Here is a 56536-nt window from a genome sequence, read left to right as displayed (position 1 = left end):
GTAATTTATGTACAGGACAGCTTTCAGCCACTTTAAGCAGACGTTTATGCTGATCTTCGGTAAAATCGCCTTTTAAAGTGATTTTTCTTTCAATCTTATTAGTACCAGGTTCAGGGTCTCCATCTGGATTCAGTATTAAATCGACCTGAACATGATCAATTTTAATGCCTTTATGCGTGGCATACATCTCCAGGGTGACCGTGGTGCAGGCACCCAGTGCAGATAACAGGATCTGTAAAGGATTGGGTGCAGTATCCTGCCCACCATTTTCGGCAGGTTCATCTGCATACCAGTGATGCCCCTGTGGGTTGGTCAATGTTACACGGTAAGGCGTTGTGGTGCCTGTTGCCAGAACGGAATTGTTCATGTTTATACCTAAGTCATTATCATCAAAGTATATAAAAAGACTTTGTTGAAATTTCTACTGTAATTTTTTGTTTCTAATGGCAAAGTTGTATGAACGGTGTTCGCTTCTTTGTATGCTGTGATCTCCATATTTTTCCACAACTTGAAATTATATTTTTATTATTCAGTTATTTGAGAGGTGTGTTGTGTTAAAGGCACACAATGACAGATATTGTTCCAGGAATGGAACAGATCGTCTTATTCATGACGGTGAATTAAAATATCATTGGTATAAACTAGCAACCATTCTAAAGCGAGATTAAAAACATGAACTTTAAAGCACTTACATTAGGTTTAGCGGTAGCTTCAGTTGCAACTTTCACTGTAGCAAAACCTGTAGACTATACAATTGACCCAACTCATACAGCGACTGTATTTAATTGGAATCATTTTGGTTTTTCTACACCATCTGCAAATTTCAGTGACATTCAGGGCACAATTTCTGTAGACAATGCAAAACCTGCAAATTCTTCTGTAAATGTGACTATTCCTTTGGCGAGCTTAAACACAAACGTTAAAGCACTGGATGATCATCTGAAAACTCCTGATTTTTTTGATGCTGCGAAATATCCAAACATTACATTTAAAAGTACTAAAGTTCAGTCTTTAGGCAACAGTAAATATAAAATTACAGGTAATCTGACGGTTAAAGATGTGACTAAACCGGTTGTGCTGGATGCGGTATTGAATAAACAGGGCGAACACCCAATGACTAAAGCTCAGTCTATCGGCTTCAATGCAACAACTTCGTTTGACCGTTCTGCATTTGGTGTTGGTGCTTATGTTCCAAACGTTGGTGATAAAATCACAGTAAATATCACAACTGAAGCTTCAGTTGCTGCGGCAAAAGAAGAAACTAAAGCTGCTAAATAAGCCTTGTTTCCAGCTGTAAGTTAAAAAAAGCACCATAAATGGTGCTTTTTTTATGATTTTTAAATGATGCCGTGATCAGCTGGAGACAACAGCACCGATCTGCTGTAGATACTGTTTTAAAATGATGGCTGCCTGATTTTCAAGATCAGAGGCGTATTTCTGATTGTGCTGTCTAAGCTGCGGAATATTGATTTTTGCTTTTTGCAGCTCACATGTATGTCCAATCAGCCATTTTTCCAGGCTGTCAGCTGCTACTTCTATATGGAACTGGAGTGCAAGAATATTTTTCCCAATCTGAAATGCCTGATGCGGATAAATTTCTGAACTGGCAAGCAAAACAGCATTTTCTGGTAAATCAAAAGTATCACCATGCCAGTGCAGTACTTCGTAACCTTTCAGGGCAGACAGAATATTATCCTGTGTATCAGTCAGCTGTAACTGACTCCAGCCGATTTCTTTCTGGTGACCTGGATAGACTTTTGCATTTGAAGCATGGGCAATCAACTGTGCGCCCAGGCAGATTCCAAGGGTAGGTAAGTTCTGTGCCAGACGTTGCTGAAGTAATGAAATTTCTTCATTCAGAAAAGGGTAGTCTTCATTTTCATAGACACCAACAGGACCACCCAGTATGACGGTTAAGCCCTCGTACTGCATTGCCTGAGTCAGGTGATCAACTCCAGCTTCGAAATACCGGACACGGAATCCCAGTTGATAAAATACATCTTCAAGTGAGCCCAGGTCTTCAAATGCCAGATGCTGTATCGCATACACAGTTGTAGGAAATGTCATTATTGTCAGTCGCAATCCTTGAAAGGATTACAGGTTAAAAATACTGTGTAGATTAGGCAAGATGTATTGTTTGAAATTTCGTCATAAAATCGTAATAAATAACCTCATGCAGCGTGAAGTGCAATCTGACTGAGTAAAAACTGCTTACTTGATTCAAGAATTCTGATTTTTAATTCAGGACTGGCAACACTGCGTGCTATCAGTATACTGCCGACCATCTGGCAAAGGACTGCCCATGCCTGATCCTGACTGCCCAGGTGTTTTTCGAACAGCTGGATTCCGCGGATGAGTTCAGCTTCATATACCTGTTTGATATCTTCTTCTGCACGGGAAATTTCAGATGAAAGTGCAGGCAGGACACAACCGTACTCAGGTTTTTCTGCATGTAAAGGTGAGAGGTAACGGTTCAGTTCAAATTCAATCCAGGCAGCAGCATCATGGTGAGGGTTGCTTTGCCAGAGCTGGATGCTCTGTTCGAGTTCGGATTCAACCAGTGCTCTAAATAACTCATTTTTAGAAGAAAAGTGTGAATAGAATGCACCGCTGGTCACACCTGATTCTTTCATAAAACCGTCTACACCAGTCGCATGAAAGCCATTCTTTTTAGCAAGCTGACCACTGACTTTCAGTAATTCCTTGCGTTTTTCTTCTTTATAACCTGCTTTATAACGCATATGAGCTCCTGTGTTCCTGAATGGCGGCAAAGGAGGCAGAATGTATAGATTAAAAACTTCTTGACCGCTGAAGAAAATCATAACATAGTAACCGTTATGATAACGACCGTTATTTTATAAAAATGAAACAGGAATGATTCGATGACAGACAAAAACGGACAAAAAGTTGCACTGGTGATCGGCGCGGGAGATGCGACTGGTGGTGCGATTGCAAAACGGTTTGCCAAAGGTGGCTATATCAGTTGTATGACCCGTAGAAGTGCCGAAAAATTACAGCCACTGATCGCTGAAATTGAGGCTGATGGTGGTACTGCATACGGTTTTGCTTCGGATGCACGTAAAGAAGAAGACGTGATTGCATTGATTGAAGAGATTGAAGCGAATATTGGTGAAATTGATGTTTTAGTTTTTAATATTGGGGCAAATGTACCTTGCAGCATACTTGAAGAAACAGCCCGTAAATATTTCAAGATCTGGGAAATGGCGTGTTTTGCTGCATTCCTGGTTGGACGTGAAGTGGCTAAACGGATGGTCACACGTCAGCGCGGTACGATTATTTTTACAGGTGCAACAGCGGGTATGCGTGGCTCAGCATATTTTGCTGCATTTGCAGGGGCGAAACATGCGCTCCGAGCACTGGCACAAAGCATGGCTCGTGAACTGGGACCACAGAATATTCATGTGGCACATGTCGTTGTAGATGGCGCGATTGATACAGATTTTATTAAAAATACGTTTCCACATCTGTATGAAAAGAAGGATCAGGACGGTATTTTAAATCCTGAACATATTGCTGAAAACTACTGGCACATCAGTCAGCAACCGCGTGATGCCTGGACGCATGAACTGGATTTACGCCCTTGGATTGAGAAGTGGTAATTGATCGTAAATGATCAATCCTGTAGTGGTTAAATCTGTAAATTAGTAATTAACTATAAAATGGTAATAAGCCATAAAATCGTAAGTAATAAATAATCAATCTTTAAGCGAAGGAAAGCAAAATGAAACAGGTGGAATTCTATTTTGATTTTGGTAGTCCGTATAGTTATGTGGGTTTTTACCGTATTCAGCAGATTGCAAAGCAGTATCAGGCTGAAATTGTCTGGAAACCGATGCTGTTAGGCGGTGTTTTTAAGGCAACAGGAAACAGCAGTCCGATGGCTGTTCCTGCGAAAGCACGTTATTCCATGATTGATTTGGGCAGATGGTCAAAACTTTGGAGTATTCCTGTGCAGATGAATCCGTATTTTCCGATTAATACTTTGAATCTGATGCGCTTGATTACAGCAGTTCAGCTGTATCAGCCTGAAAATTTTCAAAAAGTGTTGCAGGGTTTATTTGATGCAATGTTTGGACAGCCAAAAAACTTAAATGATATGAATGAACTAGTCGCATTGGCTCAATTTTTGGAACTCGATATTGACTTGGTACAAACATGGCTTGCCGATGATCAAGTTAAAAATCAACTCAAGCAAGTGACTGAGGAAGCGATTGAACGTGGAGTTTTTGGAGCGCCAACTTGGTTTGTAGGCGAGGAAATATATTGGGGTATCGATCATTTGCATTTTGTGGAACATGCATTGCAAGCGGTGGAATAGTATTTAAAAACCCTCATCCTAGCCTTCTCCCAAAGGGAGAAGGAACTCCCGATATTCTTTTGGATATGCTTTGAATCTAAAATTTCCCCATAATAGTATTAATTTAGTATGTGAATTGAATGCATAAGCTACTGAATCAGTATTAAAAATAATAGCTTTGCACCAAAGTCAGCATGATCGCCAAAGTCACTACAGACAGTATCGTTTGTAAGCTGATCACAGCAGCCATCAGCTGATAATCGCCATTTAAAAGTTTAGTTAGGATATAGGCCGCAGAAGCAGTTGGAATCGAAAAGAAAATCATGATCGAAACGACTGCTGCGTAACTCAGATCAAAAAACTGCAATACAATAAATGCCACAATGGGAATGATCATTAATCTGGTTAAACTGATGATGAGTGCTGTTTTGAAATAGGTTTGCATGCCTTTGAGTTGAATTGCAGTTCCTACACACAGTAAGCCTAACATTAAGCTACTGTTTGAAAATGCCTGTAATAAGCTTTGAAAACCTGTCCAAATCGGAATCTGTAATAAGTTAAAAGCTATGCCAAGTATGCACGAGCTGATCAAAGGGTTTTTGAGCAGTGAAATGACAATGTTTTTAATATTTAATTGATTTTTAGGTGTCAGTGACAGGATTGAAACCACATTCACAAAGGGAATGGCGATTGCCAGTATATTGACCAGAATACTTCTAATTTCAGGATTGGGCAGTGTGGTTGCAATTGAAAGCCCAATATAAGTATTAAACCGAATCAGGCTTTGGATATACACTCCGAAATGTGCATCTGGGCTTTTATTCAGCTTGGCAAAAACATAGGTACTGACAATGATGATCACCATCATGGCAAAAATCACCATCAAAATGCTGTCGAGGTGTCCCATGTGCATGTCGGCATTGGCTAAGGAACTGAACAGCAGGGAGGGAAAAAGCACATAATAATTCAGCTTCTCTGCGCCATTCCAGAACCTCTCATCCAAAGTACGCGATTGGAATAGATAGAATCCCAAGACAATCAGTGCAATAGGTGAAAATAGAATATTGATCATTTGTAACATATGTGGTGCCGATCCTTGGTGAGCTGAAAATATCAGTTCTTTATTCCGGAAGGTCTATAAATGTCTGTAGAGAATATTCCTTATGAGTCTTCATGGTAAAATGAGTTTTTACTCATGAGCTGAATACGCATGACATTTACTCAGTTGAATATTTTTGCACTGCTGGCAGAGCAAAAAAGTTTTACTGTTGTCGCGCAGAGGTTACAGATTTCTCAGTCTGCAATTTCACATGCAATTAAAAGTCTGGAACAGGATTGGGCGGTGACTTTATTTTACCGTGATCATAATGAAGTAGAACTGACCGAAGTGGGCGCACGGCTGTTGTTGCATGTGAAAGAAATTCTGAATATTTCACATCAGCTGGAACAGGAAATTTCAGATATTCATGGATTTCATTCAGGAACTTTGCGTATTGGTTCTTTTGGCGCATCTTCATCTAATGTTTTGATTCCATTGATTTTAGAAAAATTCAATGCTAAATATCCCAATATTGAAGTATTTATCAAAGAGGGTACAGACAAAGATATTGCACAATGGATTCAGGAGCGCAGTATTGATGTTGGATTTGTGGTGTTGCCTGATGAGCGTTTTGATACCTTTTCTGTTATGAATGATATTTTTGTGGCTTTGATTCCAAAATCTTATGAACTTGCTAAACAAAGCGCTGTGAGTTTGCAAGAATTGGTCGAGCATCCATTTTTAATGACTTCGGCAGGGAGTCAGAGTCATGTCACTGAAATGTTTAGAAAGGCAAATTTAACGCCTAAAATTAAGTGTCATTTCTCGCAGATTTTAACCATTATCAATATGGTGAATAATCATGCAGGGGTTTCAATTGTGGCAGATATGGCATTGAATCAGGAATTGATGACGTTATTTCCCAATGTGCAGAAATTACCTTTATCACCGAATATTAAGCGGTCAATCGGCTTGGCAGTAAAGAATAAAAAGCAGATCAGCCCGATTGTGAAGGCATTTATTGAGATTGCGCAAAAGGTTTAAGTTTAAAGCACAAGAAAATAATATTTTTTAAAAGCTCCCTCATCCTAGCCTTCTCCCAAAGGGAGAAGGAACTCTGATACGCTTTTGAATTTAGAGTTTGAACACTTTTGCAAGAAGGTTAATCTTATAAAAAATTAAAGCGAACCGAAGTTCGCTTTAAATCACACCAAATTCAAGTCTAAAACTTAGAAGAAGCCCATTGCTTTCGTTGAGTAGCTCACCAGTAAATTTTTAGTCTGCTGATAATGATCAAGCATCATTTTGTGGTTTTCACGACCGATACCTGATTTTTTATAACCACCAAATGCCGCATGTGCAGGGTAGATGTGGTAACAGTTGGTCCAGACACGACCTGCTTCAATTGCACGACCTGCACGATAAGCTGTATGTGTTGAACGTGACCATACGCCGGCACCTAAGCCATACATGGTTTCATTGGCAATGCGGATGGCATCATCATAGTCTTTAAATGTAGTCACTGCCAGTACTGGTCCAAAAATTTCTTCCTGGAAAATCTGCATGCTGTTGTTGCCTTTGAAAATGGTCGGTTCGATATAGAAACCTTCGCCCACTTCTTTACGGTCACCACCACCTGTCAGGATTTCAGCACCTTCAGCTTTACCTGTTGCGATACAGCCCAGGATCTTGTTCTGCTGCTGCAGGGATGCCTGAGCGCCAATCATGGTATCTGTATCAAGCGGGTGACCAGTTTTAATACGTTTTACACGCTCAACGGCTTTTGCAAGGAATTCTTCAGCAATACTTTCCTGTACAAGAGCACGTGAAGGACAGGTACAGACTTCACCCTGATTCAGAGCAAACATAGCAAAACCTTCAAGGGCTTTGTCCAGGTAGTCATCGTCCTGAGCCATAACGTCTTCAAAGAATATGTTTGGTGATTTACCACCCAGTTCAAGTGTTACAGGAATAATGTTTTCAGTTGCATATTCCATGATTTTTTGACCAACTGCGGTAGAACCTGTAAAGGCAACTTTGGCAATACGTGGGCTGGTTGCCAGTGGTCGACCTACTTCAGCACCATAACCATTTACAATGTTCAGTACGCCTGGTGGCAATAAATCCTGAATCAGTTCAACCAGTACCAGAATACTAGAAGGTGTCTGTTCAGCCGGTTTCAGTACAATACAGTTACCTGCAGCTAAAGCTGGAGCAAGTTTCCATGCTGCCATTAAAATTGGGAAGTTCCATGGAATAATCTGACCCACAACACCCAGAGGCTCATGGAAATGGTAAGCAATGGTATCTTCATCAATCTCAGAAATACCACCTTCCTGCGCACGGATACAGCCTGCAAAATAACGGAAATGATCAATACACAGTGGAATGTCTGCAGCCAGTGTTTCACGGACAGGCTTACCGTTTTCCCATGTTTCTGCTACTGCCAGCAGCTCAAGATTGGCTTCCAGGCGGTCAGCAATTTTTAACAGCATGTTTGAACGGGTTGTTGGAGATGATTTGTTCCAGCTGGCTTTTGCTTTGTGTGCAGCATCCAGTGCAAGTTCAATGTCTTCTACGGTAGAACGGGGTACTTTGGTGAAGGCTTTGCCGTCAACCGGGGAGATATTGTCAAAGTATTCGCCTTTGACAGGTGCAACCCATTCACCACCAATAAAATTTTCGTACTGAGCCTTGAACTGAATTTTTGAACCAGGCTGGTTTGGATCTACATAACGCATAAGAATTTCCCTTTACTTATTTTTTCAATGTAAGTTGCATGTATGACACTGTGTCAGAAATTACATGATGAACTGAACATAGAATGCTGAAGGTTGGTAAAAGGTTGGAGTTCAGAACAGCAGATTTGCGCTAAGATTTAATTTTTGGCAATGTTTTGTTGTTGCTGAAAAAGTGAAAGTGTCAGCTAAATTTTACTACCGCTTTGGTCTTAACAGTGTTGACTGCATTACAGGTAGATATGTTAGGGTGTAGGGAGATAAACAATTTCTATTCAATAAAAAATAATTAAAAATAATGGATATCGTCAGCGTGATTACACAGGAATGTAGTAAATGATGAATCAGCAGGAACTTGTAAAAAAGCGCAATAAGATTGAACAGTTACGCCAGAGCAGCAGTCTGTCCTTACATCATGCAGATCTGCTGGGTCAGAGTATTGCCAGTTCATGGCAAAGATCCACTTCAGCAGATATTCCTAAAGACCGTGAAGCAGCCCCGCTGATTACGATTAAACAGACCAGACAGAGCGTACTTGAAAAAGCTGTGGCACACTGCCGTGATGAGCTGACCCATATTGCAGAACAGTCTTCCATGGTTGCTGCGGTTGGTGATGTAGGCAGTACCATCATATGGTCAGCGGCAAGTGGGCAGATGCGCAGTGCGGCAGAGCGTGTACACTTTATGGAAGGTGGTCAGTGGCGTGAAGAACTCGTAGGAACCAATGCACTGGCTTTATCGCTGAAAACTCAGCAGTCTAGCTGTGTTTTTTCAAATGAACATTTCATGTCATCCATACATGACTGGGTGTGTTATGCCTCACCCATTGTAGATCCATATTCAAAGCAGGTTCTCGGTGTGATTGATCTGTCCACTACATGGAATCATCACAACAGTCTGGGGTTGCTTGCTGCGGAGCGTTGCGCTTCAATTATTCAGTCAGCTTTACTGGAGTTTCAGCAACAGCATCTGTTTATCCGGGCATTTTCTGTTCCGCAGGTGTTGTTTAATGGAAAAATTGTTGTTTTAACCCCACGACAGATTGAAATTCTGACAATTCTTGCTTTGTGTCCACAGGGTCTGAATCTGGAAAATCTGCATCAGGCACTTTATGGAGAGCGCAAGGTCAGTGTTGGTACACTGAAAGCTGAAATGTCGCAGTTAAGGGATATTTTAGGGGGGATGCTAGGCTCACGTCCGTACCGTCTACTGGCACATGTTGAAGCTGATTTTTTACAGGCAGAAAATGCACTGGATGCAGGATATATCGACTCAGCACTGAAACTCTGCAAAGGCGTTTTTCTGGCGAAAACAGAAAGTCCTTTTTTAACCGCATGGCGGGACTGTCTGGAATCACGACTCAGTGAGGCTATATTCAAAGCCAATGAAACAGATGGGTTACTCAAGCATCTGGCACATTTTCCAGAAGCGATTGATGCCGTTGAGCGTCTGATAGAACTGACACCTCAGAGCCATCCTGCACATCAGTTATTACTGAAATACAAGGATGAGCACTGAAGATCAGTGATTGACACCGAATGATTAAAATAGCCTAAGCTATTTTAATCTTGAGCCACTGGAAAAGCTGCTCATAAACCTGAGCACGAACAGGGGCTTCAGAGAGCACTAAATCGTGCAATCCATCCTTAATTGTCATTACATTGACATCACTTTGTATTTTGTTTGAATACTTTATAATATCCTGAACCTCAAGAATGACATCTGTACTTTGTGCATCACGGTTGAACTTTTTCGGATATGTGGTTTTGTGCGAATGCATGACCAGTACAGGCACACTCAGTGCGACTCCTGCATGAATTTCTTTCTGTGCCTCAAATATAGTGGTGACAAAGCTCAGATAAACTTTAGGATAAGTCTGTTTTTTCCATTCAAGGCTAAAGTCCCATTCTCCATACAGATCTTTATGCAGGCTCTGCACATAAAATTTGTTTAACTCGCTTGGAAATTTTAAGTTAGGGAGGTGTTTACCCAGTGCAGCCAGTCGGGGCAATGCCAGTTTTTTCTTCCATCCAGGCATATTGAAGTCATAAAAAGGACTGTTACACCATAGACCCTTAATCAGTGGATGATCAGGATGATGTGCTGCATAGAGGGTGGTGGTAAGTCCGCCTGTTGAATGTCCTGCCAGCAGTACAGCTGTATGACCTTCTTCTCCAATAATATTCAGAGCTTCATCAATTTCTGCATTGTATTCATTCAGATCTTTCACATAATAATATTTCTGATGAGACAGATGTGAGCGTCCATATTTTCTTAAATCCAGTGCGTAAAAATCATAACCCTGCTGGTTAAATTTTTCTGCCATTTCGGTCTGGAAGAAATAGTCTACAAATCCGTGAATATACAGCACGGCTTTAGCTGTTGGGGTTGTTGCCTTTTTTCGGATCAGGGTCGCTGTGACTTTTCCATCATAATCATCAGGAAAACTCAGGGTCAGCTGTTCATATCCTGTTCCTAGGACATCCTGGGTATATGCACTGCGTGTTGTTGTCATTTTTATTCTCTCTGAAGGTTTATCTTTGTATTTAATATACACAAATCATTATCTGACTGGATATTTTTACAGATATTCCTTCACCAGTTCATAAGACAGGTCATACAGTTTCTGAGCCAGTTGTATATCTCTGGATTTTGCAGAGGTTAATGCAGGTGTCTGTACACTGGCATATTCACCATTTTTATTTTTCCAGCTGTCACTCAGTGCCATCTGCACCAGTTTTTCAGCTGGTTTAGATGGAGGAATCAGTGCGAGCTTTACAAACATATACTGAAATTTAGGCAACTGACGGTACAGCTCTGAATCCACGACACCAGGATGCATGGCGTTACTGGTGACGGTGCTGCCTTTGAGCTGACGGGCTAAGTGATTGCTGAACAATAAGTTCTGAAGTTTACTGCTGCCATAACTTGGAAACATGATGTAGCGTTTGTTGTTCACCGCACTGAACTTCTCAGGTTGAATGCTGCCACCCCAGTGAGCAATGGAAGACAAGTGAATGATCCGTCCTTCGGGTGCTTTTTTAAGTAAAGGCAGTAGCTTCATTGTCCACAGATAATGTCCCAGATAGTTCACACCAAAGTGTTTTTCATATCCATCTTCAGTGCTGTCCAGCTGCTGTGAAATCAGTCCGGCATTGTTGATCAGGACATCGATCTGATCATAATTTTTTAAAACCTGCTCGGCAGCCCCACTGACTTTGCTGAGACTGTTTAAGTCCAGCTGCACCAGATCAACCTGTCCACTGCCTGCGCGTTGCAGCTGCTGTTTTGCCTGTTCAGCTTTTTCAGGATTACGGCATGCCAGAATGACATGATGACCTTGCTGAACCAGCAGCTCGGCTGTTTTCAGACCGATACCTGCATTGGCACCTGTGATTAAAACTGTTTTGCTCATTTCATGATTCCTGAAAGCAACAGAATGATGTTTAACGATTAATTTATACGGATAGCGTGTTTATTAAAAGTCAGTTTTATAAATACTGCGCCAGCAGTGTTAAGGTCTGTTGATGCAGCTGATCTGCCAGACGGGCATCCTTGGCTTTTGCAGAACGGAAAGCCGGAGTCTGTAAACTGGCGTATTGCCCATTTTTATTTTTCCATTCATTTGAAAAGGCAATACGTTTAATGAGTTCTGCAGGTTTCGCTGGAGGAATTAAAAACAGCTTAATCGCGCGGTATTGCCATTCAGGCAGTTCCCGATATATTTCAGAATCCACGCCACCAGGGTGCAGGGCGTTGCTGGTTACATGCGTACCCTGTAACTGTTTTGCCAGTGCATTACTGAACAGCAGGTTGGCAAGTTTACTGTTGGCATAACTGAGTACACCATTGTATTTTTTGACCTGATCGGCTCTGAACTGTTCAGGCTGAATACGTCCCATAGCATGCATCATCGACGCTAAATGAATGATTCGCCCCTGTTCAGATTTCTGAATCAAAGGCAGCAGTTTTATGGTCAGTAAAAATGGTCCGAGATAGTTCACACCAATCTGTTTTTCAAAACCATCGACGGTCGTTTCCAGTTCTGGTGTCATCATACCAGCATTGTTGACCAGTACATCAAGACGACTGTAATTTTGCAGAATTTTTTCAGCAGTCTCTTTCACCTGTTGCAGGCTGTTCAGATCCAGTTCGATTACATCGACTTTGCCTGCGTTGAATGTTTCCAGGTGCTGTTTTGCCCGCTCAGCTTTGGCAGGGTTACGACAGGCAATAATGACATGGTGACCATCCTGGACAAACGTCTGCGCTGTAGCGAGTCCAATACCTGTATTTGCCCCAGTGATTAATATTGTTTTCATGCTGAAACTGCTCATTTTTATAGCAACGGAACATTACTTGTATTTTAGACAATACAGATTGTCAAGTAAGAGTTGTTTTGAGGAGAGATGAAAAGAATCAGCAAAAAACGAATTGTCTGGAAAGGGACACTGGCAAATAAAAAAAAGGAATATCACCTGACGTGATATTCCGAAAGTCAAAGGACAAAAGAAGGAGAGGAGAGACTTACATTGCCGCTTCGAAAATTGCAATTACCTGTGCATCATTAGCCTTACGAGGGTTGGTCAGCATGCAGGCATCTTTCTGTGCATTTGAAGTCATTACTGCATGATCTTCAGCTTTTACACCCAGCTCAGCCAGACCTGATGGAATACCAATTGCACCTGACAGTTCACGGATGGCATCAATTGCTGCAAAACCAGCTTCTGAAACGGTCAGACCTGTGGTGTCAACACCCAGCAGTTGTGCAATTTTTGCAAAACGGTCAGGGCAGGCAATCAGGTTGAATTCGCAGACATGAGGTAACAGAATCGCATTACATACGCCGTGTGGCAGGTTATAGAAACCACCTAACTGGTGCGCCATGGCATGAACATATCCTAAAGAAGCATTGTTGAATGCCATACCCGCAAGGTACTGTGCATATGCCATTGCATCACGCGCTTCAAGATTTTCACCGTTGGCAACTGCTGGACGTAACCATTCTGCAATCATGGCAATAGCTTTTTCAGCACATGCATCTGTAATTGGGTTAGCTGCTGTAGAAACGTATGCTTCAACTGCGTGAGTCAGCGCATCCATACCGGTTGCTGCAGTCAGTGCAGCTGGTTTAGCAATCATCAGCTTAGGATCATCAATTGCGACAAGCGGAGTACAGCGCCAGTCAACAATTGCCATTTTTACATGCGTATCTGTATTGGTAATGATACAGAAACGGGTCATTTCAGATGCAGTACCTGCTGTTGTGTTGATCGCAACAAGCGGTGTCATAGGAACTTTACTTTGATCAATACCTTCATAATCACGGATATGACCGCCACCCGCTGTTACAAGCCCGATACCTTTAGCACAGTCATGAGAAGAACCACCACCTAAAGATACGATAAAGTCACAACCGTTCTCATTGTAGGCATTTACACCGTTGTGTACGTTAATGTCCGTTGGGTTTGGCTCTGCACCTGGGAATACATGGCTGTCCACGCCTGCTTCTTTTAGATATTCAACAATAATGTCAGCAACACCAAATTTGAATAAGCCTGCATCGGTTACGATCAGTGCTTTTTTAGCACCTAAATTCTGAGCTTTTGCACCCACTTCTTTGGCACAGCCTGGTCCAAAAAGTGATACACAAGGGATATAAAAACCGTTAGTCTGATCTGCAATATTTTTAAAAGCCATGGTGCGATTCCTTCTACCATTTTCGTTATGTTTGCGGTGTTCTACCGTGTATCTGAGTATTAAATTAACCGTTCTGCTTTCATACCTACTAAATACCTACCAAAAGTAAGGTGATGCAGAATGAGTCAGAATCAGCAACCGTAAGCAGAATATAAGTGGGAAAATTACAGGAAAACTGAACGGTTTTTTGTGATTTTTATGAGTTTAAGTTGTTGATATTTAACTGAGTGATCGCGTGTCTTGTAGAGTGGTCAGTCAAGGTGATAGATCAGAATGGAAAAAGATCGGCTCGCTGGAAAGAGAATGTTTTTTTGGTTAAGATCAGAACTGAAAACAAAAATGAGCTGAGGTGTATATGGAACAGGAACGTTCAGTACAGCAGTATCAGCAGATTGTAAAACAGCTGATCCGTATTTCTGGAACTGTCCAGGATATTGTGATGGAACAGTTTCAGATAATCAGTCATCTGAATGCTCAGAATATGTTTCAGATAGATCAGGAGCACTCCTGTATTTACCTGTGCAATGGATTGTTTTCAGTTCAGTTTCATTGCCCTCCATTTCAGCAGCAGTCAGCTGTATTCAGTTTCCGGCATCATCAGTTTCGGGCAGGCTGTCTGGAAGATTTTATCCTGCATGATGTGAATTTTATGACAGGGGATCAGAAACCGCTGCATTCTATTTACCTGATGAATAAAGCACAGCAGTTGAAACAGCTGATCGTGAATGAGGTCTATCGCTGGATAAACGGTGCAGAGCGGGTCAGAATGTTTTTACAGTATCTGTCAGCCATTCAGGCACAGATTATTGATCACATGATGATTAAGGAAGGGTTTTATAAGACAAAAATCCTGAGTCAGTGTGTTGAAAACGGGACAGAAGTTCCAGAGCACCTGTTGTATATGCTCCAGGAGATCTGTTCTCTGAAATATACGGCACCTGAGGATTTTCTGCCTTTGCAGCAGCTGAAGGACAGTTATGACGAATTCTGCTTCAGTGCGGCTCAGTTCCTGCCTGCACCCATGTGCAGGATTATAAAACTGTCGTTCGAGGAGAGTTTCAGGCTGGCAGATATCGTGGAATATCAGGATGATATTGCACTGCTGTATGCTCATGCAGAGGAGCGCAGTCATCTGCTGGGGTTTGTACGGCTCATGAACAGAGAATGCTGGCATCGCCAGGACATCCTGGCTAAAACCAGTTTTCTGGAGCCATCTTTGCAGTTATGGCAGAAAAAAGTTGCCAGGCTTCCGTTGTTTGACTTCCCACGTGCTGCCAGCTGGATGTTCAGACAGTCAGAAGAAGTGGTGGACTGGATCAGTCAGAATATTCAGCATTCGAGCATAAGGGTGACTGTGACCGCACTGAGTTTTATGGATACCAGTCAGGTGCATCCTCAGGTTATTCTTGCAGTTTTACAGTATTTTCACTATGCCGCGGCACGCATGTTTATTTACAGCTGCGACTATTTTGCGACTCAGCAGAAATGGTTTGAACATGTAAATAATAGCGGAGTCATACTCAAAGGTCAGCAGCAGTCTATGGATGACCAGCGGACAGCCATCAGTCCCTCCATTCTTTATCTGGATGAATGGATGAGTCTTTTACACAATGTTGCCTCAGAAGACAGTCAGCTGCTGAAACAGGTCTATACCGGTATGAGCCGTATAATGCAGGCTTATATGCTGCATCTCCAGCAGCAATGCAGTCATTTGCCCGATGAGCTGATGCCCTATATTCATCCTCAGAATCAGCAGAACCGGGATTTTTATATTTCATTACAGCGCCATCATATAAAGGCAGATGAATTCAGACAAAGGTTTTACCTCAGGAATGGCACATGCAGGGAATCTGTTTTTGATGCTTTTGTTCGTGACTACGTAATGGATTTTTTTACGCATTTCAGAATTGTGCCTAAAAATTTAAACTGGTACGCGCTGTTTCATCAGGCAGTTGGCTGGCATGCGCAGATTCAGAAAGAAGAAGTGCTGTCCAGGCTTGGAAAAGAGTTACATATTGAACGCTGGGAGGGATTCAGCAGAGAGCCTGTTCAGTATTTTTCAGGCTGGTGTTTTGAAGAACTGACCAGTGTGGATCGGATGATTGAAGAATCCAGGAATTTTCATCACTGTCTTGCGGTCAGTTTTGCCCGTCAGATGATACAGCGTGAATATGCTGCTTTTCATATGTCATGTCCTTTGCAGAACATACATCTGACTCTCGGCTGTCATGTGGTCAGTCAGATGCTGATTTTTGATCAGCTTGAATATCCGGATAATAAAAAAGCGGAACAGCCTGTGATACAGATTGCGCAGGAATTTATTCAGTGGCTGAATCAGTCGCTTCAGCAGCAGTGATCAGTTTCATCGGCTGAACATCCGTCTTTTGCTTAACTTTTGCGATAAAAGTCGTTAGGCTATAGCCGTTCATTTACGGTATGGGTCATATGAAACAGGAAACTGCTCTTAAACTGCTAAAAGCTGGCGAAAATGTATTTCTGACGGGTTCGGCAGGAGCAGGGAAAACATATACCCTGAATCAGTACATCAACTATCTGAAAGTCCGTAAAGTCCCCGTTGCGATTACCGCATCTACAGGGATTGCCGCTACACATATGAATGGTATGACCATCCATACCTGGGCGGGCATCGGCATTAAGGATTTTCTGTCCGATGCTGATCTGAAGAACATGAAAGAGCGTAAATACCTGAAAGAGCATCTTGAAAATGCTCAGGTACTGATCATTGATGAAATTTCAATGCTGCATGCAAAACAGCTCAATCTGGTCAATCAGGTACTGAAATATTTCAAAGAAAGTGATGAGGCTTTTGGCGGGATTCAGGTCATTGTGGCTGGAGACTTTTTCCAGTTACCGCCAGTGGGAAAAAATGATGAACGCAACCGTGATAAATTCTGTTTTATGTCAGATGCATGGGTCGAGGCAAAATTCAGAGTCTGTTATCTGACCGAGCAGCACCGTCAGGGTGATGACTATCTGAATGATATTTTAAATGCCATTCGGGCGCAGAATATTCAGCAGGCACATATTCAGGCACTTGAAGCGACACGTCAGCAGGATATTGGCGATACATTTACCCGTCTGTATACCCACAATATGGATGTGGACACGATCAATTATAAACATCTCAATGCCATTGAAACAGATCCGCATCAGTTCAATGCCGTATTGGATGGCAATGAAAAACTGATGGAAACCCTGAAATCCTCAGTTCGGGCACCAGAAGAACTAGTGCTGAAAAAGAATGCCAAAGTCATGTTTGTCAAAAACAATTTTGATATGGGCTACATTAACGGCAGTATGGGTGAAGTGATTGGATTCGAAGAAGATGATGATCATGGAATGTTGCCAAAGGTGAAAATGACCGATGGGACGGTTATGGCTGTAGAGCCTGAGACATGGTCAATTGACAATGAATCGGGAAAAACCATTGCCAGTTTTCAACAGATTCCTTTGCGTCTTGCCTGGGCAATCACCATTCATAAATCTCAGGGCATGACACTTGAAGCCGCTGAAATCAATCTGACGCATACTTTTGAAAAAGGTCAGGGTTATGTGGCTTTGTCCCGTCTGAAATCCATCAGCGGTTTAAGACTTTTGGGCTTTAATGAACAGGCACTGGAGCTGGACAGTCTTGCTATTAAGGCTGATAAGCGTTTCCAGGAGCTGTCTGGTGAAGCTGAACAGCATTATGAACTGACTGATCTGAGTGCTCAGCACAAAGCCTTTATCCGGCATTGTGGTGGGACTTTAAATGAAGTGGAAATCGAGCGTAACGAAAAGAAACTGGCTAAAAATGGTGGAAAGCAGAGTGTTTCTGCGGCGACTTTGGATGAAACCCGTGCTTTGTTTGAAGAAGGCTATGAAATTCAGGATATTGCACATGAACGTGGACTGACGCCTGCAACCATTATCAATCACCTAGGGCGTTTACAGAAAGAGCAGGGTCTGGACATTTCAGTTGCAAATCCAGGTGAAGAAGTTGTAGAGCAGGTTCGTAAAATATATAAAAAACTGATGAAGCGTCAGAATGCGGAAAACTTCAGCGAAGACGGCAACATCAAACTGCGTCCAATTGTGGAAGCGACCAGTCCACGTATGGGTTACGATCAGGTCAGACTGGCATTGCTGTTTATTGAATAAACCTGAATCTGTAAAACGATGATTTTTGTTACAGCTGTAATTTTTCGGTTATAACATCGGATATTATATGACTTTATAAAAATCAGACTGCTTCCATATGGCATTTACAGCATGGTTTAAGCTGCGGAATTTTGTTTATAACAATCTGCATAATGATGAGTATGAAACGCCGTTCAGCCGTTGTATCAACTGGTTTCTGATTCTGTTGATTATTGGAAATGTCGTTGCGGTTTTGCTTGAATCAGTCAATCAGATTTACAGTACATATCAGTTTTATTTTGATATTTTTGAAAATATCTCAATTGTCATATTCAGTGTTGAATATGTGCTCCGTTTCTGGAGCGTGGTTGAAAAAAGTCCTTTTGATTCTGGCTGGAAAGTACGCTGGCAATACGTTACCAGTGGTGCAGCCATTATTGATTTACTGGCAATTTTACCAGCCTATGTGAACTTCTTTGTACATATAGATCTGCGCTTCCTCAGAACCTTACGTTTACTTCGTTTACTCAAGCTGACGCGGTATTTTGTATCGTTACAGATTTTACTGCGGGTGATTGAACGGGAAAAGGGATCTTTCCAGGCCGTTATTTTTATTTTAATGATCATGATTGTGATGGCTGCCGCAGGTATTTATGTGGTGGAAAGCCGTGCTCAACCAGAGGTTTTCAGCTCAATTCCAGCTTCCATGTGGTGGGCAGTCGTAACACTGACAACGGTGGGTTATGGTGATGTCACTCCGATCACACCCATAGGGCGTTTTCTTGGGGCACTGATCACCATTCTTGGGGTTGGACTGGCTGCTTTACCGGCAGGTATTCTCGCCAATGGACTGGCAAATGAACTGGAACTGCGCAAGCAGCAGCTGGAGTTAAAATTCAGGGATCTGCTGGAAAACTGTGAAATAGATATTATTGAAGATGAAGAAAAGATTGAAAATATCCGAAAAGATGTAGGCTTATCTAAAGAACAGACACAGGATATTGTTTTACAGCTGATTCGGGAGCGTAAAGAGAAACAGCTTGAAAGGGAAAAAAACAAATACTGTTTCTGTCCTCATTGTGGACATAAGTTGCCCGAGTGAATGGTTGCAGGGTTTGCTCAATGTCTTTGTGTGGACTGATGAGTAAACCCTGATGTATGTTTTAAATTTTATTCTGATTTCTGTCCATTGCAAAAGCAATACACAGTACCGCTAACCCACCCAGGCTTAATGCTGTTCCCAGCCAGATGGGTGCCAGCCATCCCATGCCCTCAGCAATCACCCATCCACCAAGAAACGCACCAACCGCATTGGCAATATTAAAAGCAGAGTGATTCAGTGAAGCTGCCAGTCCCTGTGCATTGCCCGCAACATCCATAAGGCGGGTCTGGAGCAGGGGAGCAAGACCTGCAATACTGAAGCTGACCAGGAACAGACCTGCATAGGCAGTATATATATTCTGCATGCTTAAAGCACAGATCAGGTAAGAGCAGGCGTTGCTGAGTAAAATCACAACAATCGCCCGATTCTGGTTTTTATCAGCAAAATAGCCTGCAACCAGTCCTCCAGTCACCAGTCCCATGCCAATGATTGCCAGGGCAAAGGGGACAACTGTAATATTCTGCTGGGTATATTCGGTCAGAATAGGGGAAACATAACTGTAAACAGAAAACAGTCCACCAAATCCGATTGCACCCACCGCAAGGGTCATCCACATGCGAAGATTACGCAAACCTTTCAGTTCATTGATGATACTGGCAGAGCGATCAACAGCAATCTGCGGTACACAGAAGCTGATTGCAACAACAGTAAGAAATGCGAGGGATGCAGAGAACTCAAAGCCTGAACGCCAGCCATAATTCTGTCCCAGCCAGGTGGCAAATGGAACACCAATGACTGTCGCCAGATTCAGTCCAAGCATCAACTTTGCAACAGCAGAAGCACGTCGGTTTTTCCCTGCATATTCCGCAACAACCAGTGCAGCAATACCAAAATATGCACCATGAGGCAGACCCGCAATAAAACGGGAAATCAGTACCGTTGAGTATTGATCAGTGAGCGCTGTCATGGCATTTGCGATACCGTAAAAAAGCATAAGACCAGTCAACAGGATTTTACGGGGAACCTGGGCTGCAAGAATCGCAATCACAGGTGCACCAACCATCACTCCAAGTGCATAGGCACTGATAAAATGTCCTGTAACAGGAATGCTCAGATTCAGATCTTTGGAAATTTCCTGGATCAGTCCCATCGCCACGAACTCGGTCGTTCCTATACAGAAACCACCAATGGCAAGGGCAAGAATAATCAGCGTTAAGGAGGGTCTGGATATAGAGGGAGATGCAGCGCAGGAGGACATTAAGTGAAGATTACAGTAAATTAAACAGACTTTATTATATTACAGGGTACAACTTAATTCATATAAGCATGTTGAACAGGATAAGAAACAGTACGTCTTCGCCAGTTGACAGTGATGATGGGCTGATTGTTTTAGGCTGATAATAATCACAGCTTTATACAGTTACAGGTTCCGCTGTCATCATTCGTATGTCAGTGTCCATTTCTTAAAAAATCTGCACTGAAGGGGGTGTCGTCTGAATCTGCAAAGTGAGTGGATCATGTGTGAGCCGGCAGAGCCAATAAGCAGAATACGCTAATCCAATGTCTTCCAGTATTCACCAATGGCGTCTTTACAGACTCCGCAGCCTGAACGTCAGTCGGTGCAAGTGGCTGAGATACAATATGGAAACTCAATGAGTCTATCTCTGAAATCTTTGATATGTAATGATATATCTGCTTTCAATGTGTGATTTATGATACTGTTTTATAGACTCCTGAGTATTTTTTATCCGAAGCTGAATCTGTTCGGCTGCATAATATAAATGGATATAAGTGCTATATCCGTCGCAGTCTGTTGAATGGCAGGTTTTGTGCTTCAATTAACATTTTAACTGCTGAAAAATAATCAGAACTGACATGTAATTCAGCAAAATAAATTAAACTTAAAATGGATGATGCTATGAATTTTCAGGTTGATGCTTTTGGAACACTGGTCATTGCAGTTATTGTTCTTTTTATTGGACGTTTTCTGGTACATCGGATTAAATTTTTAAGAAATTATAATATTCCAGAGCCTGTAGTCGGCGGTCTGATCGCAGCAATTCTGGCTTTTCTTCTGTTTAAGTTTTTTGGAATCAGTGCAAAATTCAGCAGTGAAATACAGACCATTCTGATGCTGATGTTCTTTACCTCGATAGGTCTGAGTGCAAGTTTTGTCAAACTCAAAGAAGGTGGTTCAGCCCTGTTTATTTTTCTGCTTTGTGTTATCGGTTTTGTACTGGTGCAGAATGCAGTAGGTATCAGTCTGGCTAAAATGCTGGGACTTGACCCGCTGATTGGTCTGATTGTCGGTTCAATTACACTGACTGGTGGTCATGGAACAGCTGGGGCGTGGGGAACAGTACTTGAGCAGGAACATGGTATACACGGTGCAATCGTACTGGGAATGGCAAGTGCTACTTTCGGTCTGATTATCGGTGGTGTGGCAGGCGGACCTGTCGCTAAATTTCTGATTAAAAGATATAAGCTCGAAACGGTGGATAATGATCCGAATGATGACACACCAGCGCATGATAACTCAGCTGCATTTGAATACCGTCGTAAAACGCGCTTAATTACTGCTGATAATGCCATTTCCACACTAGGGATGTTTGCGCTGTGTATTTTTGTGGCAAATCAGATGACCGAATTCAGTAAGGGGCAATGGTTTGAACTGCCAACTTTTGTGTGGGCGTTGGGTACAGGCGTGATTGTCCGCAATGTGCTTGAACATGTGTTCAAAGTGAATATATTTGACCGCGCCATTGATGTGTTTGGTAATACCTCGCTGTCTTTATATCTGGCGATGGCTTTACTGTCTTTACAGTTATGGTTGCTGGCTGATCTGGCGGGTCCACTGGTTATTATCCTGGTGGCTCAGACGGCTGTACTTGCGCTGTATACTTCTTTTGTCACCTTTAAAGTTATGGGTGGAAACTATGATGCTGCTGTACTGGCTGCAGGGCATTGTGGGTTTGGTATGGGGGCTACACCAACAGCCATTGCCAATATTCAGGCTGTGACGGATCGCTACGGTCCATCGCATAAAGCCTTTTTGATTATTCCTCTGTGTGGTGCATTTTTTATCGACATTATTAATGCTTTTGTAATTCAGACACTGATTAAGTTTTTTTAATAGAAATCCATTGGATGAACTGAAACAGCTCTGAAAAGGAGCTGTTTTTGTTTTTACAGTTCATGTTCATGAAACATCTGGATGTATACGGGATTCTGAACTGTTCTGAAAATAATCCATTTCAAAGTGAGAATAAAAATGAGCTATAACCTGCAGTTATTCAGTATTGAAACGATGTATAAATATCAGCAATCAGAAGATGAAGACTTTTTTGAGCATGCTGATCATCTCTGTAAGTTTACAGAGCAGCAGTTTGAAGAATTGAAAGAGCGTCTGATGGCTTAGAAGTTTGAACCTGTAAAAACAAAGCCAGGAATAATTGAATTGGAAAAACCTGATTCAACCATTGCGGCATGACTGACAATGTCAGGTGTGTATTTTCAGTCAGGTTTTAATCAGGATGATATTTTTGACGTGACCATGATGGCTTCAGAATTTACAGATACAGGTGAGTTTGCTAAGTATGATCTGCAGACTGGTGAATGGGAAAGTGAGTCTGTTTCAGAATAACCTTAACTTTTTCAAAAGACCCTAAAAAGTATTGGGTAGCTAAGTTTAATGAAATATCGATTAGGTATGCTCATTAATTTTATGATATAGTGAATTTTATTCATTTTTGGGTATTGGAAGTCAAACTCCAGTCAGGCTTATTACTGAGTATGTATTCTTCATACAGATGCATGCACAGTTATTTTCACGGCTGTTATCTGAAGCGTATTTTCTTACTTATACATTGTCTTATTTAAATTTCTACTCAATGCGCAGTTTTCTCTGTATCTGAGTCAATTTATTTTTCTGGACTTCTTATCCGAAGCATGGCCTCTCGCTCTACGCTCGGGTAAAGCATACTGATTTATGCCCTTGTACAAGGACAAAACATTATTTTACTGGACTTCGCTCATGCTGGAAATTCGTCACCTAAAAACATTAACCGCCTTACGGGAACATGGTTCACTGGTGGCTGCTGCCAATGATCTCTGTTTAACGCCATCGGCGATTTCCCATCAGCTCAAAGAACTGGATCACTGGTATGGTGTAGAGGTGGTCAACAGACGTAGCCGTCCTGTGACTTTTTCCAATGTTGGGCAAAGACTGCTGAAACTGGCAGATGATGTTTTACCACAGATTCAGATTGCTCAGTCTGATATTACCCGTATTGTACATGGTCAGACCGGTCGTATTATTTTCTCATCTGAATGTCACAGCTGTTTTGACTGGTTAATGCCTTTGCTGAACCAGTACCGTCAGCAGTATCCTGATGTAGACCTGGACTTTGCTTCAGGTTTCGAAGCAAATCCGCATGAATTATTGCAGAATGCTGAATTTGATCTGCTGATAACCGCTGATCCGATTGCATTGAAAGGCATTGAGTACTTTCCAATTTTTGAATATGAATCCAGGCTGGTACTGTCCAATATGCATCCTTTGGTGCGGGCAAGCCAGATCAGTGTTCAGGAACTGGCGGAAGAAACGCTGATTACTTATCCTGTAGACAAACACCGACTGGATATTATGGCAAAGCTGTTTATTCCAGCCAATATTCAGCCTAAGCAGATCCGTACAACGGACTTAACGCAGATGCTGATTCAGCTGGTTGCCAGTGGACGGGGGATTGGTGCTTTGCCCGACTGGGTGGTCAATGAATATGAACAGAAAGGCTGGGTCACATCCCGTCGCCTGGATTGTGTGTCTCCTCAAGGGTTACGACGTACACTGTATGCCGGCTATCGGGTGGAAGAAAAAGAAAAAAGTTATTTTGAAGGCTTTTTAAAACAGCTTGCAAAATTTTCACTGAAGCGTAATCAGTACTATTCAGCCTGAATCGGTAAGTGGCATCAGTCAGTGTTAAACTGACTGATGCTGGTTTTATTATCTGCGGTTAAATGCATCTGCCAGTAAATTGGTTCTGGACAGGACAAAGGCAAAGATGCCTATGAAAATAACAGCAAAGCCCAGGTATCGGGTCCATGACTGTACAGAGCCTTTACCTTGCCAGATCTGAAGTTGCGCACTGTGAAACTGAAAATTATTTCTTTCGGTAATTTCAGCATGTGTGCCAAATTCGTTGCCCGCAGAGTTCTGAGTTGCATCAATGGAAAATGGGTCGGATGCAATCACCAGCAGAACCGGTTCATTGGCTTTATAGCTGTGAGTATCATCTTCACGATAAGCCTCCGGTCTGTAACCCTGTTGACTCGATCTTTCCACACCACCGATAAATCTTAAATCCACTTCACCATCAGTAATGGCATGTCCCCGTGCCACAATGACAAATCTATATGGGTTATCTGCTGCATTAGCATTGAATCCGATTCCAAGATCAGGTCGGTCTTTCATATCCGGTTTGGGCATACTGGTTTTATTCAGCGCTTCAATCTGCTCAGGAGTCAGATCATAGCTTGCAATGAGCTGTTTGCCATATTCTCCAGATTTAGGTTCATGCGGTGCTTTACTGCATGCTGTCAGCATCAATAGTGTAATGACCCCAATAAATGAAAATTTACTGATAAAAAATAGAAGTGTTTTATTCATGCATTTACCTTGTGTATTCATTGTTATGTTGTTAATCAGTATTTTTATGACAGTGCCTGTTTTCCTGGTCAGGACAATCTTCTGTATGATCTGCATCAGACAGGAGGAATCTTTTCTGATTTTTATGTCTGCAGTATTCAGGTTGTCAGTTTTATAGCGCTATTTTATTTATTTTTTCTGAAAATCATAGGTTTATATGTCGGTTTTAATCATCAATAACGGTAAAAAATCAGTATGGGCTGAACGGGGTACGGGATTGTGATGTTTCAAAGTTTTTAAATATATAAAAAACTGAGAACTGCTCCTCAGTAAGTTGCTATACAAGATGGATTAAACTTTTTAAAATTAGGCTCTTATCTTTTATTTTTATGAGCGTCGGGTTCTGCATGAAAAAGCCAGATCAGCCATCACCATCACAGCTGATGTCTGTTATTCAGACTCAGACCGCTATTGCAAAACTGGGTTTGGATCTGAATGCAGTCATGACACTCGTTGCTGAACAGGCACAGCAGATTACCCATGCCAAAGGTGCTGTGGTTGAACTGGCAGAAGATGGAGATATGGTCTACCGGGCTGTTTCGGGTGGTGCTGCACATCTGCTGGGTTTAAGACTGAAAATGGCGAACAGCCTCTCAGGGCGCTGTATTTCTGAAAATACAACGCTGTACTGTATGGACAGTGAGGTGGATGAGCGTGTCGATCGGGATGCCTGCCGCCGTGTTGGATTGCGGTCAATGGCGGTTGTGCCGCTGGTACACTGCGGTGAAGGGATTGGAGTACTGAAAATTTACTCATCGGAAGTCAATGCATTCCATGATGGTGACTTACAGATACTGAGTCTGATGTCGGAGCTGATTGCTGCTGCAATGTTTCATGCAACCCGATATGGCGCTCAGGAATTATATAAACTGGCGACTCAGGATAATTTGACAGGGCTTGCAAACCGTGCGCTGTTCCTGGACTGTCTGCGTCAGGGAATGGAAAAAGCCCGATACAGCAACAAAGTGCTGGGCGTCCTCATGATTGATATGGATGGCCTGAAACCAATCAATGATCAATATGGGCATAGAATGGGAGATGCAGCACTCAAGGAAATTGCACAGCGTATCCTGAAAAATACCCGTCATGAAGACCTGGTTGCACGTCTGGGGGGAGATGAATTTGCCGTCATACTGTCATCAGTGCAGAATCAGGAACTGGCAAGTGCTGCCATGAACAGAATTGCTGAAGCATGCGGTTTGCCTTTTGTCTTTGAAAATATCCGCCTGAAGATAGGGGCAAGTGTTGGACTTGCTGTGTATCCTGAAGATGCAGAAACCTCGGAGCAGCTACTTGAATATGCAGATCAGAAAATGTATGTGCATAAAAAACTGAAAAAATCATCAGAATCCATCGGTAATACATAAGTTTTGAGTATTCAGACTGAACAGATATTTATTATAAAAAACACTCAGCTTATATTTATTCACGATGAATCGGCTGAATCACTTTGGTTAGGCTGTGTCTGTTGAAATCATCAGGAATATGAGCGTGTCAGATCAGCAAAGGCTCTCCAGGGATCTATGGATTATTTGCGCAGGTTTTGTAGCCGCAATGCATGTTGGAAAACTTCCTCCATCTGTTCCGATCTTACAGAATGAACTGGGAATCAGTTTTGTACAGGCAGGTCTGTTACTGTCACTGGTGCAGCTGGCAGGTATGCTGTCCGCACTGAGTCTGGGCAGTTTTACTGAGAAATTTGGATTAAAGCGCTGCGTGCTGACCGGGCTGTTGTTACTCAGCCTTGCCAGTGCTGTCGGCAGTCAGGCACATGGTGTCGAAATGCTGTTAGGTCTGCGTGTGGTGGAAGGCTTTGGTTTTTTACTCGTGACACTCAGTGGTCCTGCCTATATCAGGCAGCTTGTATCAGTTTCACAGCTGCAGACCCGCATGGGGCTGTGGAGTGCGTATATGGGCGGTGGCATGGGGATAGCACTGTTCATCACACCTTATTTAATTACACTGGCGGGTTGGCAGGGTGTATGGATATTTTTCTCAGTACTGAGCCTGTTACTGGGCTTATGTATTTTATTTTTTGTGCCTGAACCAAAGTCTGTATCACAACATTCATCTATTCTGAAACTGATTAAAAGTACACTGGTGCATCGTCCAGCCTGGATACTTGCAGGTATTTTTGGAGTCTACGCTGGTCAGTGGTTCAGTATGGTGGGTTTTTTACCTGCGATTTATCAGCAAAACTACATTGCACCTCAGCAGGCTGGAGCATTAACAGCATGTGTTGCCATTGCCAATGCAGTGGGAACATTTCTCTGTGGTTTGATGCTGCAACGTGGTTTCAGCGCTAAAACTTTAGTCCAGCTGGGTTTTAGTGTTCTGAGTGTCAGTGCTTTATTTTTTTATATCAGCATGAATGAACTGAACTTTTTCATTCAGTATGGACTGGTGTTCAGTTTTTCTTTGTTCGGGGGGCTGGTGGCAGCGGTTGTCTTTTCACAGGCTCTGCATTTTGCACCATCTCCATTGGCAATCAGTGCAACTGTCGGGTTGATACTTCAGTGCTCTGCAAGTTCTCAGTTTATTTTACCGCCTGTGATTGCCATGACTGTTTCAGAAACAGGCGGCTGGTTCTGGATCGGCATTATGATGGCTGCATTATCCTGTATCGGTATTTTACTCAGTCAAAGGTTGTTTAAACAAAAACAGGCTTAAGCTGAATGAGGTGTCCCTGATATCAGGATTTTCCAATCAGCAATGAAAGAATGCCTGCTGCGATTAATGGACCTACGGGGACACCGCGCAGCAGCGCGACACCTGCGACCGTGCCAATTAACAGCCCCGCTACGACATTGGGCTGATGGCTCATCAGCTGAACACCACGTCCACCGAGCCATGCAACCAGTAATCCAACAGCAATCGCCAGTAAGGATTTCCAGTGCATAAAAGACTTTAGAATTTCATCGCCAGGGATTTTCCCGCTGGCAATTGGCGTCAGTACACCAATGGTCAGAATAATGATACCGATGTTCAGTCCGTGTTGTTGCAGCAGAGGAAAATATTCACTTAATGGGGTAATGCGAAAAACAATCAGCACCGCAGCAGCAATAGTGACAGCCGTATTATGACTGAAGATGCCACAGGCTAGTAATACAAGCAGTACGATTAAATTCAGATCCAGCTGGGCAAGTTGTGGCATATCATTCGGGGCAGTATTTGAAACGGCTTATTGTAGCCTGTATTGCGGTAAATGCCGAATCATGGCTGTCACAGCGGAAATCTCAGCACAGATCAGCTAAACTAGGCACTTCTGTTGATATTCTGAGAATTTACAATGCTGTTGGAAAAAATGTTGCAATCACAGGGCTTTGGCTCCAGAAAAAACTGTCAGCAACTGATTAAAAATGGCGCAGTAAGTATTCAGGGTGAAATTGTTACAGATCTGAAGCATAAGTTTGATATCCATCAGCCTGAATTTTCAGTTTATGGTACGGAATTTCAGTATCGTGAAAAAATTTATATTGCACTGAATAAACCCTCAAATTATGAATGTTCACATCAGGCAACACACCATTTCAGCGTATTTGATCTGTTTGATGATGTACTGATGAACCGTGGTCTACAATGTGTGGGGCGGCTGGATCAGGATACAACAGGGCTGTTACTGCTGACCGATGACGGGCAGTTTTTACAGGCGCTGACTCATCCTAAAAAGCATGTTCCTAAAGTTTACCAGATGCAGACTGCTGACCCCGTTACTGCTGAACAGATTCAACAGTTACAGCAGGGGGTGGAGCTGCGCAATGAAAAAGATTTGTTTGCTGCTACAGATGTTGAAGCATTAAGTCAGAATGAACTGAAAATGACTGTACATCAGGGTGTTTACCACCAGGTCAAAAGAATGCTTGCCGCCGTGGGAAATAAAGTTGAAAGTCTGCATCGGGCTCAGGTGGGGCAGCTTCAGTTAAGTGGTTTGGCGGAAGGAGAGTGGGTTTATCTGTCTGATGAGCAGATTTCAGCAGCGAAAAATTTATCGGAAAAGATTGTCGGGATCTGATATTTGGGCAGTCACTAGGTCATGGTGATGCATATTTATGTTTCCGCAGAACTCAGAGGATTGGCTTCCTGTTGCTCTTTACCACTTAACTGATGATACAGATCTTCCATGCGTTGACTGGACAATATAGAAGCTGACTTTATTTCAGGAAACAGTGCCAGGTCTGAAACTCCTCATCTTTGACAAATCCCAGCTGTTCATATAACCGATGTGACTGATAATTATTTTTTTGTGTTTCCAGGCTGATCCGCAGAGCATTGTCATGCCGTGCAAATAAAATGGCGGTGTCAATCAGCTGTTTTGCAGAACCCTGTCGCCTGTAGACTGGGGTGACATAGACATCGTCCAGAATATAGTAGCTTGAACAGGAGATGGAGGAGAAGCCCTGGTACAGCACAACAAAGCCGGTTATGACCTCATCTTTAGCATGAATAAAAATAACACTTTCCTGATTTTCAAACCGTTGTTTTAAAAATTTATATGAAAGATCAATGTTTGAGGAAGCCCCATAAAACTGTCGATATTCATCAAACAGAACAGAGAGTTGATGCAGGTCTTCAACAGTTGCACGCTTTACAATCATTTTATTCCTCATGCTGTTCTTTTATCTATGCATGAAGAATAACCAGCATTTACAGGAAAAATTGATTAAATTTTGTTTATAAATGCAACACTGTTTAAGTTTTGTCGCTTTCACCAAGCAGGGCATTCAGCTCTTCAAAAATATCCTGATGTTCATCATCAAAGTTTGTATCTGTCAGCGGTAGTGAAACCTGTTCCGTGCCTGACTGTAATTTCTGTTCCTGTTTCAGTTTTCTTAAACGGATCAGCTGTTCCAGATTGATATTCTGATTTTCAATAGAAAAGGGGATGGACTTGGTGAGAACAACCTGTTTAAAAAACAGTCGCACTGCCTGGGCGGGAGTAATTCCCAGCTGTTTGAAAACAGCAAACGCCTGTTTTTTCTCTTGAGAATCAAGACGTATTTGATAAACTTCAGTTTTTCTCATGATTTTTAAAATTGTAAATTACTAAACTTTTCAGCCTTATTGTAATCAAAGAATTTGTAATTTCAATATAAATACAATAATTTTTTGAAACATTTGTAATGACAAATATATTACAGTGTCAATTCATGCCTGGAACTGAAATGCATTTTCTGTTTGGTAACAGGGTCAGTAAAGACAAGATGCTTTGCCAGTAACTGCAATGGCGCACTGAAATCATCTTTGTCTTTATGATTTAAAGACGGGTAAAAAGGATCATTTTTAATCGGAATGCCCAGTGAGCTGAGATGAAGTCTGAGCTGATGCTGTTTACCTGTGTGAGGATCCAGCTTATAGATCGCCCATGCATCATTATGCTTTATCAGTTCAATCTGAGTCTGGCTGTTAGGCTCACCATCAACTATCTTCATGGTATAGAAGGGATTCCCCTTTTCCATTCGAACTTTCATTTCAAGCGGAAATTTCAGCTCAGCACAAAAAGGCGCGATTGCAAAATAAGTTTTCTGAACTTTTCTTTCAGCAAAAAGTTGCTGATACAGACTTCTGCTTTCAGCCTGTTTAGAAAACATGACTACACCTGCGGTTTCCCGGTCAAGACGGTGTATGGGGGTCAGGAGTTCGTTTCCGGTCTCATTTTTAAGCCGTACCAGTAAGGTTTCCTGAACGTACTGTCCGGTTGGACTCATGGTCAGAAAGTGAGGTTTGTCCACCACCAGTAAAACATCATTTTCAAACAGAATATGATGTTTAAATGGGACATGTGGCTCATGTTCCAGAAAGCGATAATAAAAAATCTGGGTATTTGCGCTGTATGGGGAATGAAGTGTGAGTATTTCGCCTGTTTCACTGTAAATCTGAGCATCATTGAAACGCTGTTGCCATTCCTGCTGTGTAATATGTGAAAACTGCATGCACAGATATTCAAAAACGCTGACGGGTGCAGGTTTAATCGTCGGCAGATACAGTCTGCTAGCACTGACACCCCGAACCATAGGGGGAATAAATGAAGATGCGTTCATATACAGGTGATCTGACAGAAATAATTAACATAATGCACTGATTAAAAATGTGCATTTCGGTTGCAGCGCATAGGCTTTAAGACAGTGGAATGCTATCATAATCGCTCTTTTGAATCATGTCGTGTCTCATAATATGCAGTATTCATTCAGCCTGAACCTCCAAAGTGAAACTGATACACAGAACCTTGCGCAGGTTGTGGCAAGCTGTTTTAAATCTGGTGTGATCTATCTGATTGGTGACCTTGGTGCGGGTAAAACGACGCTGACGCGCTTTTTGCTGCAAAGCTTAGGGCATAAGGGTGCTGTAAAAAGCCCGACCTATACACTGGTTGAACCCTACAGCATTGCCGGTCAGGAAATTTTCCATTTTGATCTGTATCGGTTGAATGATCCCTATGAACTGGAGTTAATGGGTATCCGTGATTATCTTGAAACACCTGATGCTCTGTTCCTTTTTGAATGGCCATCTAAAGGTGGTGATGAAATTCCACAGGCAGACCTGGTGATTCAGATAGAAAAATCCATGGATGAAACGACCCGTATTGTGACAGTTCAGACTTCTTTGGAAACTCTGCATCAAACTTTGGAGCAAAAACTCGGACATGCGTGAAGATATCAGCGTACGGAGAATTAAAACCCTTGATCCTGCACTTGCCAACCAGATTGCTGCAGGTGAGGTTATTGAGCGTCCGGCATCAGTGGTTAAAGAACTGCTGGAAAATGCAATTGATGCAGGCGCTACCGAACTGATGATCCGTGTGGCACAGGGTGGCGGTACGCTGATTGAAATTATGGACAATGGTCGGGGTATTCACCAGGATGATCTGGCGCTGGCGGTTATGCGCCATGCAACCAGTAAAATTCAGACTTCCGAAGACTTACAGGCGATTGTCAGCCTGGGGTTCCGTGGTGAAGCACTCGCCTCGATTGCGGCGGTGTCGCGCTTAACTTTGACCAGCAGTCAGGATGACTCAGGGATCGGCTATCAGGTTGAGGTCAATGGTACTGCGTTTGACCATCAGCAGATACAGCCAGTAGCTGCTTCAAAAGGTACAGTGATCCGTGTACAGGATTTATTTTTTAATGTACCGGCACGACGGAAATTTTTAAAAAAACCACGCACAGAATTTGGTCATATTGAAGAAATCGTAAGACGTCTGGCATTGACACATTTCGATATCCGCTTTGCGCTGGAGCACAATGACAGTATTAAGATCAATCTTCCTGTTGCGGACAGTGGTGAATTGCGTTTTCAGCGTGTGCAGCAAATGCTTGGGAGGGCGTTTACGGAAAATGCCTACTGGATTGATGCTGACAGCGTACATATGCGTCTTTCAGGCTGGCTGGGGCATCCCTCTGATGCCCGTGCGCAGGCAGATTTACAGTATGTCTATGTAAATGGACGGATTGTAAAGGATAAGACCATCTCACATGCCTTGCGTATGGCTTATGATGGCATTCTGCATGGGCATCAGCATGCTGGTTATCTGCTGTTCCTGGAAGTTGAACCTGAAAATATTGATGTCAACGTACACCCGACCAAACATGAAATCCGTTTTTTAAACCAGCGTGAAGTTCATGAGTTTGTAAGGCATTATGCAAAAGAAACGCTTTCACAGTTTCAGACCGCCAGTGCAGAACTGGGCTCAGCCCTGAAAATTGAACAGCAGACACAACAAGCTGATGTGGTTCAGCCACGCTATCAGGAACAGTTTCAGTTACACAAAGCGGTTGATGCTTATACGCCTCAGCCCGAAGCACAGCTGTCTACAGAAATTCTGACTGATTTTAATGTCAGCAGCCCACAGGTGGTTCAGTATTCAACCCGTGCAGATTACAGTGCTCAAGCACCACAGAGCCTGAACAATGCACTGAAAAGTTATCTGGCACCTTTGCGGGATACATCAGCAGGATGGTCTGAAAACGCCCCTGAAGATTCTGCTGTGAAAGTGGATGAACATCCTTTAGGAATAGCCATCGCACAGCTGCATGGTATTTATATTCTTGCGCAGAATACTGAAGGGCTGATTATTGTAGATATGCATGCGGCACATGAGCGGATTCTGTTGCAACAGATGAAATCAGCATGGGACAGACCCGACTTCTGGATGTCACAGCAGCTGCTCATTCCTAAAGTGATTTCAATCAGCCGTATGCAGGCAATGCGTGTCGATGAGCTGAAAGATCAGCTTGCCCGACTGGGACTGGAAATAGATCAATATGGTGATGAGCAGGTGATTGTACGTGGGGTGCCTGCCATATTGCATAAAGCAGATTTTGCCGCGCTGATTCCTGAACTGCTGAATGATCTGGACCCTGGTGATGAAGTGCAGGGTTTATTACAGAAAAGGGATCAGATTCTGGCGGGTATGGCATGTCATGGTGCTGTCCGGGCGCACAGAATGTTAAGTCTGTCAGAAATGAATGCTTTGCTCCGACAGATGGAGCAGACCGAATTTGCAAGTCAGTGTAATCACGGACGACCAACCTGGAGAGCATTTCCGCTCGCCCAGCTGGATAAACTTTTTGCCCGTGGAGAATAAGGCATGTCAGAACAATTACCTGTGATCAATCTGATGGGGCCTACAGCCAGCGGTAAAACAGCTTTAGCCTGTGAATTATATGAACGTGGTGGATTTGAGCTGATTTCCGTCGATTCTGCGCTTGTTTACAAAGATATGAATATTGGTACCGCCAAGCCGACAAAAGATGAACAGGCGCTGTTTCCGCATCATCTGATTGACATTATCAGCCCACTGGAGGTTTATTCTGCAGCTCAGTTTGTGGATGATGCCTGTGTGCTGATTGATGATATTCATCAGCGGGGGAAAACACCGATACTGGTTGGTGGAACAATGCTGTATTTCAAAGCGTTACTGGAAGGTTTGTCTACAAATCTGCCAGGTGCGGATGCCACAGTCAGAGCAGAGATTGAAGCCAAAGCTGAACAGGAAGGCTGGGAGGCAGTTTATGCTGAATTGTGTGCGGTGGATGTGCTTGCAGGTGAAAAGTTTAAGGTCAGTGACAGGCAGCGGATTATCCGTGCTCTTGAGGTTTATAAGCTGACCGGGCAGCCGATTACAAAACTACAGGCAGAACAGCCTAAAAACGTACCATATCGTTACACTTTTCATAATCACGCCCTGTTGCCAGATCGGTTAGAATTGCATAAGCGCATAGAAAAGCGTTTGGAAATTATGTGGAAAATCGGTTTTTTAAATGAGGTGGAAGACCTGATTAAAAAATACGATTTAAATGAAAATTTACCCTCTATGCGTGCTGTAGGTTACCGTCAGGTGTTGGAATTTTTGTACAATGGTGACAGAAGTCTCAAAAAAATACAGGAAATGGAGGATAAAGCCCTGTTTGCGACACGACAATTGGCAAAACGTCAATATACATGGCTTAGATCGTTGCAGGAATCGCATAATTTTCAGACATATTTAACAATAAAACAAGCCCAAGAAGACTTGCGAAACTGTTACGGATAAAGCAAAATTTAACAGCTGTCTTTTTTATAAATTTTAATTGAAAAATAAAGATAGTTTTTTGCGCTGATTTTTGAATTATTTTTGGAGTTATAAAATGTCTAAAGGTCAAACCTTACAAGATCCGTTCTTAAATTCTCTCCGTAAAGAACGTATTCCAGTTTCTATTTTCCTTGTGAATGGTATTAAATTACAGGGTCACATTGAATCTTTTGACCAGTATGTTGTTCTGTTAAAAAATACTGTAAGCCAGATGGTTTACAAACACGCGATTTCAACTGTAGTTCCTGCACGTAACCCACGTCCTGCTGGTGCTCCTGCTGGTCAGGCTGGTGGCTTCGGTGGTGGTGCTCAGGCTGGTGGCTTTGGTGGCGGTCAGGGCGGTGGCTTTGGTGGCGGTCAGGGCGGTGGCTTTGGTGGCGGTCAGGGCGGTGGCTTTGGCGGTCAAGGTGGCTTCGGTGGTCAAGGCGGCTTCGGTGGTCAAGGCGGTGGCTTCGGTGGTCAAGGCGGCTTCGGTGGTCAAGGCGGCTTCGGTGGTCAGGGTGGCTTCGGTGGTCAGTCTTCTACAGGTTTTGATGGCGAATCAAAATTTGAAGACTCGCAGGAAGATGACAACAATCGTTAATATCTGATTGTATTTAAAAGCCCCTGTTTTACAGGGGCTTTTTTTATGCTTAAGCTGCAGGATCTAATGGAGTGCAAATAAAAAAACCAGTGCTTAAAGCACTGGTTTCAATGTTGTCAGTATGAGATCAGCTGTCAGATTTTTTGTTGTTTTTACGATCCAGTGCAGGATCTTTAATTTCAACAAAGGCATTGCTGCGGATTTCGCGTAACCAGCTGTCCAGTTCAGCGTCATACTGACGTTCACCAAGCACCTGACGCGCCATACGTTGCTGGTATTCACTCGTCATATCCTGCTGACGGGTATCTGTGACTTCCAGAATATGCCAGCCGAACTGAGACTGAAATGGCTCACTGATCTGACCCACAGGAGTATTTTTCATTTTTTCTTCAAACTCTGGCACCATCACACCTGGGGAAACCCAGCCCAGACTACCGCCATCACGGGCAGAGCCAGGGTCAGTAGAAAAAGTGGAGGCTAGCTCAGCAAAATTCTGACCCGCTTTTAAGCGGTTGTAGATGCTGTCGATCATCTGTTTTGCATTATCAGGGCTGACTACTTCAGTTGGCTGAATTAGAATATGGCGGACTTTATACTGAGGAATAATGGCTTTTTGCTCAGAACCTTTACGCTCAAGTAATTTCAGAATATGAATACCATCACGTACAGAAATCAGTTCTGTGGTCTGACCAGGTTCAATCGTACTGACGCGGGCTGCAAGTTCAGACGGGATGTCAGACAGGTTGCGGAAGCCCATATCTGAACCTTCAACTTTGGTGCCGGCAGTTGTAAATTTTTTACTGATGGCAGCAATATCATTATTGTCTTTGAGTTCAGCCTGTACCTGTTTGGCTACAGATTCCACATTATTGTTACCTGAAATACGGATGTGCAGAACGTGAACCTGGTTGCCTAATGCAGCCTGTCCCTGAGGTGTTTTCAGGAAGTTTTCAACATCCTGGTCACTGATTTTAATACGTGAAGTCACCACTTGCTGACGCATGCGGTTAATCGTCAGGTCTTCAGCAATACGGGAACGTAAAGATGCATAGGTTCCTGGTGCCATTGCATCCAGTTTTTGCTGGAAAGCTTCGAGACTTGGAGAGCCAGACTGAGCAGCAACTTTCATCACAGCTTCATTCAGGGCTTTTTCATCGGGTCTGATGTTGTAGCGTTTGACCTGTTCGAGCTGTGTCTGGCGGATAATCAACTGTTCAAGCGCCTGTTGTTCTATGTATTGCTCAGGTGGCAGCTGTTTTTTCTGTGATTCCAGCTGATGTTTGATTTCAGCAATGGATTGCGCAAGATCACTGCGGAGAATAACACTGTTGTCTACAACGGCAACGACTTCATCAGTTGACTGGGCAAAAACAGGCAGGGAGGATGAAATTGCTGCTGCCAGTAGCGTTGCTTTAAAAAAAGTTCTTAACTGTTTCGTCTTCATTAACGTTGTGTCCAGGATTGATTGATTTTATTAAAACCTAAAATACGGTTTTCCAGTAAGGAAGCCAGTTTGTTATTGAATCCGCCCAGTCCTTTCAGGTTTATTTCCGCCATGATAGCCCGTTTAGGTTTTACATCTGCGTCATTCACGTTGTCAAGGTCATTATAATAAGAACGGCCATAGACTGAGATGCCCCAGCAACAGGATTCATAGTTGACACCCAGCAGATATTCACGGGCAACATTGTTGTCCATGTCGTACTGTGCATGCCCCATAATACGCCAGTTGTTGTGAACAGGCTGAATGAAAGAGGCAACAACCTGATCGTAGTGATCCTGACGGTTGGTAATATCTTTACGGTAGAAATATCCAACATTGTACAGATTGCCCTGATCGCCAGTGTAGTACAGCTGGAAATCACGCTGGGCATTATCGTTGTTGGACATCCATGCAGAATTTGCCACGACGCTGAAGTTTTCAGACAGCTGACTTGCAAGGCTGACGATAGGTCCTGTGCGACTTTCACGGTCAAATTCATCAGGTGAATTTTCCAGTGTGATACGGCGGTCTTCAAAAAAGAAGCTCTGTCCAACACTGGCTTTGATCCGTTCCAGACCAATATCATCAAACAGACTATAGCTTAAACCGAGAGACAGGAAGTTGTTGTCTTCAAGTCGGTCATGCCCATAAAAACGGTTTGGACTGAACAGCTGGTCATAGTTAATGGATGCTGTTGCAGAGTCAAAGTTAGGGTGGTTCTGCTGATTCTGATACGGTGCATATGCATAGAAAGCACGTGGTGTGATGGTCTGAAGATATTTACCATCTTTTTCAAAAGTCAGACCGGCATCCAGTGTGAACTGTGGAACAGTCACGGAAACTGATTCGTCAGAAGAATTCAGATTCTGTGCTTCAACGGTTTTTTTGTCAAAGAAAGTATTGATATTGGCAACACTGACTTCAGGAATAACAAATGACCATGGATTGCGGTAGTTATAACGCACAGCAAATTCATTATACAGTCGTGTACCACTTGGTTCAGATGTACTGCTGCTTTGATTTAAGGCATTGATGTCCTTTTTGAAATAAGCAGTATCACTGTTAAATTCATACTGCAGACCCTGCAAATCACCTGCTTTATAGTTCAGCAGGAACTGTGGCAGACGGGCATAAGGACGGTCAGACTGAGGTACTTCAGGATCCAGAGTCTGGAAGTCTTCAACTTTCAGTTGAGCCTTTAAACCGGGAATACCATTTTTGTAATTCAGCTCCCATGCACGACGCAGGTTCAGATCTGTTTTAGAGTTTGGGTTGTTGTTCAGGTCTGAAAAATAATCTTTGTCTGAAGCGTAGTTGTATTCGAGATTGGTAGAGAACTGTTTGTTGATCTGCCAGTTATGCAGAAAATGAAGATCCTTACGATCTTCATCATCGTAACTTTTATCTGAAGGAAGATATCCACCCCATAACTGACCTTCACCGAAATTTTCAGTTAAATAGCGGAAACCGCCTTCAAGCATGGGTCCACGGTCACTGATAAACCGAGGTGTGAGCGTTGCATCATAATTCGGTGCCAGGTTTAGATAAACCGGAACGCCAAGTTCAACTCCGCCGTCATTGGTAAAGCCGAAAGACGGTGTGAGAATACCGGTTGTACGTCGGTCATCGATCGGGAAATTAAAATAAGGTACAGCCAGTACAGGCGTATTTTTTACATAAAGCTTAGTGCCGCGGGTTGTGCCACGACCTGTGTCCTGATTCAGTTCGATCTGATCTGCCTGGATTTTCCATCCAGGTGACTGATCAGGTGGGCAGGTTGAATAGGTTGCATTATTCATGACCACAACATTTTCAGAGGTACGGGCAATTTTTTCTGCGCGGCCATGCGCATGCTGTTCTTCAGAAATATAGAAACTGTTGTTCAGTTCGCCTTTCTGAGTTTTCAGGTTGTAATCAATCTGATCGCTTTGAGCCAGCAGACCTGCCTGTGCCATCTGGACACGACCCTGTGCGTTGGCAAACGTCTGTGTTTTATCAATTGTGACTTTGTCTGCACGGATCTGTCGCCCTTCCTGATCAATCAGAACATTGCCTTCCAGTACAGAGTCACCATCTGGATCATAGTGTCCATAATCAGCAGTGACAGTGGATGTCGCCTGATCTGCAGGAACGGGTTTGACTTCTGGGCTGACCGGGGTAATCCAGGCACCGCTGCAGAATGCGGAACTTAAATATTTTCCATTGCGCATCTGAGCTTCGGGTGCAGTTTTATCTACATAATACTGCTCAAAAAACTGCTGACCTGGATATGCTTCCTGGATGGTCTGCTTAAGTTGCTGGTTATTTGTGGTAGAGACCTGATCTACATCCACGGACTCAGCAAAACCCGAAACGGAACTACCGCACAGAAGGGTGAAGATCGCAGTTGCTAGAGGATTGAATTTAAACTGATGCTTCATTTGTCTCATTAACCAGGCATGCTTAATCGCAATTAATTATTGTCGCATCATAGAGAAAAAGTTGATAAGTGGCTACACTTAGCACTTTAAAAACTCAGCCTGTATTAGAATTTATCGCAAATGAATACACAACGTGAACAATTGATACAAACATGGATTACATCTGTACTTGGTTCAGATCAATTTGAAATTAACTTCCTTGCAGGTGATGCGAGCTTCCGTCGTTATGCACGAATCAAATTGAATAATAAAACATTTATGCTGATGGATGCACCTCCTGAAAAAGAAGATTGTGTGCCTTTTGTGACGATAGACGAATTTTTCGATGCTCATCAGGTTCGTGTACCTCATATTGTGGCAAAAGATCTTGAGCAGGGCTTTCTTTTACTTGAAGATTTTGGCGATGTATTACTTTCCACACTTTTAACAGATGAAACTGTGGATGAGTACTATGCGCAGAGTTTTAAGCAGCTGGTACAGTTGCAGTCGATTGATGGTAAAAACCATTTCCCAGAATATGCGTATGAAAAGCTCATTTCAGAAATGGAACTGCTGACCGACTGGATGCTGCCTTCATTGAAGATTCAGCCAACAGCAGATGAGCTGGCACTGATTAAACGCAGTTTTGCAATTCTGGCAAATGCTGCGCTTGCACAGCCTCAGGTGATTGTACATCGTGACTTTCACAGTCGTAACCTGATGAAAATAGAAGGTGAAACGGATCTGGGTGTGATTGATTTTCAGGATGCTGTGATCGGTGCAGATACTTATGACCTGATTTCCATTACACGCGATGCTTATGTGCAGTGGAATCCTGAGCGTGTTTATCAGTGGTTTAAAATGTTCTATGACCTGTTGCCTGAGTCTGCAAAGCAGGATCGCGATTTTGAACAGTTCAGACGTGATGCTGATCTGATGGCGATTCAGCGTCATATCAAAATTCTGGGTATTTTTGTGCGACTGTTTGAACGTGATGGCAAATCAGGCTACCTCAAGGATTTACCCCGCGTGATGTGGTATTTACTTGAAGAAAGCAAAGCGTATGCAGAATTACAACCTTTTATGCAGTTTATTCATAATAGAGTAATGCCGGAATTTGAATCCAAATACGGCAAATATGAGGTTGTTGCATAATGAAAGCCATGATTCTGGCAGCGGGTCTTGGAAACCGCATGCGTCCTTTGACGCTTTATAAGCCCAAACCTTTACTTGAGGTGGGTGGGAAGCCGCTGATCGTCTGGCATATCGAAAAACTGAAAAATATCGGTGTGACCGAAATCATCATTAACTCAGCCTGGCTTGCAGATGTGCTGATCGGTGCATTGGGCGACGGTTCTCAGTTTGGGGTGAATATCCGCTGGACACGTGAAGATGAAGGGCTTGAAACCGCTGGTGGAATCATCAATGCTTTGCCTTTACTTGGCAGTGAACCGTTCATACTGATCAATGGTGATGTCTGGACAACTTTTGATTTTGCTTCACTGCTGGATGTAAATCTGCAGCAGGATCTGGCGCATCTGGTGTTCGTGCAGAATCCTGAACAGCACCCTAAAGGTGATTTTACACTGGCGGATGGGCGTGCTTATACATTTGATCAGCACCGTGAAGGTGAGAATTTAACATTCAGCGGCGTTTCTGTGATTCATCCTGAAATGTTCAATGGACTGGAAGCAGGAAAACGTCCACTGGCACCTATTTTAAAGCAGGGAATGCTGGATGGGCGGATTTCTGCAGAAAAAATGCGAGCTGCCTGGGTGGATGTAGGTACACCTGAGCGCCTTATGGCACTTGATTCGCAAATTCGTCAGGGTGAATATGCTTAAGTGCATATTCACTAATCATCGGCTACTGTGACTATAACGATAAATCGGTATACTTCCACCTAACTTTCTCGGGACGTTTTATCTATGCATCCTTTTTTTCAGGAACTTAAACAGGGCAGTCTGGCACTTGGGCTTGAACTCAATGAAGATGCCTTAACTTTGTTACTTAAATACCAGGATGCACTGGTACTCTGGAATAAAGCCTATAATCTGACTGCAATCCGTGATCCTAAGGAAATGCTGGTCAAGCATCTGCTCGACAGTCTGAGTATTCTGAAAGATCTGCCTGCAGGTCGTCTGCTGGATATCGGGACGGGTGGCGGTATGCCAGGCATGATTATTGCCTTATGTCAGCCTGAACGTCAGTGTGTGCTGCTGGATTCAAACGGCAAAAAAATCCGTTTCCTTAAACAGTTTATTGCTGACCTGAAACTGCAGAATGTGATTGCTGTGCAGACACGGGTTGAAAACGAAGACAGTATTAATGAATTGGGTAAATTTGATGTCATTACCAGTCGGGCATTTGCATCATTAACCGATTTTATAGCTGCTTCTAGACCGTATATGCATGATCAGAGCATTATTGCTTCAATGAAAGGTCTGATTCCAGAAGATGAAGTCAAAGCTGTAGAAAAACAGTTCAGCTGTGACATTATTGAACTGAAAGTTCCGAGACTAGATGAACAGCGTCATTTGCTGTTATTAAAACAAATTTAAGACTTAAGAGTTGGGGTTTCCATGGCGCAAATTATTGCAATCGCGAATCAGAAAGGTGGTGTTGGTAAAACGACAACAGCTGTAAACCTTGCTGCTTCTCTTGCTGTTCTGAAAAAGCGTGTGCTGCTGGTCGATATGGATTCCCAGGGTAATGCCACGATGGGTTCGGGCATTCAGAAAAATGATTTACTTTATTCCATTACTGATGTTTTATTGGGTGAAGTGCCGATTGAGACAGCCATCACCAAGGCAGAAGTCGGTTATAAAGTACTTGGTTCAAATCGTGATCTGGCGGGTGTTGAGCTTGTCATTGCAGAGCAGGAAGGCAGAGAGTATATTCTGCGCAATGCTTTGCAGCAGATTGAAAAAGACTTTGATTATATCATTGTTGACTGTGCGCCAAGTCTGAGCCTGATCACAGTAAATGCGATGGCAGCTGTACACAGTGTGCTGATCCCGATGCAGTGCGAATATTATGCACTGGAAGGCCTGGCAGATCTGACACAGACCATAGACCGCATTCAGCAGGCACTGAATCCTGAGCTTGAAATTATGGGTGTGCTGCGTACCATGTACGATGCCCGTAATGCTTTGACGCGTGACGTATCCGCAGAGCTTGAACAGTATTTTGGGAAAAAACTCTACGATACTGTGATTCCACGAAATGTCCGTCTGGCAGAAGCACCGGCACATGGTTTACCTATTATTTATTTTGAAAAAAGCTCAAAGGGTGCTGTGGCGTATTTAAACCTTGCGGCTGAAATGTTGAAAAAAAGTAAAGTGAAAAAAGGAACGAAAGCATGACCACAAAAAAACGCGGATTAGCTAAGGGTCGTGGTCTGGATGCCCTGTTGGGTTCCATTCAGAAAGAAAAATTACAACTCGAAGTTCAAACCTTGGATCATGGTCAGCTGAAACAGATTGATGTGAATTTGCTGAAGCGTGGTGAATATCAGCCACGCCGTTTCATCAACGAACAGGAACTTGAGGAGCTGGCGGCATCCATTAAAAAACATGGTGTGATGCAGCCTATTGTTATCCGCTCTGTTGCAGATGATGAAATCCATCCTTATGAAATTATTGCGGGTGAGCGTCGCTGGCGTGCTGCAAAACAGGCTGGTCTGACTGAGATTCCGGCGATTGTCCGTGATCTGACAGATCAGGTTGCGATTGCTCTGGCACTGATTGAAAACATTCAGCGTCAGGATCTGAACCCGATTGATCAGGCAATGGCATTACAGCGTTTCCATGAAGAATTTGGTCTGAGCCATCAGGAAATTGCAGAAACAGTAGGTAAAGCGAGAACGACAGTCAGTAATTTACTTCGATTGCTTGCACTTGCAGAACCTGTGAAAGATCTGATGCAGCAAGGTTTGCTGGATATGGGGCATGCCCGCGCAATACTGACACTGAAAGAAAAAGAACAGCTGAAAGTAGCACAGCAGGTTGTTGAAAAAAATCTGTCCGTCCGTCAGACAGAACAGATTGTCCGTGATATGAATACGCCGAAACAGGAAAAGAAAAAACCTGAACTTCAGTCGGATATACAACAACTGACTCAGCGCTTAACTGAGCGTTTCAGTGCGGATGTAAAAATTGATCATAATAAGCAGGGTAAAGGAAAACTGGTTATTCATTATCATTCGCTGGAAGAACTGGATGGTATTTTAAATATCTGTCTTGCTGAATAATTTTATCGTTTTAAATTTTTTAAATTTGCAGTTTTGAAAGTCTTGGGGAAGCGGAATGTGGGAGTTGGTTAAAGCTGGTGGGTGGCTGATGTTGCCGCTTGTGATCTGTTCGATTTTTACTGTTGCAATTGCAATTGAGCGTTTCATTCGCCTGAAAAAATCGAATATTTTACCTGCGGGCTTGCTGCTGAGTCAGGGAGCGGGAGTTAAAGGTGTAATGCAGTACCTGAAACAGAATGATTCGGCACAGAGCAGTACACTTGGGCGGATTTTTATGGCAGGGTATCAGAATCGCCAGCAGCCTGAAAATTATGCTCGCGCTCAAATGGAAGCCACAGCTTCTCAGGAAATCGGATATCTTGAAAAAAATATCAATTTTCTGGGGACTTTAAGTGCTGTTGCTCCATTGTTGGGTTTGCTGGGTACAGTACTGGGAATTATTGAATCATTCCTGGTGATTGACCTGGGAACTAACAGTAATCCAACACTCATGATTCCGGGTATTTCCAAGGCTTTGATTACAACAGCAGCAGGTATGCTGATTGCTATCCCTGCGCTGTTTGCATACCGTTATTTTCAGCGGCTGGTTCAGGAGTACATTGCGGAACTTGAACAGCAGTCAACACTTTTTCATGCAGCACTTTTCTATCAGAATGATTCTGTGGAAGAACAGGAAGTGAAGAAAGCAAGTTAAGGTGAAATATGAAATTTAAACGTACACAAGTGGAAGATATTCATATTAACCTGACGCCAATGATTGACTGCCTGTTGTTCATATTGGTGTTCCTGTTACTTTCCACAACATTTAATCAGTTCAGCCGTATGAATCTGACTTTACCTGATGCCCAGGGAGTACCACCGAAGCAGTTCAATCATAAGATTGAAGTTGTGGTGGATGCTTCCGGGCATTACTCGGTCAATGGACAGGCATTGTCCAGTAAAGAATCAGCAGATTTAAATACGGCAATTAAACAGATTTCCAATGATCAGCGTGATTTAATGTTTGTCATTGCTGCTGATGCAAAAGCAACGCATCAGGATGTAATTCGAGTCATGGATGTTGCAGGGCAATTGGGCTTTGTTAACATCAATATCAGTACGAAAGTGCCGTCCAGGGGTTATTAATCAGTGAACCACGATTTAAAAGTTTATTTGCGCCTGCTCAGTTATCTGAAACCATTCTGGGGTCTGATGATACTGGTTGTTGTAGGTTTTGCTATCAATGCAGCAACGGAAGTGTCGGTAGCCAAATTGCTTGAAAAAATCATTACTGCAATTCAGGACAGGGATGAAAGTTTCACTTCGCTTTTCCCGTTTCTGGTTGTTCTGTTGATTTTTTTCCGTGGTGTAGGGAGTTTTGTCGGTGGATATTACACCTCAGTCATTTCCCGGAATCTGGTTTTTAACATCCGTCAGGAAGTGTTTGCCAAGTTACTGAAACTGCCGTCACAGTATTATCTGGATAATACCAGTGGGCACATTACAGCCAAAATCATGTACAACGTTGAGCAGTTGACGGCGGCGTCGACTGATTCACTCAGAACGTTGGTTCAGCAGGGCTTGATTGCAATGGCTCTGCTTGGGTATCTGCTTTACAGCAACTGGCGTTTAACACTGTGTATTCTTGTTTTTGGTCCACTGATTGGTCTTTTAATCCGTAAAGCTGCCAAGCGTATGCGTACATTGTCTATGCAGGTACAGGATACCATGGGTGATGTCAACCATGTGGTTCAGGAAACGGTAAACGGTAACCTGGTCGTCAAAAGCTTTGGCGGACAGACTTATGAGCAGGAACGGTTTAAATTACATTCCCTTGAAAACCTGCGTCGTGGTCTGAAAATGGTGGTTGTACAGCAACTGAACAGCCCTGTTGTGCAGCTGATTATGGCCATGTCGCTCAGTATTATTATCTGGATTGCATTGCGCCCTGAAATTCTCAGAGAAACCACCACGGGTGAATTTGTTGCGTATATCACAGCAGCAGGTATGCTCAGTAAGCCTATCAAAGCGCTGACAGATATTAATGAAAAACTTCAGCGTGGTATGGCTGCGGCATATTCAGTGTTTGAACTGCTTGATCTGCCGGAAGAAAAAAATACAGGAACTCTGACACCTGCTTTAAAAGGTAATATTCAGTTTGAAAATGCTGGACTGATCTATGCTGATGGACATGAGGCGATTAAAAACTTCAACCTGAATGTAAAAGCAGGTCAGACCGTCGCACTTGTAGGACGTTCAGGAGCAGGCAAGACTTCACTGGTGAATCTACTGGTCAGATTCCAGGAGTTGAGCTCAGGTCGTATTTTATTGGATCAGTATGATATTCAGGATATTGAAATCACCAGTCTGCGGACTCAGATCGCCATGGTCAATCAGCAGGTCGTTCTGTTTAACCGGACTGTCCGTGAAAATATTGCGTACGGGCAGCTGGAAAATGCAACAGATGAACAGGTGATTGCTGCTGCAAAAGCAGCTTATGCACATGATTTTATCATGTCCTTACCTCAAGGTTATGATACGCAGCTGGGTGCTCAGGGCTTGAACCTTTCTGGCGGTCAACGTCAGCGGATTGCCATTGCTCGGGCTATCCTGAAAGATGCACCGATTTTAATTCTGGATGAAGCAACAAGTGCGCTGGATAACGAATCCGAATATTTCATTCAGCAGGCATTTGATGCTGCGATGCAGGACAGAACCACTATTGTTATTGCACACAGACTCTCTACCATTGAAAATGCAGATCTGATTGTTGTGATGGACAAAGGGATGATTGTAGAGCAAGGTACTCATGCAGAACTGATTGAAAAGCATGGCGCTTATTATCAGTTGCATCAGCGTAACTTTGAGGAACAGTAATTATGTCACTGGCGCAATTCATTCAGGATGCCTGGAATAAACAGGCAGGATGGCTGATTGTGCTTCGACCTTTGTCGTGGCTGTATCGTGGTGGTTTTCTGCTGAACAGAAAACTCTATGAAATGGATGTTAAACAGGCTTATACAGCTCCTGTTCCTGTCATGGTTATTGGAAATATTACAGTAGGTGGCAGTGGAAAAACTCCGCTTCTGATTCAGCTTGTGACCTATTTGCTTAGACATCATGTCAAAGTAGGTGTCATCAGTCGTGGTTATGGTGGGAAAGGTCCATTTCCTGCATTTGTTGGACTCGATGCTCTACCTGAAACCGTCGGAGATGAACCCTGTCTGATTGTTCAGTCAACGGGTGTGCCTATGGCTGTGGGGTCGAACAGGCAAAAAAGTATTGAGCTGTTGCTTGAAAAATATGAACTGGATCTGATCATCAGTGATGATGGATTACAGCACCATGCACTGAACCGGCAGATTGAGTGGATTGTTCTGGATAATAACCGTGGTTTAGGTAATGGGAAAATCCTTCCTGAGGGTTATCTGAGAGAACCTCCGTCCAGACTTGAAGGGGCTACTGTGATTGAGCATGCAGCAGAGCCTGAAAGTGAGCTATATATGCACCTTGAAGTTGCTGAACCTTATCTGTTGAATGCAATGGATGGACGGGTGTTTAATCCAGAAGCAGATTTTTACGCAGTTGCAGGTATTGGTTTTCCTCAAAGATTTTACGCAACGCTCGAATCTATGGGTATACACCATTTTCAGTGTCATGAGTTTCCCGATCATTATGAATATGAGATTGCGGATTTTCAGTTTGATGACGCAAATCCGGTGATTACAACCGAAAAAGATGCAGTTAAAATTTTACCTTTATTGAAACAGAACCCAGCTTTTAATCGTGAAATCTGGGTGGTTCCTGTGGAAGCAGTACTCTCTGAGGCATGCTATCTGAAACTGCATCAGCAGTTGCAGGAATCAGGCATTCAGATCTCTTAGGCGACTTTATGAAACACATTGTTATTCCTGCCCGTTTTTCCAGCTCACGTTTACCGGGTAAGCCGTTATTGCAGATTCATGGTCGCGCAATGATTTTAAGGGTTGTGGATCAGGCTCGAAAAGTCGAGGGTTTTGACGATCTCTGTGTGGCGACGGATGATCAGCGGATCGCAGATGTCTGTATTGCTGAAGGTGTGGATGTAGTTCTGACATCACCTGATCACCCATCGGGTACGGATCGGCTGAGTGAAGTTGCAAAAATTAAAGGCTGGGCTGCTGAAGATATTATTGTCAATGTACAGGGTGATGAGCCTTTGTTGCCTGCTCAGCTGGTTCAGCAGGTTGCTCAGTTACTTGAAATGAAACCATTGTGTTCAATGTCTACGTTATGTGAGCCGGTCACAGATCTGGATGAATTCAAGCGCGACAGTATCGTCAAAGTTGTCATGTCACGTTTTAATGAAGCACTGTATTTCAGTCGGGCAACGATTCCTTATGACCGTGATGGCAATAAACAGGAAAATCCAGCTTTGCATAATCAGGCATATCGTCATTTGGGTATTTATGGCTACCGTGTCAAACTGCTTCAGGAATATGTTGGCTGGGAAATGGGGATGCTGGAAAAACTGGAAAGCCTCGAACAGTTAAGAGTACTTGAAAATGGTCACCGGATTGCAATTGCTGTTGCAGAAGCAAGTCTGCCACCAGGTGTGGATACACAGCAGGATCTGGATCGTTTAAATGAACTTGATATCAGTCTTTTTCAGTAAAAGCAGGAATCTCGAATGCTGAGTGAGGTTGAGGCAAGGGTCTATCCTTGGCAACAGGATGTCTGGAATACGCTCACAGGGCGCTTTCCTGCAATTGGTCATGGTTTATTGTTTTATGGCAAAAAAGGATGTGGGAAAGATGCTTTTGCCAAGCAGTTTCTTGCCTGGATACTGTGTTCAAACCGTCATGTGGATCGTGTAGCATGTGGTGAATGTGGCAGTTGCCAGTGGCTAAAGTCGGATACGCACCCCAATTATGTATACATCACGACCGATGAAGAAAATAAAAAGCAGAACGCGAAAATTAAGATCGAGAAGATCCGGGATTTATTACCATTTGTGCAGCAGACAGTGGATGGCTGGAGAGTCGTTGTTATTGAACCGGCAGAAGCCCTGAATATCGCCTCGGCAAATGCATTGCTGAAAACACTGGAAGAGCCTGGTGACAGAGTCATCATCATTTTACTGGCAGATCACTTTCTTAAACTGCCTGCGACTGTCCGCAGCCGTTTACAGCACTTTGCCATGGATCGTATAACTTCAGCGCAGTCGGATGAGTTTTTAAGTCAGTATTTACCTGAAGACCTGCAGCAGCAGAAACAGCTGTTGCTGAATCTTTCAGGGCAGATGCCATTACAGGCAGTTCATCTGGCAGAGAGTACGTGGTTTTCAAGAAGGAATGACTTTTTAAAGGACTGGCAGAAACTGGTACAGCAGAAAAATATGCCAATGGCAACAGCGACCAGATGGAATAAAGAGCTTGGTTTCAATGAGTTCAGTCAGATGTTTGAATACTTGTTGTCAGACCTGATTTGTGTCAAGCTCAATCAGCAGGTGAATAATACTGATCTGGACTTTACAGTACTTGCGGAGCAGTACACACTTGAAACATTATTTGGAATCTATGCAGATTTACAACAATCAAAAAAAATGACTGAGCAGAATATACAGGGAAATCTTGTACTTGATCAGTTGTGTATAAAGTTAATGAATGTTTAAAGGGGAACAGTATGCAGCCACGTATGGGTGGGATTATTCAGGCAAATATTCCTGATAAAAATACACTTTACGCAAGTTATATGCCTTATGTTGTGGGCGGAGGTCTGTTTATACCATCAAAACAGCCGGTGAAACTGGGTGAAGAGGTTTTTGTACTGGCAACATTGCCGGAACAGTCTCAGAAAATCCCTTTAACAGGGAAAGTTATCTGGATTGCACATAAGCAGAATGGTGCAAAACTTCAGGGTTTTGGTATTCAGCTGATGGGTGAAAAGGGTGTTTATTACAAATCAGAAGCGGAAAAACTGCTTGCGGGTATTAAGTCTGACGGCAGATCCAGTTACACTATGTAGGTTAAAAACTTCATAGGATCAGACCGTGTTTGTAGATACTCATTGCCACTTAACCATGCTCGACCTTACACCTTATAATGGTGATGTGGATCTGGCACTGGCTCAGGCACGTGAAGCCGGCGTCAGTAAGTTTATGGGTATCTCTGTCGATCTGGATGATCATATTCCTTTGTCAGAGATTGCAGCCCGTCATGATGACGTGGGTTATACCGTTGGGGTACATCCCTGTGAAGATGTTCAGACCATGGCACGGGCAACTACTGAGTGTCTGATTGAGCTTGCACAGTCTGAAAAAGCCTGGGCACTGGGTGAAACGGGTCTGGATTATTTCCATAGTCAGGATTTTATTGCTGAACAGAAAGCCTGTTTTGCACGACATATTCATGCATCCCAGGCAGTATCCAAACCTGTGGTAGTTCATACCCGATCTGCGAAGCATGACACTGTGGATATTATCCGTGCAGAAAAATCCACACACGGTATTCTGCACTGTTTTACCGAAGATTGGGAAACGGCTAAAGCTGTACTGGATTGCGGATACTACATTTCATTTTCGGGCATTGTTTCTTTTAAAAATGCGCAGGATTTGCGTGATGTCGCAAAACAGGTACCACTGGACAGAGTGTTGATTGAAACTGACAGTCCGTATCTGGCTCCGGTTCCATATCGTGGTAAAACTAATGAACCAAAATACGTTCCATATGTAGCAAAAGCGCTAAGTGATGTATATGATAAGTCACTTGAAGAAATGGCATTTATTACAATGCAGAATTTTGAAAACCTGCTGAAAATGAAATAAATAGCTTGAATAAACAGTTAGAAGCATAGAAGAGAGTGACAGGGTGAAGATGGATCGTCAGGCGCAGTTCAGGGCAAGAGAATCATTGATTTTTCAGGTGGCGGAACAGCTGCTGCTGGAAAATGGCGAGTCAGGAATGACGCTTGATGCGCTCGCAGCTGAACTTGATCTTGCAAAAGGAACACTCTATAAGCATTTTCAGAGTAAGGATGAGCTGTATATGCTGCTGATCATCCGCAATGAAAATATGCTGTTGGAGATGATAAAAGACACTGAAAAACAGTTCCCTGAACACCTCGCATTCTTTATGCTGCATCATTTGCATCATCCTGAACGTACTGTGCTGTTTCATCAGATCGAAGAGAGACTTTCAACCACAGGTGTAGGAATTTATCATCTGTTCAGTGAGCTGTATCAGATCAGGCGTCAGCGTCTCAGACTGATTATACGTATGACGGAAACCTATCTGCTGGATATACACAGTGCAATGACAGTCAGGGATTATCTGGCTTCCATCTGGGCACTGACACATGGTGCTGCTGCAATTCTGAATTCAAGTTTTTATCAGCGTTATCTGGGCTCCAGGGATACACTGCGTGTCGCCTACATTGATCAGGCACTGGCTTTGCCTAAGCATGCCAGTCATGCGCAGCAGGTTGCCTGAAGGTTCATATGAATATGCGACCATCATCAATACAGGGTTTTACACTGGTCGAATTGATGGTGGTGATTGTGATTATGGCAATCATGGCTTCCCTAGTGTTAATGAACACAGGTGGTGTTGATCAGCGCAAAGCAATGCAGTCCAGGGCTGTCTTCCTGATGGATATGAAAAAAATCCAGCGTGAAGCAACAGACCAGTCAAGAATACTGGCACTGAATGTTCAGAGTGAAACAGATGTGTCACCGTTTCGTTATACTGTAGTTGAATACCAGAACCCGACTGTACAGCAGATAAAAATTTCAAGGCTGGATAAAAAACAGATCTGGAAAGAATGGGCAGAATTTAAATCAAAAGAATTGCCGGAAGAAGTCAGTTTTACAGTGAAGTCACTTGATTATCAGTTTCAGAATGCAGCGAATACTGAACTGATCTCAAATGATGCTCCACAGCTGGTATGGCTTGGGAATGGTGAGGCAAAACCTGTAAGAATTCAGTTCTATTTTCAGCAAAAGCCTATTGGTCAGGAAATAGAAATTGATCACCTGGGTAAGATTCATGAAGAAAAATAAAGGATTTACCTTACTTGAAGTGATGGTTGCTCTCGCAATTTTTGCCACAGCAGCAATGGCGCTGACCAAAGTGGCGATGCAGTATACCCAAGCAACCTCCAATGCCGTTCTGCGCACCAAAGCACAGTTTGTTGCAATGAATGCAGCAGCGCAGATGGAAATCAACAGAGAATGGCTGGAGGGAACTCAGTCAGAGCAGGTGGAACAACAGGGCGAAAACTGGCAGATTGATAAAAGTACTCAGCCCACAGTCAGTCCTGATGTGCAGCGTGTCACTGTTCAGGTGAGTCTGTTCAATAAGGAAACAGGCAAAGTCGAAGCCGGTATTACCAATATTGTGTTCTTTAATTATCGGATAGCTGCATCATGAGCAGGTCAAAAGGGTTTACCCTTGTTGAGCTGCTGGTTGCAATTGCAATTTTCGCAGTGCTCTCTGCACTCGGCTGGAAAGTGTTTGATTATCTCTCGAAGGTCAGTGAGCGTAATGAAATGCATGAGGCGAATTTATCCGCCTTACAGGAAGCCCATCAGCAGATTCTCAGAGACAGTCTTCAGATTGCACCATTAACTGCAAATATCAAAGGTGAAACAGCTCCTGCGCTGATTCTGCAGAATGGTGTGCTGATTTTCAGTAAAACAGGTGTTACAGATCCTCTGGCCCAGGGCACACCACCCGATGAGCGGGTGGAATACCGTTATCGTGCAGATGAAAAAAAACTCTATAGATTAAAATACAGTTACCTGAATCAGACAGGGCAGGAACAGCCAGTTTCGAGCGTGCTGCTTGAAAATGTTGAACAGTATGATGTTTCTGTCCTGAATCCGGCAGAGCTGAAAAGCTGGCCTGAGGCGACGGCAGATGCAGAAAATGTTCAGCAGAAAGCATTGTTACCCAGGGGAATCATGCTGAGTCTGACCGTACAGGGGATATCCTATCAGTGGTTGTATAGCCTGTTGAATACAGACTTTCTGAAACAGGAAGCCGTAAAATAAATGAAACAGAGCCAACGTGGAATTGCACTGCTGACTATTCTGATCATGGTTGCTCTGGCAACTATACTAGCTGCTATGATTGCCAAAAGACAGTCCGCGACTGCTGAAAGTACTGCTTATGTCATGCGGCAGAATCAGTCTTTGTATTATGCAAAAAGCGCTGAATCCTTTTTTTCAGAACTGCTGGTGGATGATGCTGAAAATGCTGGTGAAGTGGATCATCAGCAGGAAACCTGGGCTAAACCTATGCCTGCATTTCCTGTGGATGACGGATATGTGGCAGGAATTTTACGTGATGAAAGTGGAAAGTTTAATTTAAACAGTCTTGTGGATAAGAGTGGAAAAGTAAATGCTCAGGCAAAAAACTGGTTTGAAAAACTGCTTGTAAAAGCAGGTTTGCCGGCTCAGCTTTCTGAGGCAGTGATTGACTGGCAGGATGCTGATGATGAAACATCAGGTTCAATGGGTGCGGAAAGTAATTATTATCAAGGTCTGAATCCAGGTTATTTACCTGCAAACAATAAGTTTCACAGCGTTGAAGAGCTGAAAATGGTCAGAGGATTTGAAGGGCAGAAATATCTGCAGCTGGAACCGTATGTAACTGCAAATCCTTCGACTGAAGCTAAGGTCAATATCAACACTGCATCTGCTTTTTTACTGGCAAGCATGGATGAGCAGCTGGATGAAAAAGCGGTGCAGAATATGTTGAACACGAAACAGAGTGCACTTGAACACTTTAAATCTGTAAATGAACTGTGGGATGTTGAACCATTTACTCAGGTCGATAATGAAAAAAGAGTTCAGTTGAATAACCTTCTGGGTGTTCAGTCCACATTTTTCAGAGCTCAGATTGAAGTCTCACTGGGTGAGCGTGTGCGACAGTTCAATTCATTGCTGGTTCGTCAGGATAAGAAAGTTTATATACTGAAAAGAAGTATGGCGCCCTTTACACCTATTGAGATCAGCGACTCTGCACAGGATGCAAAATACTGATATTTTATTAAGATAAGTCTCAATGGTAAAATTGATGCCTATCCTGTCGCTTTTGCATTATAATCAAACACAATTCATATTTTTCTGATTACATCAAGGTATATGTTAATACGTAAGCTTTTTAAGTTTGAAAATGCTCATATTGTGCGGAACTGCACATCAGACCGTTGCAAACGCTCTATTCATGGTCACAGTTATAAAGTTGAACTGCTGCTGAAAGCAAATCGGCTTGATCATGGTCAGATGGTATATGACTTTGGTCTGCTTAAAGGTGTAATAAAAGATATTTTTGACAGCTTCGATCATGCGATCTGTTTCTGGCAGAAAGATGATGCTGAATATATTGCTGCATGTAAAAAATTCAGTGCGCGATGGGTTGCACTGCCAGTTTCACCATCAGCAGAACAGTTTTCCCGAATTTTTTTCTACCTTGCTCAGCAGATTCTGTGCTCCACTGAAACTCAGAATGGCGAGGGGGATGTGGAAGTGTATTCGGTTATTGTGCATGAAACAGATACCGGTTATGCACAGAGCTTTATCGAAGATATTGAAAATGAGCAGATGGGGTTGTTGAGTCTGCAGCAGATAGAGTTTTCGGAGCAGGTTCAGTCAGAGTGGGCTGATCCCGAAATGTATGAAAAACTGAAACAGGGTGTCAAATTTCTGAATCCTGCTGTGGAACTTCAGGTTCACAGTGAATAAAACCAGTCCATCGTACTGAAAAGGAATCAGGGATTATATGTCTTTAACGGAATCACAGCAGATAAAACTGGATAAAATTCAACTCGAAGCACAATGGAAAGACGGGTTGAAAGATTTTCTGCTCAGTCCTGTCATGGATGAGCTGAAAGCATTTCTTGTAAATGAAATGCAGGAAGGTAAAGTGATTTATCCTTCAGGATCATTGATCTTTAATGCGCTGAATACAACACCTATGGCGAATGTAAAAGTCGTTATTTTAGGGCAGGATCCATATCATGGTCCAGGTCAGGCTCATGGTCTAAGTTTTTCAGTGCAGAAAGGGGTTGCATTACCACCTTCTTTACGTAATATTTTTCATGAATTACACAATGACCTGGGGATTCCTGTCTCTAAACATGGCAATCTGAGCCATTGGGCAGAACAGGGTGTATTACTGTTAAACAGTGTTTTAACAGTTGAAGCAGGTATGGCTGCTTCACATCAGAAGCGTGGATGGGAAGATTTTACTGATCACGTGATTGATGTTTTAAATGAACAGCGTGAGCATATTGTCTTTATCCTTTGGGGGGCATATGCGCAACGTAAGGGGCAACGGATCGACCCGACAAAACATCTCATACTGAAAGCTGCACATCCTTCTCCGCTTGCAGCGAACCGTGGTGGTTTTTTTGGTTGTAAAGTTTTTTCTAAATCCAATAATTATCTGAAACAAAATGGCATTGAGCCCATAGACTGGCAGCTGGACGCATGACAAATTCTCCTGTATTAAAAAATTATCATCCGGATATTCTTGTAGAAGAAGCAAAGAATGGATGGCGTATTGTTCGACTGAACCGCCCAAAATCTCTGCATGCTCTGGATGAATCCATTGTTACTGCGTTACTGGAAGTTTTTACTGACTTTCATGATGACAGCAGTGTTAAAGCTATCTGGCTTGATTCAACAACACCAAAAGCATTCTGTGCTGGTGGTGATGTCCGTAAACTCCGTCAGCTTGTCATCAATGATGAAGTGGATACTGCCAATAAATTCTTTGAGCAGGAATATGCGCTTGATCTGCTGCTGCATAACTATGCAAAACCTGTACTTGTATGGGGTGAAGGTTATGTGATGGGTGGTGGGCTTGGTCTGTTTATGGCTGCACCATTCCGTCTGGTGACACCTTATTCAAGACTGGCTATGCCTGAAATCAACATTGGACTTTATCCTGATGTCGGGGCAACACGCTTCCTGGCAGATCGGGGTGCAATTGGTCTGTTTACTGGTCTGACGGGTTCAATTATGACCGCTGCCGGTGCCTATGGTATTGGATGGGCTACGCATATCTGCGATACACAGCGTGATAATGTCCTTCAGAAAGTCATTAATATTGATTGGGATCATTATCCGGCAGGTGATTTCAGAGCAATTGATGACACACTGAACAGTATGCACCGTCCAGTTGCACCTGGTCCTCTGCAAAACTCACTTGATGTGATTCAGAGCGTATGCCGAGGTGTAAATTTTGAACATGATTATGAATCCATCATTGGTTTAAGTGACGCCCGCAGTGACTGGCTTCGTCAGGCGAGTGAAAACCTTCAGAAAGGTTCACCAACCACGGCTGCATTAACCTGGCTTTTATGGCAATGGGGTAAGCAGGTACATGCCTGGAATGAAGTTTTTGAGCTTGAAACTCAGATTTCAGATTGGAAAATCCGTCACCCTGACTTTGTTGAAGGCGTGCGCGCCCGCCTGGTTGATAAAGACCTGTCTCCAGAATGGAAAACCGGCGCTGATATGTCCTTAAAAGGCATTCTTTCAGATAATCCTCCTTTGGCTGAAAATGAAAGCTGGATGGCTTTACTGAAACAGTACGGTGTCGTCAGTTGATTCATAAATGACGGATATTTCTGAATACACTGATGAATACTGGATGCAGTTTGCGCTTGAGCAGGCTCAACTTGCTGCTGAACAGGGGGAAGTTCCTGTTGGTGCTGTCATTGTCAGTCAGAACAAAGTGATCGGTGCGGGATTCAACGCACCGATCAGCCTGAAAGATCCTTCAGCGCATGCAGAAATACAGGCAATCAGACAGGCATGCAGTCAGATAGATAACTATCGTATGCCTGATGATGCTGTTATTTACGTTACGCTTGAGCCTTGCACCATGTGTGTAGGGGCATTGATTCATTCACGCATTAAAAAAGTTGTGTTTGGTGCGCTTGAGTCAAAATCAGGTTCACTGGTCAGTGCGCGCAGACTGCTTGAAAGTGGTTATTACAATCATGTTTTTGAGTACGAGTCAGGCTGTATGCAGGATGCCTGTTCTGTACAGCTTTCCAGTTTCTTTAAAATGCGCAGAGAACAAAAAAAAATACTGAGACAGCAACAAAAGTCCTTAAATGACAGTCATAAATAATCTAGAATGAGACTGCATAACTGACAATAACGATTGTCAAAATATATTTTGATACCACACATATTGCTAAGGGAAATAATAATGAATTCCATCCAGGTCAAAAAAGAATTTAATGCACCAGTGGAACAGGTCTTTGATCTGTTGTCGAAACATGCGACATATAATGTTGCATTTGCACCGATTCAGGTGGTTCGTGTAAAGGATTCGACAGATCCAGGGCGTCCAGATGGTCTGGGTTCTATCCGTCGCATGGGCTTTGGGCCGGTAAAACCGATTCAGGAGCAAATCACACTGGTTGACTTAAATAAACGCATAGAATACAAGCTGATCAAAAATCCACTTATTAAGCATCATCTCGGTGTGATTGAGTTTGAAAGCATCACTCCAGCAAAAACTCTGGTGAA

General features: G+C 43.1%; 59 protein-coding genes (2 of these 59 only partly in view). 42 read left to right on the top strand and 17 right to left on the bottom strand.

Going from position 1 to position 56536, the window contains the following annotated elements; all coding sequences use genetic code 11:
* Window positions 1-367, bottom strand: partial view of an OsmC family protein gene (locus CDG60_RS10585; protein WP_087512339.1) — the 5' portion only. It extends 38 nt beyond the left edge of the window; only the first 367 of its 405 coding nucleotides appear in the window; it begins with the start codon at window positions 365-367; its stop codon lies off the left edge, out of view.
* Between the two features lie 305 nt (window positions 368-672).
* Between CDG60_RS10585 and CDG60_RS10580 the strand changes: the two genes are divergently transcribed.
* Window positions 673-1278 (top strand): YceI family protein, encoded by a 606-nt coding sequence (locus CDG60_RS10580; RefSeq protein WP_087512338.1) that lies wholly within the window; start codon window positions 673-675, stop codon window positions 1276-1278.
* A 75-nt stretch (window positions 1279-1353) separates the two neighbouring features.
* Here the strand turns inward: CDG60_RS10580 and CDG60_RS10575 are convergent, their stop codons facing one another.
* Together CDG60_RS10575 and CDG60_RS10570 are read right to left on the bottom strand one after the other, a co-directional pair.
* Window positions 1354-2067 (bottom strand): glutamine amidotransferase, encoded by a 714-nt coding sequence (locus CDG60_RS10575; protein ID WP_087512337.1) that lies wholly within the window; start codon window positions 2065-2067, stop codon window positions 1354-1356.
* Window positions 2068-2171: 104 nt separating this feature from the next.
* Window positions 2172-2741, bottom strand: a complete 570-nt coding sequence (locus CDG60_RS10570) for a TetR/AcrR family transcriptional regulator (RefSeq protein WP_087512336.1) — start codon at window positions 2739-2741, stop codon at window positions 2172-2174.
* 141 nt (window positions 2742-2882) lie between these two features.
* On the opposite strand from CDG60_RS10570, the gene CDG60_RS10565 reads away from it, so the two are divergent.
* Entirely contained in the window at window positions 2883-3620 is a 738-nt protein-coding gene (locus CDG60_RS10565) for an SDR family oxidoreductase (protein WP_087512335.1), read from the top strand.
* A 122-nt stretch (window positions 3621-3742) separates the two neighbouring features.
* On the top strand, window positions 3743-4339 hold the full coding sequence (locus tag CDG60_RS10560) for a 2-hydroxychromene-2-carboxylate isomerase (RefSeq protein WP_087512334.1): 597 nt from the start codon (window positions 3743-3745) through the stop codon (window positions 4337-4339).
* 142 nt (window positions 4340-4481) lie between these two features.
* On the opposite strand, the gene CDG60_RS10555 is transcribed toward CDG60_RS10560, so the two are convergent.
* The gene (locus tag CDG60_RS10555; RefSeq protein WP_087512333.1) at window positions 4482-5399 is read right to left on the bottom strand and encodes an AEC family transporter; all 918 of its coding nucleotides are present in this window, start codon (window positions 5397-5399) and stop codon (window positions 4482-4484) included.
* Window positions 5400-5528: 129 nt separating this feature from the next.
* On the opposite strand from CDG60_RS10555, the gene CDG60_RS10550 reads away from it, so the two are divergent.
* Entirely contained in the window at window positions 5529-6401 is an 873-nt protein-coding gene (locus tag CDG60_RS10550) for a LysR family transcriptional regulator (protein ID WP_087512332.1), read from the top strand.
* 185 nt (window positions 6402-6586) lie between these two features.
* Here CDG60_RS10550 and exaC read toward each other — a convergent pair whose 3' ends face one another.
* On the bottom strand, window positions 6587-8098 hold the full coding sequence (gene exaC, locus CDG60_RS10545; RefSeq protein ID WP_087512331.1) for an acetaldehyde dehydrogenase ExaC: 1512 nt from the start codon (window positions 8096-8098) through the stop codon (window positions 6587-6589).
* 333 nt (window positions 8099-8431) lie between these two features.
* Between exaC and CDG60_RS10540 the strand changes: the two genes are divergently transcribed.
* The gene (locus CDG60_RS10540) at window positions 8432-9613 is read left to right on the top strand and encodes a sigma-54-dependent transcriptional regulator family protein (protein ID WP_087512330.1); all 1182 of its coding nucleotides are present in this window, start codon (window positions 8432-8434) and stop codon (window positions 9611-9613) included.
* A 34-nt stretch (window positions 9614-9647) separates the two neighbouring features.
* Here CDG60_RS10540 and CDG60_RS10535 read toward each other — a convergent pair whose 3' ends face one another.
* The 4 genes from CDG60_RS10535 to mdh form a co-directional block, all read right to left on the bottom strand.
* Window positions 9648-10610 carry an alpha/beta hydrolase gene (locus CDG60_RS10535; protein WP_087512329.1) on the bottom strand — a complete coding sequence of 321 codons (963 nt, stop codon included), beginning with the start codon at window positions 10608-10610 and terminating at the stop codon, window positions 9648-9650.
* A gap of 66 nt (window positions 10611-10676) precedes the next feature.
* Window positions 10677-11510, bottom strand: a complete 834-nt coding sequence (locus tag CDG60_RS10530) for an SDR family oxidoreductase (protein ID WP_087512328.1) — start codon at window positions 11508-11510, stop codon at window positions 10677-10679.
* A 76-nt stretch (window positions 11511-11586) separates the two neighbouring features.
* A complete protein-coding gene (locus tag CDG60_RS10525; protein ID WP_087512327.1) occupies window positions 11587-12417 on the bottom strand; it encodes an SDR family oxidoreductase in 831 nt (276 codons plus the stop codon).
* A gap of 205 nt (window positions 12418-12622) precedes the next feature.
* On the bottom strand, window positions 12623-13795 hold the full coding sequence (mdh, locus tag CDG60_RS10520; RefSeq protein ID WP_087512326.1) for an iron-dependent methanol dehydrogenase: 1173 nt from the start codon (window positions 13793-13795) through the stop codon (window positions 12623-12625).
* Between the two features lie 355 nt (window positions 13796-14150).
* Here mdh and CDG60_RS10515 point away from each other — a divergent pair, with 355 nt between their 5' ends.
* The 3 genes from CDG60_RS10515 (at window position 14151) to CDG60_RS10505 (ending at window position 19037) form a co-directional block, all read left to right on the top strand.
* Window positions 14151-16151: a hypothetical protein gene (locus CDG60_RS10515; RefSeq protein ID WP_087512325.1), complete on the top strand. Its 2001-nt coding sequence runs from the start codon at window positions 14151-14153 to the stop codon at window positions 16149-16151.
* An 89-nt stretch (window positions 16152-16240) separates the two neighbouring features.
* Complete coding sequence (locus CDG60_RS10510; protein WP_087512324.1) at window positions 16241-17956, top strand: DEAD/DEAH box helicase; 1716 nt, start codon at window positions 16241-16243, stop codon at window positions 17954-17956.
* Window positions 17957-18053: 97 nt separating this feature from the next.
* Window positions 18054-19037 carry an ion transporter gene (locus CDG60_RS10505; protein WP_087512323.1) on the top strand — a complete coding sequence of 328 codons (984 nt, stop codon included), beginning with the start codon at window positions 18054-18056 and terminating at the stop codon, window positions 19035-19037.
* Window positions 19038-19098: 61 nt separating this feature from the next.
* Here CDG60_RS10505 and CDG60_RS10500 read toward each other — a convergent pair whose 3' ends face one another.
* A complete protein-coding gene (locus tag CDG60_RS10500) occupies window positions 19099-20295 on the bottom strand; it encodes an MFS transporter (RefSeq protein WP_087512322.1) in 1197 nt (398 codons plus the stop codon).
* A 660-nt stretch (window positions 20296-20955) separates the two neighbouring features.
* Here CDG60_RS10500 and gltS point away from each other — a divergent pair.
* The 4 genes from gltS to CDG60_RS10490 all read left to right on the top strand — a co-directional run bounded on the left by gltS (window position 20956) and on the right by CDG60_RS10490 (window position 23991).
* Complete coding sequence (gene gltS, locus CDG60_RS10495) at window positions 20956-22170, top strand: sodium/glutamate symporter (protein ID WP_087512409.1); 1215 nt, start codon at window positions 20956-20958, stop codon at window positions 22168-22170.
* Window positions 22171-22308: 138 nt separating this feature from the next.
* On the top strand, window positions 22309-22455 hold the full coding sequence (locus CDG60_RS18200; protein ID WP_160117029.1) for a hypothetical protein: 147 nt from the start codon (window positions 22309-22311) through the stop codon (window positions 22453-22455).
* 78 nt (window positions 22456-22533) lie between these two features.
* Window positions 22534-22680 (top strand): hypothetical protein, encoded by a 147-nt coding sequence (locus CDG60_RS18195; protein WP_160117027.1) that lies wholly within the window; start codon window positions 22534-22536, stop codon window positions 22678-22680.
* A 390-nt stretch (window positions 22681-23070) separates the two neighbouring features.
* Window positions 23071-23991: a LysR family transcriptional regulator gene (locus tag CDG60_RS10490; RefSeq protein ID WP_087512321.1), complete on the top strand. Its 921-nt coding sequence runs from the start codon at window positions 23071-23073 to the stop codon at window positions 23989-23991.
* 48 nt (window positions 23992-24039) lie between these two features.
* Here CDG60_RS10490 and CDG60_RS10485 read toward each other — a convergent pair whose 3' ends face one another.
* Window positions 24040-24702, bottom strand: a complete 663-nt coding sequence (locus tag CDG60_RS10485) for a hypothetical protein (protein ID WP_087512408.1) — start codon at window positions 24700-24702, stop codon at window positions 24040-24042.
* Window positions 24703-25088: 386 nt separating this feature from the next.
* On the opposite strand from CDG60_RS10485, the gene CDG60_RS10475 reads away from it, so the two are divergent.
* Together CDG60_RS10475 and CDG60_RS10470 are read left to right on the top strand one after the other, a co-directional pair.
* Entirely contained in the window at window positions 25089-26108 is a 1020-nt protein-coding gene (locus CDG60_RS10475; RefSeq protein WP_087512319.1) for a sensor domain-containing diguanylate cyclase, read from the top strand.
* A 124-nt stretch (window positions 26109-26232) separates the two neighbouring features.
* On the top strand, window positions 26233-27411 hold the full coding sequence (locus CDG60_RS10470) for an MFS transporter (RefSeq protein ID WP_227542866.1): 1179 nt from the start codon (window positions 26233-26235) through the stop codon (window positions 27409-27411).
* 22 nt (window positions 27412-27433) lie between these two features.
* Here the strand turns inward: CDG60_RS10470 and CDG60_RS10465 are convergent, their stop codons facing one another.
* Window positions 27434-27895: a DUF441 domain-containing protein gene (locus tag CDG60_RS10465; protein WP_087512317.1), complete on the bottom strand. Its 462-nt coding sequence runs from the start codon at window positions 27893-27895 to the stop codon at window positions 27434-27436.
* A gap of 135 nt (window positions 27896-28030) precedes the next feature.
* Here CDG60_RS10465 and CDG60_RS10460 point away from each other — a divergent pair, with 135 nt between their 5' ends.
* The gene (locus CDG60_RS10460; protein ID WP_087512316.1) at window positions 28031-28753 is read left to right on the top strand and encodes a pseudouridine synthase; all 723 of its coding nucleotides are present in this window, start codon (window positions 28031-28033) and stop codon (window positions 28751-28753) included.
* Window positions 28754-28892: 139 nt separating this feature from the next.
* Here CDG60_RS10460 and CDG60_RS10455 read toward each other — a convergent pair whose 3' ends face one another.
* The 3 genes from CDG60_RS10455 to CDG60_RS10445 form a co-directional block, all read right to left on the bottom strand.
* The gene (locus CDG60_RS10455) at window positions 28893-29336 is read right to left on the bottom strand and encodes a GNAT family N-acetyltransferase (protein ID WP_087512315.1); all 444 of its coding nucleotides are present in this window, start codon (window positions 29334-29336) and stop codon (window positions 28893-28895) included.
* 94 nt (window positions 29337-29430) lie between these two features.
* The gene (locus tag CDG60_RS10450) at window positions 29431-29763 is read right to left on the bottom strand and encodes a type II toxin-antitoxin system RelB/DinJ family antitoxin (RefSeq protein ID WP_087512314.1); all 333 of its coding nucleotides are present in this window, start codon (window positions 29761-29763) and stop codon (window positions 29431-29433) included.
* A 110-nt stretch (window positions 29764-29873) separates the two neighbouring features.
* A complete protein-coding gene (locus CDG60_RS10445; protein WP_087512313.1) occupies window positions 29874-30779 on the bottom strand; it encodes a pseudouridine synthase in 906 nt (301 codons plus the stop codon).
* Between the two features lie 133 nt (window positions 30780-30912).
* Here CDG60_RS10445 and tsaE point away from each other — a divergent pair, with 133 nt between their 5' ends.
* The 4 genes from tsaE to hfq all read left to right on the top strand — a co-directional run bounded on the left by tsaE (window position 30913) and on the right by hfq (window position 34892).
* On the top strand, window positions 30913-31389 hold the full coding sequence (gene tsaE / locus CDG60_RS10440; protein ID WP_087512312.1) for a tRNA (adenosine(37)-N6)-threonylcarbamoyltransferase complex ATPase subunit type 1 TsaE: 477 nt from the start codon (window positions 30913-30915) through the stop codon (window positions 31387-31389).
* Window positions 31382-33322, top strand: a complete 1941-nt coding sequence (mutL, locus tag CDG60_RS10435; RefSeq protein ID WP_087512311.1) for a DNA mismatch repair endonuclease MutL — start codon at window positions 31382-31384, stop codon at window positions 33320-33322. Before tsaE ends, mutL begins: the two co-directional genes overlap by 8 nt.
* Window positions 33323-33325: 3 nt before the next feature.
* The gene (gene miaA, locus CDG60_RS10430; RefSeq protein ID WP_087512310.1) at window positions 33326-34270 is read left to right on the top strand and encodes a tRNA (adenosine(37)-N6)-dimethylallyltransferase MiaA; all 945 of its coding nucleotides are present in this window, start codon (window positions 33326-33328) and stop codon (window positions 34268-34270) included.
* A 94-nt stretch (window positions 34271-34364) separates the two neighbouring features.
* Window positions 34365-34892: an RNA chaperone Hfq gene (gene hfq / locus CDG60_RS10425; RefSeq protein ID WP_087512309.1), complete on the top strand. Its 528-nt coding sequence runs from the start codon at window positions 34365-34367 to the stop codon at window positions 34890-34892.
* 127 nt (window positions 34893-35019) lie between these two features.
* Here the strand turns inward: hfq and CDG60_RS10420 are convergent, their stop codons facing one another.
* Together CDG60_RS10420 and lptD are read right to left on the bottom strand one after the other, a co-directional pair.
* Complete coding sequence (locus CDG60_RS10420; protein WP_087512308.1) at window positions 35020-36336, bottom strand: peptidylprolyl isomerase; 1317 nt, start codon at window positions 36334-36336, stop codon at window positions 35020-35022.
* Window positions 36336-38795 (bottom strand): LPS-assembly protein LptD, encoded by a 2460-nt coding sequence (gene lptD / locus CDG60_RS10415; protein WP_087512407.1) that lies wholly within the window; start codon window positions 38793-38795, stop codon window positions 36336-36338. Before lptD ends, CDG60_RS10420 begins: the two co-directional genes overlap by 1 nt.
* Before the next feature lie 120 nt (window positions 38796-38915).
* On the opposite strand from lptD, the gene CDG60_RS10410 reads away from it, so the two are divergent.
* From CDG60_RS10410 to CDG60_RS10300, 23 genes are all read left to right on the top strand, one after another.
* Window positions 38916-39929, top strand: a complete 1014-nt coding sequence (locus tag CDG60_RS10410) for an aminoglycoside phosphotransferase family protein (protein ID WP_087512307.1) — start codon at window positions 38916-38918, stop codon at window positions 39927-39929.
* Window positions 39929-40618 (top strand): N-acetylmuramate alpha-1-phosphate uridylyltransferase MurU, encoded by a 690-nt coding sequence (gene murU, locus CDG60_RS10405; protein ID WP_087512306.1) that lies wholly within the window; start codon window positions 39929-39931, stop codon window positions 40616-40618. The genes CDG60_RS10410 and murU overlap by 1 nt, the downstream gene beginning before the upstream one ends.
* A gap of 84 nt (window positions 40619-40702) precedes the next feature.
* Window positions 40703-41335 carry a 16S rRNA (guanine(527)-N(7))-methyltransferase RsmG gene (gene rsmG / locus CDG60_RS10400; protein ID WP_087512305.1) on the top strand — a complete coding sequence of 211 codons (633 nt, stop codon included), beginning with the start codon at window positions 40703-40705 and terminating at the stop codon, window positions 41333-41335.
* Between the two features lie 21 nt (window positions 41336-41356).
* Window positions 41357-42139, top strand: coding sequence for a ParA family protein (locus CDG60_RS10395; protein ID WP_087512304.1), 783 nt, complete (start codon window positions 41357-41359; stop codon window positions 42137-42139).
* On the top strand, window positions 42136-43026 hold the full coding sequence (locus tag CDG60_RS10390) for a ParB/RepB/Spo0J family partition protein (protein ID WP_087512303.1): 891 nt from the start codon (window positions 42136-42138) through the stop codon (window positions 43024-43026). Before CDG60_RS10395 ends, CDG60_RS10390 begins: the two co-directional genes overlap by 4 nt.
* Window positions 43027-43081: 55 nt before the next feature.
* A complete protein-coding gene (locus CDG60_RS10385) occupies window positions 43082-43720 on the top strand; it encodes a MotA/TolQ/ExbB proton channel family protein (protein ID WP_087512302.1) in 639 nt (212 codons plus the stop codon).
* 8 nt (window positions 43721-43728) lie between these two features.
* Window positions 43729-44151, top strand: a complete 423-nt coding sequence (locus CDG60_RS10380; RefSeq protein WP_087512301.1) for an ExbD/TolR family protein — start codon at window positions 43729-43731, stop codon at window positions 44149-44151.
* Between the two features lie 3 nt (window positions 44152-44154).
* Window positions 44155-45882, top strand: a complete 1728-nt coding sequence (msbA, locus tag CDG60_RS10375) for a lipid A export permease/ATP-binding protein MsbA (RefSeq protein ID WP_087512300.1) — start codon at window positions 44155-44157, stop codon at window positions 45880-45882.
* A gap of 2 nt (window positions 45883-45884) precedes the next feature.
* Complete coding sequence (lpxK, locus tag CDG60_RS10370; protein WP_087512299.1) at window positions 45885-46889, top strand: tetraacyldisaccharide 4'-kinase; 1005 nt, start codon at window positions 45885-45887, stop codon at window positions 46887-46889.
* Between the two features lie 8 nt (window positions 46890-46897).
* Window positions 46898-47659, top strand: coding sequence for a 3-deoxy-manno-octulosonate cytidylyltransferase (gene kdsB / locus CDG60_RS10365; RefSeq protein WP_087512298.1), 762 nt, complete (start codon window positions 46898-46900; stop codon window positions 47657-47659).
* A 15-nt stretch (window positions 47660-47674) separates the two neighbouring features.
* Window positions 47675-48658 carry a DNA polymerase III delta subunit-related protein gene (locus CDG60_RS10360; RefSeq protein ID WP_087512297.1) on the top strand — a complete coding sequence of 328 codons (984 nt, stop codon included), beginning with the start codon at window positions 47675-47677 and terminating at the stop codon, window positions 48656-48658.
* 11 nt (window positions 48659-48669) lie between these two features.
* Entirely contained in the window at window positions 48670-49011 is a 342-nt protein-coding gene (locus CDG60_RS10355) for a PilZ domain-containing protein (RefSeq protein ID WP_087512296.1), read from the top strand.
* Between the two features lie 25 nt (window positions 49012-49036).
* Entirely contained in the window at window positions 49037-49810 is a 774-nt protein-coding gene (locus CDG60_RS10350) for a TatD family hydrolase (protein WP_087512295.1), read from the top strand.
* 49 nt (window positions 49811-49859) lie between these two features.
* On the top strand, window positions 49860-50474 hold the full coding sequence (locus tag CDG60_RS10345; protein WP_087512294.1) for a TetR/AcrR family transcriptional regulator: 615 nt from the start codon (window positions 49860-49862) through the stop codon (window positions 50472-50474).
* Window positions 50475-50482: 8 nt separating this feature from the next.
* On the top strand, window positions 50483-51043 hold the full coding sequence (locus tag CDG60_RS10340) for a pilus assembly FimT family protein (RefSeq protein ID WP_087512293.1): 561 nt from the start codon (window positions 50483-50485) through the stop codon (window positions 51041-51043).
* On the top strand, window positions 51030-51413 hold the full coding sequence (gene gspI / locus CDG60_RS10335; RefSeq protein WP_087512292.1) for a type II secretion system minor pseudopilin GspI: 384 nt from the start codon (window positions 51030-51032) through the stop codon (window positions 51411-51413). The genes CDG60_RS10340 and gspI overlap by 14 nt, the downstream gene beginning before the upstream one ends.
* The gene (gene gspJ, locus CDG60_RS10330) at window positions 51410-52036 is read left to right on the top strand and encodes a type II secretion system minor pseudopilin GspJ (RefSeq protein ID WP_087512291.1); all 627 of its coding nucleotides are present in this window, start codon (window positions 51410-51412) and stop codon (window positions 52034-52036) included. Before gspI ends, gspJ begins: the two co-directional genes overlap by 4 nt.
* Window positions 52037-53029, top strand: coding sequence for a type II secretion system minor pseudopilin GspK (gene gspK, locus CDG60_RS10325; protein WP_087512290.1), 993 nt, complete (start codon window positions 52037-52039; stop codon window positions 53027-53029).
* A gap of 102 nt (window positions 53030-53131) precedes the next feature.
* Entirely contained in the window at window positions 53132-53731 is a 600-nt protein-coding gene (locus tag CDG60_RS10320) for a 6-pyruvoyl trahydropterin synthase family protein (RefSeq protein WP_087512289.1), read from the top strand.
* Window positions 53732-53768: 37 nt separating this feature from the next.
* Complete coding sequence (ung, locus tag CDG60_RS10315; protein ID WP_087512288.1) at window positions 53769-54482, top strand: uracil-DNA glycosylase; 714 nt, start codon at window positions 53769-53771, stop codon at window positions 54480-54482.
* Window positions 54479-55603 carry an enoyl-CoA hydratase/isomerase family protein gene (locus CDG60_RS10310; protein WP_087512287.1) on the top strand — a complete coding sequence of 375 codons (1125 nt, stop codon included), beginning with the start codon at window positions 54479-54481 and terminating at the stop codon, window positions 55601-55603. Before ung ends, CDG60_RS10310 begins: the two co-directional genes overlap by 4 nt.
* A 7-nt stretch (window positions 55604-55610) precedes the next feature.
* A complete protein-coding gene (gene tadA, locus CDG60_RS10305; protein WP_087512286.1) occupies window positions 55611-56132 on the top strand; it encodes a tRNA adenosine(34) deaminase TadA in 522 nt (173 codons plus the stop codon).
* Between the two features lie 78 nt (window positions 56133-56210).
* A protein-coding gene (locus tag CDG60_RS10300) for an SRPBCC family protein (RefSeq protein WP_171405499.1) crosses the window boundary here: on the top strand, window positions 56211-56536 show its 5' portion. 109 nt of this gene lie beyond the right edge of the window; the window shows 326 of its 435 coding nt (coding positions 1-326); it begins with the start codon at window positions 56211-56213; the stop codon falls past the right edge of the window.

The organism is Acinetobacter chinensis (assembly GCF_002165375.2).
Taxonomy (GTDB): domain Bacteria; phylum Pseudomonadota; class Gammaproteobacteria; order Pseudomonadales; family Moraxellaceae; genus Acinetobacter; species Acinetobacter chinensis.
Note: the sequence above shows the minus strand (reverse complement) of the source record. Positions and strands in the feature narration are given on the sequence as shown.

Coding starts and splice junctions, on each gene's coding strand:
- CDG60_RS10580 (WP_087512338.1), top strand. CDS start 673: ATGAACTTTAAAGCACTTACATTAGGTTTAGCGGTAGCTTCAGTTGCA.
- CDG60_RS10575 (WP_087512337.1), bottom strand. CDS start 2,067: ATGACATTTCCTACAACTGTGTATGCGATACAGCATCTGGCATTTGAA.
- CDG60_RS10570 (WP_087512336.1), bottom strand. CDS start 2,741: ATGCGTTATAAAGCAGGTTATAAAGAAGAAAAACGCAAGGAATTACTG.
- CDG60_RS10565 (WP_087512335.1), top strand. CDS start 2,883: ATGACAGACAAAAACGGACAAAAAGTTGCACTGGTGATCGGCGCGGGA.
- CDG60_RS10560 (WP_087512334.1), top strand. CDS start 3,743: ATGAAACAGGTGGAATTCTATTTTGATTTTGGTAGTCCGTATAGTTAT.
- CDG60_RS10555 (WP_087512333.1), bottom strand. CDS start 5,399: ATGTTACAAATGATCAATATTCTATTTTCACCTATTGCACTGATTGTC.
- CDG60_RS10550 (WP_087512332.1), top strand. CDS start 5,529: ATGACATTTACTCAGTTGAATATTTTTGCACTGCTGGCAGAGCAAAAA.
- exaC (WP_087512331.1), bottom strand. CDS start 8,098: ATGCGTTATGTAGATCCAAACCAGCCTGGTTCAAAAATTCAGTTCAAG.
- CDG60_RS10540 (WP_087512330.1), top strand. CDS start 8,432: ATGATGAATCAGCAGGAACTTGTAAAAAAGCGCAATAAGATTGAACAG.
- CDG60_RS10535 (WP_087512329.1), bottom strand. CDS start 10,610: ATGACAACAACACGCAGTGCATATACCCAGGATGTCCTAGGAACAGGA.
- CDG60_RS10530 (WP_087512328.1), bottom strand. CDS start 11,510: ATGAGCAAAACAGTTTTAATCACAGGTGCCAATGCAGGTATCGGTCTG.
- CDG60_RS10525 (WP_087512327.1), bottom strand. CDS start 12,417: ATGAAAACAATATTAATCACTGGGGCAAATACAGGTATTGGACTCGCT.
- mdh (WP_087512326.1), bottom strand. CDS start 13,795: ATGGCTTTTAAAAATATTGCAGATCAGACTAACGGTTTTTATATCCCT.
- CDG60_RS10515 (WP_087512325.1), top strand. CDS start 14,151: ATGGAACAGGAACGTTCAGTACAGCAGTATCAGCAGATTGTAAAACAG.
- CDG60_RS10510 (WP_087512324.1), top strand. CDS start 16,241: ATGAAACAGGAAACTGCTCTTAAACTGCTAAAAGCTGGCGAAAATGTA.
- CDG60_RS10505 (WP_087512323.1), top strand. CDS start 18,054: ATGGCATTTACAGCATGGTTTAAGCTGCGGAATTTTGTTTATAACAAT.
- CDG60_RS10500 (WP_087512322.1), bottom strand. CDS start 20,295: ATGTCCTCCTGCGCTGCATCTCCCTCTATATCCAGACCCTCCTTAACG.
- gltS (WP_087512409.1), top strand. CDS start 20,956: ATGAATTTTCAGGTTGATGCTTTTGGAACACTGGTCATTGCAGTTATT.
- CDG60_RS18200 (WP_160117029.1), top strand. CDS start 22,309: ATGAGCTATAACCTGCAGTTATTCAGTATTGAAACGATGTATAAATAT.
- CDG60_RS18195 (WP_160117027.1), top strand. CDS start 22,534: ATGTCAGGTGTGTATTTTCAGTCAGGTTTTAATCAGGATGATATTTTT.
- CDG60_RS10490 (WP_087512321.1), top strand. CDS start 23,071: ATGCTGGAAATTCGTCACCTAAAAACATTAACCGCCTTACGGGAACAT.
- CDG60_RS10485 (WP_087512408.1), bottom strand. CDS start 24,702: ATGAATAAAACACTTCTATTTTTTATCAGTAAATTTTCATTTATTGGG.
- CDG60_RS10475 (WP_087512319.1), top strand. CDS start 25,089: ATGAAAAAGCCAGATCAGCCATCACCATCACAGCTGATGTCTGTTATT.
- CDG60_RS10465 (WP_087512317.1), bottom strand. CDS start 27,895: ATGCCACAACTTGCCCAGCTGGATCTGAATTTAATCGTACTGCTTGTA.
- CDG60_RS10460 (WP_087512316.1), top strand. CDS start 28,031: ATGCTGTTGGAAAAAATGTTGCAATCACAGGGCTTTGGCTCCAGAAAA.
- CDG60_RS10455 (WP_087512315.1), bottom strand. CDS start 29,336: ATGATTGTAAAGCGTGCAACTGTTGAAGACCTGCATCAACTCTCTGTT.
- CDG60_RS10450 (WP_087512314.1), bottom strand. CDS start 29,763: ATGAGAAAAACTGAAGTTTATCAAATACGTCTTGATTCTCAAGAGAAA.
- CDG60_RS10445 (WP_087512313.1), bottom strand. CDS start 30,779: ATGAACGCATCTTCATTTATTCCCCCTATGGTTCGGGGTGTCAGTGCT.
- tsaE (WP_087512312.1), top strand. CDS start 30,913: ATGCAGTATTCATTCAGCCTGAACCTCCAAAGTGAAACTGATACACAG.
- mutL (WP_087512311.1), top strand. CDS start 31,382: ATGCGTGAAGATATCAGCGTACGGAGAATTAAAACCCTTGATCCTGCA.
- miaA (WP_087512310.1), top strand. CDS start 33,326: ATGTCAGAACAATTACCTGTGATCAATCTGATGGGGCCTACAGCCAGC.
- hfq (WP_087512309.1), top strand. CDS start 34,365: ATGTCTAAAGGTCAAACCTTACAAGATCCGTTCTTAAATTCTCTCCGT.
- CDG60_RS10420 (WP_087512308.1), bottom strand. CDS start 36,336: ATGAAGACGAAACAGTTAAGAACTTTTTTTAAAGCAACGCTACTGGCA.
- lptD (WP_087512407.1), bottom strand. CDS start 38,795: ATGAAGCATCAGTTTAAATTCAATCCTCTAGCAACTGCGATCTTCACC.
- CDG60_RS10410 (WP_087512307.1), top strand. CDS start 38,916: ATGAATACACAACGTGAACAATTGATACAAACATGGATTACATCTGTA.
- murU (WP_087512306.1), top strand. CDS start 39,929: ATGAAAGCCATGATTCTGGCAGCGGGTCTTGGAAACCGCATGCGTCCT.
- rsmG (WP_087512305.1), top strand. CDS start 40,703: ATGCATCCTTTTTTTCAGGAACTTAAACAGGGCAGTCTGGCACTTGGG.
- CDG60_RS10395 (WP_087512304.1), top strand. CDS start 41,357: ATGGCGCAAATTATTGCAATCGCGAATCAGAAAGGTGGTGTTGGTAAA.
- CDG60_RS10390 (WP_087512303.1), top strand. CDS start 42,136: ATGACCACAAAAAAACGCGGATTAGCTAAGGGTCGTGGTCTGGATGCC.
- CDG60_RS10385 (WP_087512302.1), top strand. CDS start 43,082: ATGTGGGAGTTGGTTAAAGCTGGTGGGTGGCTGATGTTGCCGCTTGTG.
- CDG60_RS10380 (WP_087512301.1), top strand. CDS start 43,729: ATGAAATTTAAACGTACACAAGTGGAAGATATTCATATTAACCTGACG.
- lpxK (WP_087512299.1), top strand. CDS start 45,885: ATGTCACTGGCGCAATTCATTCAGGATGCCTGGAATAAACAGGCAGGA.
- kdsB (WP_087512298.1), top strand. CDS start 46,898: ATGAAACACATTGTTATTCCTGCCCGTTTTTCCAGCTCACGTTTACCG.
- CDG60_RS10360 (WP_087512297.1), top strand. CDS start 47,675: ATGCTGAGTGAGGTTGAGGCAAGGGTCTATCCTTGGCAACAGGATGTC.
- CDG60_RS10355 (WP_087512296.1), top strand. CDS start 48,670: ATGCAGCCACGTATGGGTGGGATTATTCAGGCAAATATTCCTGATAAA.
- CDG60_RS10345 (WP_087512294.1), top strand. CDS start 49,860: ATGGATCGTCAGGCGCAGTTCAGGGCAAGAGAATCATTGATTTTTCAG.
- CDG60_RS10340 (WP_087512293.1), top strand. CDS start 50,483: ATGAATATGCGACCATCATCAATACAGGGTTTTACACTGGTCGAATTG.
- gspI (WP_087512292.1), top strand. CDS start 51,030: ATGAAGAAAAATAAAGGATTTACCTTACTTGAAGTGATGGTTGCTCTC.
- gspJ (WP_087512291.1), top strand. CDS start 51,410: ATGAGCAGGTCAAAAGGGTTTACCCTTGTTGAGCTGCTGGTTGCAATT.
- gspK (WP_087512290.1), top strand. CDS start 52,037: ATGAAACAGAGCCAACGTGGAATTGCACTGCTGACTATTCTGATCATG.
- CDG60_RS10320 (WP_087512289.1), top strand. CDS start 53,132: ATGTTAATACGTAAGCTTTTTAAGTTTGAAAATGCTCATATTGTGCGG.
- ung (WP_087512288.1), top strand. CDS start 53,769: ATGTCTTTAACGGAATCACAGCAGATAAAACTGGATAAAATTCAACTC.
- CDG60_RS10310 (WP_087512287.1), top strand. CDS start 54,479: ATGACAAATTCTCCTGTATTAAAAAATTATCATCCGGATATTCTTGTA.
- tadA (WP_087512286.1), top strand. CDS start 55,611: ATGACGGATATTTCTGAATACACTGATGAATACTGGATGCAGTTTGCG.